The organism is Loktanella sp. IMCC34160, from assembly GCF_004145845.1.
Taxonomy (GTDB): Bacteria; Pseudomonadota; Alphaproteobacteria; order Rhodobacterales; family Rhodobacteraceae; genus SELP01.
Genome location: NZ_SELP01000001.1, coordinates 338933 through 395475 on the forward strand (window position 1 = coordinate 338933; position 56543 = coordinate 395475).

The window sequence follows — 56543 nt, forward strand, 5'->3', positions numbered from 1 at the left end:
CTCGACATCGCCGCCAAGCGTGGCCGTCTCTGGTCGCCGATTGCCTGAGGGAGGGACCGATGAACTCTGAAACACGCGGAAACCTGATTAAACAGGGCGCCATCTGGGCCTTTATCGTGGTGGAGCTGCTCTTCTTCTCCATCGCGGGGGAATATCTCTCGGTCTCGGACAAGGCGTTCATGGATTTCGATAACATGCTGCTGCTGCTCAAGCAGTCGGCCCCGATCGGGATCATCGCGCTTGGCATGACCATCATCATGATCAACGGCAATATCGACCTGAGCGTCGGGGCCACCTTCGCGCTGTCGGCCATCGTGCTGCTGGACAGCATGACATGGCCCTTCATGGCTGGGCTGGGCGACTGGGCGATCCCGTTGGCCTGGGGCCTTGCGCTTCTGACCGGGGTGGTGCTGGGGGCGATCAACGGATTGATCGTCTGGAAGACGGGCGTAGACGCCTTCATCGTGACGCTGGGATCGATGCTTGGCTATCGCGGTCTGGTCTTCATGTACAATGGCGAACAGCCGACCAGCCACCTGAACTGGACGCTGGTTGATTTCGCCGAGGCGCAGTTCCTTGGCCTGCATACCGCCACATGGTTCCTGCTGGTTGCGGCCCTGCTGCTGTGGCTCTTGATGACCAAGACGATCCATGGCCGCAATGCCTATGCCATTGGCAACAACCGCGAAGCGGCGGTGAATGCCGGGATCCGTGTGGGGCCGCACTTCTTGTGGAACTTCATGCTGATCGGCTTTCTCGCCTCGCTGTCCGCTGTCGTGTTCTATTCCGAAAGCGGCTCGGTGAACCCCAACGACGGGATGCTGTACGAGCTTTGGGCGATCACGGCCGTTGTTCTGGGCGGCACCAAGCTGACCGGCGGTTATGGTTCTATCGTCTCGACGCTGGGCGGGGTCATCGCGATCCAGCTTCTGCGCAAGGGGCTGGGCCATATCGGGGCAGACACGGAAACCGTTAACCTTGTCATCGGCCTGATCCTGATCGCGGTGCTGTTCCTTGATCGTCAGCTGAACCGCAAGGGCAAGGAGGAGTTGAAGATATGACCGACCAAACCCCCGCACTGCGGCTGGAAGGGATCGTCAAGACCTTCCCCGGTGTCCGCGCGCTCGACGGTGTGTCCTTCACCGTCATGCCCGGCGAGGTCCACGCCCTGATGGGCGAGAACGGCGCCGGCAAGTCCACCCTGATGAAGGTTCTGGGCGGAATCTATGACCCGGATGAAGGCCAGATCTTTATCGCCGAACAGCCCGCCGTCATGACCTCGCCGATCGAGGCCAAGGCCAAGGGCGTCGTCTTTATCCACCAGGAACTGAGCCTTGCCGACGAATTGAGCGTGGCCGAGAATATCTTTCTGGGCGAACTGCCCCGGAAAAGTCTTGGCCGGGTCGACTGGGGAAAGCTCTACGCCGATACCGACGCGATCCTGAAGACGCTGAACGTTGGCTTCAACGCCAAAACCCGTGTCGGGGACCTGTCCATCGCCAACCAGCAGATGGTCGAGATTGCCCGCGCTTTGACGGTCGATCCCCGCGCGGTGATCTTCGACGAACCGACCGCATCGCTGACCGACGCGGAAAAGGTGGTGCTGTTCGAGGTGATCTCCGACCTGCAATCGCGCGGTGTCGGGGTGATCTATATCTCGCACCGGATGGAAGAAATCTTCAAGATCACCGACCGGATCAGCGTTTTGCGCGATGGCCAGTATCGCGGCACGCTCAACACCGCCGAGACCAACGAAGAAGAAGTCACCCAGTTGATGATCGGCCGCAAGCTGGACCTGTCCCGCAACGAGGCCACGCACGAGATGGGCGAGGTCGCGCTGGAGGTGCGGAACCTCAGCTGTGGCGACCTGTTCCACGATGTCAGCTTTACAGTGCGGCGCGGCGAGGTTCTGGGGTTCTACGGGCTTGTCGGTGCGGGCCGGACCGAGATTGCCGAGACCCTTTTCGGCCTGCGCGATCCCTCGGCCGGACAAATCCTTCTGGATGGTGAGGAGGTCCGCATCACCTCGCCGCAGGACGCGATCCGGCGTGGCATTTCCCTCGTTCCCGAAGACCGCAAGGGGCAGGGGCTGATCCTTGGCATGAACTGCCGGGACAACATGACCCTGCCGCAGGTGGACGACATGACCGCCGGGCCTTTTGTCAGTGACGGGGCCGAGGTGGCGATCTTTGATCAATATCGGGACAAGCTGGACATTCGCACCCCGGGCTGGCGGCAATTGGTCGGCAACCTGTCGGGCGGCAACCAGCAGAAGATTGTCATCGGCAAATGGCTGTCGATGCACCCGGAAGTTCTGATCGTGGACGAACCGACGCGCGGCATCGACGTCGGGTCCAAATCCGAGATCCACAACCTGATCCGCGATCTGGCGTCGCAAGGCTACGCGGTCATCGTGATCAGTTCGGAAATGCCCGAGGTGCTGCATGTCTCTGACCGGATCGTCGCCATGTTCTCGGGTCGGGTGATGCGTGAATTCACCGCCGAGGAGGTGACCGAAGACAGTCTGATCCAGGCGATCTCTGGCCTGACGGGCAGCGGCGCACAGGTGGCCTGACATGCGCGTCGGGTTTGCCGGACTGGGCCGCATGGGGCGGCACATGGCGGCGAACCTTGCCCGGGCTGGGCACGAGGTGACCGTCTGGAACCGCTCTCCCGAGAAGGCGGAGGGTCTGGGTTGTGCCATCGCGCCCACGCCCCGGGCGCTGGCTGACGCGGCAGAGGTCGTTGTCACGATGTTGGCGGACGACGCGTCGTCCGAGGCCGTGCATTTCGGTCCCGAGGGGTTGTTTGCCGGGCAGCGTGCGAAGGTGTTCGTCGAAATGGGCACCATGTCGCCCGACCATATCGCGGCACTGGTCAAGGCCGTGCCGGACGGGGCATCGGTGATCGACGCGCCGGTCTCCGGTGCCACGCAGGCTGCCGCCGATGCGCAACTCCTCATCATAGCGGGCTGCACCGAGGCCGAGGCGGCACCGCTCGGGACGTTGTTCGATGCAATGGGGCGGGCGACCATTTGCCTTGGGTCCAGCGGGGCCGGGGCGGTCATGAAGCTGGCGGTGAATTCGCTGATCCATGGGCTGAACCAAACCCTGTCAGAGGCCCTGGTTCTGGCCGAGGCGGCGGGCATTGCCCCCGAGGCCGCCTTCGACGTGATCGAAAACAGTGCCGCCGCCGCGCCGATGCTGAAATACCGCCGCCCGCTTTACCTGAACGAGGCGGCCCATGACGTGACCTTTACAGTCGCGCTGGCCCGCAAGGACATGGAAATCACCGCAGCGCTTGCGGACCGGCTGGGTGCGTCCATGCGGCAGGGGCAGGTCACATTGGACAGGCTAATCGAGGCGGACACGCAGGGTTATGGCGCCCGCGACATGGCGTCGATCCTCGACTTCACGCGAAAGGACAAGACATGAAAGCCGCGCTTTTTGTCGGTGGCTGGGAAGGCCACACGCCGACGCATTTCGCAGATTGGTACAAAGACCTGCTGGAGGAAAACGGGTTTGAGGTTGATGTCTACGACACGCTTGAGCCGCTGGAACGGCCGGAAGATCTGGCCGATCTGGACCTGATCACGCCGATCTGGTCCTCGGCCCGGTCCGGTCATCAGGAAGAATTCGGCAACATGACCAAATCGCAAGAGGACGGCCTGTTGCAACTGATCGGGGACGGCTGTGGGCTGGCCGGTTGGCATGGGCATATGGGCGACGCATTCCGGGACCGGCCAACCTATCATTTCCTGATCGGCGGGCAGTTCGTGGCGCACCCGCCGGGATGGCCGGACAATCTGCAACCGGCCGAGGACTACATCGACTATGACGTGACCATCTGCCAGCCGGGCCATCCTCTTGTCGAAGGCATCCACAGCTTTCGCATCCGGTCCGAGCAATATTACATGCTGACTGATCCGTCGAATAACGTGCTGGCGACGACCACCTTTTCCGGTGACCATCTTTGGTGGATCGAAGGTACGGTGATCCCGGTCACCTGGACCCGGCGCTGGGACAAGGGGCGGGTGTTCTATTGCTCGATCGGGCACGAACTGGACGATCTGAAAGTGCCGCAAGTGACCGAGATGATCCGCCGTGGCGCGATCTGGGCGGCACAAGGCCGACAAGGGTGACTGCCCTGCGGGAAAGCACGTTCTTGAACGATCTGCCCTGATGATGCTCTTCTGATTGTTACGCTGCCGCATGAAACCCTGATGCACCTTCGGAACGGGTTGCCGAGCCGGGCGGAGTTGGGGATAAGGCGGCATGGCCAAACAGCTTGATTATCACACGATCCGAGAGATCTTTGCGCGCTTCCATGCCGCCGAACCCGAACCAAAGGGCGAGCTGGAGCATGTGAACGCCTATACGCTGGTAGTGGCCGTTGCCCTGTCGGCGCAGGCGACCGATGCCGGTGTGAACAAGGCGACCCGCGCCCTGTTCAAGATCGCCGATACCCCGCAGAAGATGCTGGACCTTGGGGAAGAAGGGCTGATCGAACACATCAAGACCATCGGCCTGTTCCGGCAGAAGGCGAAGAACGTCATCAAACTGAGCCGGATCCTGGTCGAGGACTATGGCGGCGAGGTGCCCAACAGCCGCGCCGCCTTGCAATCGCTGCCCGGTGTCGGACGCAAGACCGCGAATGTGGTCTTGAACATGTGGTGGCATCAGCCGACGCAGGCCGTGGATACGCATATCTTTCGGGTCGGCAACCGGACCGGCATTGCGCCGGGCAAAGATGTCGACGCCGTGGAACGCGCGATCGAGGACAACATCCCGGCGGACTACCAGCAGCACGCCCACCACTGGCTGATCCTGCACGGGCGCTATACCTGCGTCGCCCGGAAACCCAAATGCGCGGCCTGCCTGATCCGCGATCTCTGTAAATTCGAGGACAAGAATCTATGAGCTTTAACGTCATCGGGATCGGCAACGCGATTGTCGACGTGATCAGCCATGCCAATGACATGTTCCTTGACCAGATGGGGATCGAGAAGGGGATCATGCAGTTGGTGGACCGCGACCGGGCAGAACTGCTTTATGCCGCGATGCGCGACCGCGTGGAAACGCCGGGCGGGTCGGTCGGAAACACGATTGCCGGGATCGGTGCGCTTGGGCTGAAGACCGCCTTTATCGGTAAGGTGCGCAATGACGCGCTGGGGCGGTTCTACGCCGCCTCTCTGGAAGAGGCGGGAACCGCCTTCCCGAACCCGCCCAAGGATGTGCCGCTGCCGACCTCGCGGTCGATGATCTTTGTGTCGCCCGATGGGGAACGGTCGATGAATACCTACCTTGGGGCGGGGGCCGATATTTCCTCGGCCGATGTGCCGGATGTGTTTGACGGGGCGGATATCCTGTTCCTTGAGGGCTATCTGTTCGACAAGGACGAAGGCAAAACCGCCTTTGCAGAGGCCGCGGCGAAGATGAAGGCCGCAGGTGGCCGCGCCGCAATCACGATTTCCGATCCCTTCTGCGCCGAACGTCACCGCGACGATTTCCAGCGGTTGATCGCGGGCGACGTGGATATCGCCATCGGCAATGCGCTTGAATGGATGACGCTTTATCAAACCGACACGTTAGACGAGGCGCTGGCGCAGGCCTCGGCCGCCTGTGATATCGTTGCCTGCACCCGATCCGGCGAAAGTGTCTGGATCATGCAGGGCGGTCAGCGGTTCGAGGCCCCGGTGACCCCGGTGACCCCGGTTGATGCGACCGGTGCGGGGGACCAGTTCGCCGCCGGGTTCCTGTATGGCGTGGCAACCGGCCGCGATATGGAAACGGCGGCCCGGATGGGCGTGATCTGCGCGGCCGAGGTGATCGGACATATCGGCCCGCGTCCCAAGGCGAATATCAGGGCGATGTTTGCGGAACAGGGACTGCTTTGAGCCAAAGGGAGTCGATGTGGTCGATATGGGCGGTGTCAAACCGGTCCTGCTCTTCCCAATAACGACCCGAGGCAACGAAATATCCCAGACGTTCCTCTGCGCGGAGGGCTGCGTCCATGGCGGCCCCATTGATTTCAACAACGGGCAGCCGATGCAGCTCGGCAACCGTCGCGCGCGGAAACACCAGCCGGCTTTGGTCTGTGCTAAGGTTGACGAGCGCGCAGCCTTGGGCCGCGCCCAGTGCAAGAAGACGGGCCGATTTTGCCTCGAGGTTGCGAAGGGTGGGGTCGGGACGCAGCGGGTCGGCTGCCCCGGTTCCATAGAAATGCGTGGCGCCGGTCGTCGGATAGACCATGTCACAGCCCATCATGGCGATGACATCTGGCCGCAATGTCTGAAGCGCCCAATAGGCGGCGGTAAAGGCCATCGTGCCGCCAGCATAGACAAACCCACCCAAGGCGTTCTGTGCCGGAACATAGTCCCTGTAGGTTACCCTGCGCTGGTCCGGTCCGAAGCTGGTCGGGTGTCTGTCCTCGGGGAAATCCTCCGGATGGATCAGATCGTCCCAATCCGGCCGAACCTGCCATGCATTGTTGATCGCAACGATCCTGTCGAACGAGGTTTTTGGCCAATTCCGCGCCGCGACGACATTCGGCCCACTGCCAAGGATTAGCACGACTGCCATAGCGATTGCCCTCCGGATGCGATCAAAGGTTAGGTCGCTTTGGCCGAAGGTCCAGCCTTGGCCGGATCCGCCCCCTATCGGGACCGCAATTCTTTCCGGATAACCAGTTTCAGCCCGGACCAAGTGTCGTCGACCGCGCAGACCTTCACATCGACCAGCCCCAGCGGAAGCGCAATGTCGCGGATCACGTCTTCGGTGATGTCGGTTGGCACTTTGGACGCCTTCTTGGGCCAGCTGGCCCAGATCATCCCGTCGGGGTCCATCCGTGACAGTGCGGCTTTCACGCTGGTTTCAAGGCTTGCCATATCCCGCGCGAAGACGTGGATGAAGGCAACGCCCGGATCAAGCCCGACCCATTCGGCCGCCGGTGCGCCGTCCAACAGGGTTTCGTGATACCCGTCCGGCGCCCCGATCACGGTCGCCCGCATTCCGGCCTTCAGCCCCAGCTTTTTCCAAAGCGGGGTGCCGGAATAGCCCGCCATCAGTCGCCCAGCTTTGCGTGCACCTCGTCGAGGTCGATCTCGCCCACAGGCATCTTGTTCGACGGGTCATCGAAATCGTATTTGAAGAGCTGGAAGTCCTTCTTGTAGATTTCATAGACCAGATGCATCGACAGGTCGTCGAAGTAATCCTCGACCGGATGCGCCCGCTTGGGTCCATGGCCTTCGGATTCGTTGAAGCGCGGGATCTTTTTCAGATCCACCTTCTTGGGGGTCTTCGTCGCCTTCAGAACCTTGCCCATTCCATCGTTGAAATTCTCGGTCCAGAAAATCTGGTCGTAGCGCCCGCCATTGACGATGAAGGTCGAGATATGGCCGGACATGGCGGACCAATGGATATCCGGGTCCATCGGGCGGCGGAACTTGATGGTGTCGCGGGCGAACAGCAGGAAGCGCCGAAAGCTCTTGATCTGGTCGAATTCGAACCCGTCCTCGGGGCTGCCCACCTCGATCCCGTATTTCTGGATCAGGGTCGGCACAAGGTTCCCCCGATAGCGGCGGCCATTGCGCTGAATACCGCAGATCTTGTCGAAGAAGGACGACAGGATCCGGGTATAGGGGTTGCGGACGCAGGTGAAGGACATCGACTTGTGTTCCTTCACGTTGGATTCAATCAGCGGCTGGCTGTCGGCTTGGGACCATTTGTGCAGCCCTGCCGTGGAATCGTGGATGTCCCCGTCGAAGAACGTGCCGTGATCCGAGTAGAACATGATCTGGCCAATCGTCGAACAGGCGCATTTCGGCACCACGCGATAGACCATGCTTTCGCTTTCCGTCATCCAAGTGCCGGGGAAACCCATGCTGCCGAACCTCCGAAAACCCGTGTTATTCTTGAACTGGTGTTATGCCGAAAAAGAATTTCCATTCAAAGCCTGTTTATTCAGGCGTTGTTCAGGCTATCAAGTGGAAACTATGCGCCCGTGAGTAACTAAACTGTTTCGCCAATGGCAAAAATCGCCTTCATCCTGCTGTGCCACAAGGATCCTGATGCCATCGTGCAGCAGGCCCAACAGCTGACGGCGGTCGGGGACTACATCTCGATCCATTTCGATGCCCGCGCCCCGAAGGAGGCGTTCGAGAAGATCCAGAAGGGGCTTGCGGGCAACAGCCATGTCACCTTCGCCAAGAAACGGATCAAATGCGGCTGGGGCGAATGGAGCCTTGTTCAGGCGACGCTCTACGCGGTTGAGGCCGCGGTCGAGGCGTTTCCGCGGGCAACCCATTTCTACATGGTCTCGGGCGATTGCATGGCGATCAAGTCGTCGGTCTATGCCCATCGGTTCCTCGACCGGCACGATCTGGACTATATCGAAAGCTTCGATTTCTTCGAAAGCGACTGGATCAAGACCGGCATCAAGGAAGAGCGCCTGATCTACCGTCACTGGTTCAACGAACGCACGCAGAAGCGCCGGTTCTACTGGTCGTTCTGGGCGCAGCGGCGGCTGGGACTGAAACGGGACATTCCCCGCGATATTCAGGTCCAGATCGGCAGCCAGTGGTGGTGCCTGCGTCGGCGGACCGTGGAATGGATTCTGGATTTCACGCGTCAGCGGAAGGACGTGATGCGGTTCTTCCGGACCACCTGGATTCCGGATGAGACATTTTTCCAGACAATCGTGCGCCACCTCGTACCCGAGAAGGAAATCGTGACGAAGACGCTGACCTTCCTGATGTTCACCGACTACGGGATGCCGGTCACCTTCTACAACGATCACTACGACCTGCTGCTCAGTCAGGACGCGCTGTTCGCCCGCAAGATCAGCCCCGAGGCGAAGGAGTTGAAGAAGCGCCTTGGCCGCCTCTATGCCTCTGGTCGCGAAGATTTCAAGATATCGAACGAGGGCCGGGGGTTGTTCAAGTTCCTGACCGGGCGGGGCCGGATCGGCCGCCGCTTTGCCCCGCGGTTCTGGGAAACGGAATCGAGCCTTGGGCGTGAGCGGGAGTTGATGATTATCGCCTGCAAGAAATGGCATGTGGCCAAGCGGCTGCTGGGCGCGATCCGCCATCACACGAATATCCCGTCGATCGAATACCTGTTCAGCGAAGAGGACACGCCGCTTCCCGATCTGGGCGGTATCCAGCGGACATTGGAAAAGCGGACGCGCCACCGCCGCGCCCTGATGCGGATGCTGTTCGATTATTACGACACGGACCGGCTGATCATCTGCCTTGATCCGGGGAACCTTGATCTGTTGCAGGATTTCTTTTCGGATCGGTCGCAGACCCGACTGCTTGAGGTGGAGTGCGATTTCTCGGATGACTACCTGATCGGCCATGCCAAGCGCGTGGGGCTTGCAGGGGATGAAACCTCGCCCGAATCCCTCGCCCAGCTGTTGCCGACGATCCGCTATGACATCCTGTTCGAAAGCGACCGGATCAGGGATGCGGATTTTCCCGCGCATTCCATCATGCGGGAACACTCCAGTGTCTCCGAGAACGCGCAGGTGCTGGAACGGTTCCTCTCGGTCGGGCATGATACAGCCAAGACACTGGCGGAAACGCCCTACCTCTTTGTGGACTGAGGATGACAATGACCTTCGACTACGACGACCAGAACATTTTCGCCAAGATCCTGCGCGGCGAAATTCCGAACAGCACCGTGTTCGAAAACGATCATGCGCTGGCATTCAACGATATCGCGCCGCAGGCGCCGGTGCATGTGCTGGTGATCCCCAAAGGGCCCTATGTGTCGATGGACCATTTCGCCCGCGACGCCAGCGCCGAGGAACAGGCCGGGTTCTTTGCCGCCGTGGCCGAGGTCTGCCGGATCACCGGGGTCGACGCCGGGTTCCGCGCCATCGCCAACACCCGCACCCACGGGGTGCAGGATGTGCCGCATTTCCACCTGCACATCATCGGCGGCGCGCAGCTGGGCCGGATGCTGCCGCACTAGGGTTGTTCCCTATGAAACGAAGGCGCGAGGCGAGGTGGAGATTGTTTCGCTTTCGAAGATCGTGAAGAACTCCCTTTTGGCAAAGGTGGAACAATGAACTGGCTAATGGCAGCCGAAGTCTATGAGTCCTGATACACTTCAACTTGACGATGAAACGCAGCTATTCTGTGACTATGGCCGAGATGGCTGGAGTGACCTAATTGTCGCGCGAAAAGGGAAGTTTCTGGATTTCCGGGTTAGTGGTGTATTCACGAACTTTCCATCTGAAATCCTCGCAGTTTGCCGAGCTGCCATTGAAAATGCGCCTCTGCGCATCGCCTTGTGCGACGAGCCGGGAGGATCGGTACTTAAGCTGGAGCCAGATAGAACGCGACAACATACCATAATTTTTTCCATCTACGAAATTGCAGGGCCGCTGCTTTGTGCAGATGCGAGTAAAGAAGGGAATCTTGTGTTGTCCATTCGAGTACGACGGCAACGACTTGTTGCGATGTTGATGGCTGAACTGTGGAAAATGCATGTCTGCCTGAAGCAGCCATCCTATCAAAAGGGCCGCAGCGGCTTTCCACACAAAGACCTGACGAATCTTAACGAGGCTTGGGACAAGAGTGCACTCGGTCCTTCCTTCCTCAAATAGAAAACGGCAGCAAAGTCTGCATAGCCGAACTCCATTGATAGGCCGCGAAGCTGCGTTGACCGGTGATGGCAAACCTCTGGTAGAAGGCTCCAGCGACTTACATTGGCGGTGGGTTGAAACCCACCTTACGACGGCGGGACAGGGTGTAAGGTGGGTCTTGACCCACCAGACCTGCCGCCCCCTAGGCGGTTTCCCGTGACGAGGTCAGCGACAGGAACACGTCCTCCAGATGCGCCTCTTCCGTCTTTACATCACGGATCGAGATGCCCGCCGCGCGCACGGCGGCAAGGATCGCCTCGGCCGGGGTCACTTTTGTTGCGTAGCTGAACACCAACGCCCCGTCGTCCCGCCGCTCTCCAGTTACCCCATTGGGCAGGGGCGGCAGGGCGGCTGCGGTTTCGGGGTGGATCACCATGGTCTTGCGGTCCAGCCGCGCCAGCAGGTTCGCCGTCGTGTCGCGGGTGATGACCTGACCGTGGTTGATGATGGCGATCTCGTCGCACATCGCCTCGGCCTCTTCGAGGTAATGGGTCGTCAGGATGATCGTCATCCCCTCTTCGTTCAGCCGCCGGACGTTCTGCCACAGCATGTTGCGCAACTCGATATCGACCCCGGCGGTGGGTTCATCCAGCACAAGGATGCGCGGCGAATGGACCAGCGCCTTGCCCAGCAAGAGCCGCCGCCGCATCCCGCCCGACAGCGACCGGGCATAGGCATCTGCCTTGTCCGTCAGCCCGATCAGCTCAAGGATTTTATCGGTTCTGCGCTGCGATTTCGGCACCCCATACAGCCCCGCCTGCACCTCAAGGCTGCCGCGCGGGCTGAAGAACGGGTCAAGGTGCGGTTCCTGCGGCATGACGCCGATGGCGGCGCGGCTTTGGCGCGGGTTCACATCCTGATCGAAGCCCCAGATGGTCACCTGACCCGCGTCCTTGACCACCAGCCCGGCAAGGATGTTGATCAGCGTCGATTTCCCGGCGCCGTTCGGCCCCAGAAGGCCAAAGATGGACCCGCGCGGGATCGACAGGTCGATCCCTTTCAGCGCCTCTTTCGCCGGACTGCGGCCCGAGGCGCGATAGGTCTTCGTCAACCCGGTGATTTCGATCGCGTTCTCGGTCATTTCCGCCCCTTCACATCTTGCCCGTGCCGCCGCATTCAGTAGTATGCCCCCGATCTATTGCGGACCACCCTCCGCGGCAACCAGTGAGAGAGACCATGACCATTCCCGCCCCGGAAACCAAGATCGTGGATAGCTGGCGCGTTGCCTGTGACGGAGGCGAAGGGGCGCTGGGCCATCCCCGCGTCTGGCTGAGCATCCCGCCCGCGCAGGGCTGGGTCGAATGCCCCTACTGTGATTGCCGTTATGTGCACGGCGAACAGGCCGCGACGCAGGATTGATCCGGTCAATCCGGTTTTCCGGCCTTCTGCTGGCGTGCGTCGTTGCCGCTTATCTCTTTTCCGCAGTAATCGGCGCGCTCCTGTCCGGGGCCTTTGCCGCCGGGGATGATCCCGTTGACCGCGAAGTTCTTCTGGTCGCCGGGCCGATCCATTTCGATTTCCTCTTACCTCTTGATGATCCGCAGGTCGCGGCGTTTTCCTTTGCGGCCGAGGCGGGTGTGCCCATGGACGACCCCCGCGCCCGATGGCTGGTTGTTGGTTGGGGAAGTGCCGCGTTTTACACCACCGTCGGAAGCTATGCCGATGTTGCGCCCGTCGCGGTCTGGCGAGCAGTGACAGGCGATCAGGCCGTTATGCGGTTCGACGTTGCGGGCGAGGTGCCGGATGTTCCGGGTGTTCATCGCCTGTCCCTGTCCGAGGGTCAGTTCAGCGCGCTTATTCAGGCGATCCGCGCGGACCTTGGCGATGTGCCAGACCCGCTGCCCCTTGACGGGTTCAACGAAACCGACGCGTTTTTCGCGGCCCGGGGTCATTTCAGCATCTTTCGGACCTGCAACGTCTGGGTGGGTGAAAAGCTGCGGCAGGCGGGGGTGGCCTTCGGACGCTGGACGCCGACGCCCTATTCGGTTCGGCTGTCACTTTGGTGGCACAGGGGCTGAAAGGCGGGCCTGTCCCTTGCCGCGCAATCGTCCCTGTCCTAGGAAGGGTCAGGCGGCGAAAGGCGGGCAATGCGAATTCTTCTGACAAATGACGATGGGATCAATGCGCCCGGACTGGCGGTTCTGGAACAGATCGCCGCCGATCTTGCGGGGCCAGAGGGCGAGGTCTGGACCGTTGCCCCGGCCTTTGAACAATCGGGGGTCGGGCATTGTATCAGCTATACCCATCCCTTCATGGTGGCAAAACTGGGCGACCGCCGCTTTGCCGCCGAAGGGTCGCCCGCCGATTGCGTCTTGGCCGCCCTCTACGATGTCATGGAGGGGCAATGGCCTGATCTGGTCCTGTCAGGGGTGAACCGGGGCAACAACGCGGCCGAAAACGTGCTCTATTCCGGGACCATCGGCGCGGCGCTTGAGGCCGCCTTGCAAGGCATCCCGGCAATCGCCTTGTCGCAGTTTTTCGGGCCCCGCAACGCCCGGCTGGACGACCCGTTCGAAGCAGCGGCAGAGCATGGCGCCGGGGTGATCCGGAAACTTCTGGCCGGGCCACCGATGACCGAGGGTGACTACCGGCTGTTCTACAACGTCAATTTCCCGCCGGTCCCGGCGGCAGAGGTTCTGGGCACCCGCGCCACCGTGCAGGGCTATCGCCGCAACACATCCTTTTCGGCCGAGGCGCATAATTCACCCTCGGGTCGCAAGTTCCTGTGGATCAAGGGCGGGGAACAGCATGTGCCGACCCTGCCGGGGTCGGACGCGGCGGCCAACCTTGAGGGCTACGTGTCCGTCACGCCGATGCGGGCGGACCTGACCGCGCATGATCAGATAACCGCGTTGGAGGAAGCCCTTCGGTGACGTTCGACGCCCAACAGAAGATGCAGTTCCTCTATGCGCTGCGGTCCAAGGGGGTCACCGACCGCCGGGTGCTGACCGCGATGGAACGGATCGACCGGGCGCTCTTCGTCCGGGGCATCTTTGCCGACCGCGCCTATGAGGACATGCCCCTGCCCATCGGAGCGGGGCAGACGATCTCGCAGCCGTCTGTTGTTGGGTTGATGACGCAGGCCCTTCAGGTCGAAGACCGGCACAAGGTGCTGGAGGTCGGCACCGGCTCTGGCTATCAGGCCGCCATCCTGAGCCACCTTGCCCGCCGCGTCTATACGGTGGACCGTTACCGGCGGCTGGTGGCCGAGGCGAAGGCCATTTTTGAAAGCCTTGATCTGGGCAAGATCACGGCGATGGTGGCGGACGGCTGTTTTGGCCTGCCGGAGCAGGCGCCGTTCGATCGCATTCTCGTGACCGCCGCCGCCGAAGACCCGCCCGGCCCCCTATTGGCCCAGCTACGGGTTGGGGGTATCATGGTTCTGCCGGTAGGCCAGTCGGATACGGTGCAAAGCCTGATCCGGGTGACACGGACGGACGCGGGGTTCGACTACGAAGAACTGCGCCCGGTGCGATTTGTGCCCCTTGTCGAAGGACTTGGGGACTGACAGGCAATTTAGGGGCAGGGGGATGGCCATAAATTTCCCGCCCAGACTGACGAGGATCGAGTAGATGCGGACATTCCGGTTTCCCCTGAAGCCCCTGCTGTTGGCGGGGGTGGCGATGGGCACGCTGACGGCTTGTGAACAGCCATTCGACTGGGACCTGCGGGATCTGGGCGGAAACACGCTTGATACAAGCACGGCGGCCCGAAACCTGCCCGACCGCCCGCGCCCGGATGATCGTGGGGTGATTTCCTATCCCGGCTATCAGGTGGTTGCCGCCCGTCAGGGCGAAACTGTTCGCATGATCGCGACCCGCCTGAACCTCAGCGCTGAAGAGCTTGCCCGCTACAACGGGGTCGACGCGGATGTGGCCCTGCGCCGGGATGAAATCATCGCCCTGCCGACCCGCGTGACCGAACCGTCGCCGGCGACAGGGGCTGCGACGACCGGCCCGATCCAGCCCTCTTCGGTGGATGTGACGACGCTGGCGTCGAACGCCATCGACCGGGCCGGACCGCAGGCCACCGCGCCGTCAGCGTCCCAGCCTGTGTCCGAACAGGCCCCCGCGCCGCAGACCGGTGAACAGCCGATCCGGCATCAGGTCCGCCGGGGCGAAACCGTCTATTCCATCTCGCGCAGCTACGGCATCCCGGTGCGCAACATCGCCGAATGGAACGGGCTGGGCGCCGATCTGGCGATCCGCGAAGGACAGTTCCTGTTGATCCCGCAGGGTGGGGCCCCGGCACCCGCCGCGGCAACATCCGCCCCCGGCGCGGGCAGCGCCGCGCCCACGCCGCCCTCGGCGGCAACCGCGCTTCCACCGGTGAACGCGACCCCCGCCGCGCCGGTCACGGCCCCCGCGCCCGAGGCGCCCAACCTGTCCACAGGTTCGGCACAATCGGGCGATGGCGTGTTGATTTATCCGGTGCGCGGGTCGGTGATCCGCGAATATGCCCGTGGCCGGAACGAAGGGATCGACATCGGCGTTCCCGCCGGGACCGAGGTGAAGGCCGCGGCCGCTGGGACCGTCGCCGCCGTGACCCGCGACACCAATGGCGTCGCCATCGTGGTGATCCGCCACGCCAACAACCTGCTGACGGTTTACACGAACCTCGACAATCTGACGGTGGAAAAGGATGACCGGGTCAGCCAGGGTCAGACCATCGGTAAGGTGCGGGCCGGAAACCCGTCCTTCCTGCACTTCGAGGTGCGCGAAGGATTGGAAAGCGTGAACCCCGCCAACTACCTGAACTGATCCGCAACGGCGGCGGGGCCACTGGCCCCGTCAGCCCAACGTGACCCCCTGCCGCCCGGCAAGATCGGTGAAATACTGCCATGCGACGCGGCCAGACCGGCTGCCGCGCGTGGCCTGCCATTCGATCGCTTCGGCCCGCAGGGTATCGTCGTCGATCGTGACCCCATAGGCGTCGCAATAACCCCGGATCATCGACAGGTATTCGTCCTGGTCGCAGGGGTGGAAGCCCAGCCAAAGTCCGAACCGGTCGGACAGTGAGACCTTCTCTTCGACCGCCTCAGAGGGGTTGATCGCGCTGGAGCGTTCATTTTCGATCATGTCGCGGGGCATCAGGTGCCGTCGGTTCGACGTGGCATATAGGACCACGTTGTCTGGCCGTCCTTCGATGCCGCCGTCCAGAACTGCCTTGAGCGCCTTGTAATGCGTGTCGTCGTTTGAAAACGACAGGTCATCGCAAAACAGGATGAACCGTTCGTCGCGCCCGCGCAGCAGGTTCAGGCAGCGCCCGATGCTGGCAAGGTCCTCGCGCTGGATCTCGACGATCTTGAGGGTAGGATAGTCGGGGCACAGCGCCCCGTGGATCGCCTTGACCAGAGAGGATTTCCCCATGCCGCGCGCGCCCCAAAGAAGCGCGTTATTGGCGGGCAGGCCACGGGCGAACCGTTCGGTATTGGCCATCAGCGTATCGCGCGACCGGTTGATCCCGACCAGCAGCGCCACGTCGATCCGGTTGACGCGGGCGACGGGCTCAAGCCGGTCCGGGTCCGGGTGCCAGACAAAGGCGGTCGCGGCGCTGAAATCCGGCGCGGGCAAAGGCGCCGGGGCGATCCGCTCCAGCGCCTGCGCGATCCGTTTCAGGGGTTTTCCCTTGCTCACGCCTCGTCGTCCTCGTCGATGTCAAAGAGGCTTTCATCTTCGCCGATGATACCGTCGGCGCGGGCCTGTTCATCCTTCTTCCGCTCAACCGCCATCACAAGGAAGATCGACAGTTCATAAAGCGAATAGACGGCCGCAAACAGGATCACCTGGGTGACCACATCCGGCGGGGTGACCAGCGCGGCGACGGTCAGGATGCCGACAATCGCATATTTCCGGGTGGCCCGCAGGCCGCGCGAACTGGCCAGGCCCGCCTTGCCCATCAGGGTCAGAAGAACCGGAAGCTGGAAGCAAAGCCCAAAGGCCACGATCATCTTGAGCGTGATATCAAGGCTTTCATTGACCTTGCCGTTAAAGACGATCTCGATCCCCTCGCTTGCGGCCTCGTCCCCCAGCACCATGGCGGCGAAGTAGGACGGAAGGTCGGCAAACCCGAGGAAGAAATTCATCGCCAGCGGGATCACCACGAAATGGGCAAAGGATGCCCCCAGAAGGAACAGGACAGGCGAGGAGATGATGAAGGGCAGGAATGCGTTCTTTTCGCTTTTATACAGGCCCGGCGCCACGAACCGCCACATCTGATAGGCGATCACCGGGAAGGCCAGCGCCAGCCCACCCACCATGGAAATCCGCACTAGCGTGAAAAAGTATTCCTGCGGGGCCGTATACTGCATGACCGGGTTGGGGTTCCCCAGGTCGCGCATGGTCTTTTCAATCGGTGTCAGCAGGAAATCCAGCACGATCCCGCCGAAGGAAAAGCAGATCACCATGCAGACCACGAAGGCCAGAAGCGACCACATGATCCGGGTCCGCAGTTCAGCCAGATGTTCGATCAGCGGGGCAGAGCTGTCTTCAATCTCGTCGGTCGCGCTCATTTGCTGGCCTCGGTCTTGGGGGTGTCGGTTTCCGCCGGGGCCGGTTCCGGGGCGGACTCTGCTGCGGCAGCGGCCTCGGCCTCGCGGGCCTTGCGGTCGTTCGCCTTTTTCGCGGCGGCCTCCAGCATCCGGTCCTTGGCTTCCTGCCGTTCCTTGGACAGTTTTTCCGTCTCGCCGCCGGGCTTGACCGCCGGTTTGTCGGCCTTGTCCGGGTCGGGCGATTTCAGCCCGGCCTGTTCGCGGAACTTGTCATAGGCCAACGCATTGGGGTTCGCGGCGGCCTCGACCGTCTTCTTGATTTCCTTGACCCCGGCCTGATCGGCGGCGGCATCCATTGCCCGGCTGAATTCGCGGGCCATCGCCCGCGCCTTGCCGGTGAATTGCCCCATCTTGCGGAACAGCCCCGGCAATTCCTGCGGGCCGACGACGATCAACGCCACGACCCCGATAATCAGGAGCTCGCTCCACCCCATGCCAAACATGTCGGTTCCTTCGATCTAAGCCAGAGGGTCAGGACAGGACCGATCAGGCCTTGTCGTTCTCTTCTTCAGGGGTGACATCCTTGGCGGTTTCGGCGGCGGCATCTTCCAGCTCTTTCTTGCCTTCCTCGACGCCGCGCTTGAACGACGAGATGCCCTTGCCGACTTCGCCCATCAGCGACGACACCTTGCCGCGCCCGAACAGGACCAGCACCACGACGGCGATCAGAAGGAAGCCCCAGGGGCCGATGTTGTTGATGAATGCGGCATGTGCCATGACGATTGTCTCCAGTTTGGCGCGGACGAACCGCGAGTCTGTTGTGTCAGTTCGGCTGGCATCTAGGCAGGAACTGACAGGGACGAAAAGCCTAAAACGCAGAATCCGGTAGGTTGGAAGTAAGCATTGCTGACACGGTTTTGTCAGTTGCCTGGAAATCCATGGCCCTTGTTTTATTGATTGGGATTGGAGATATCCCGCGAAACTGACAGTTTTGTCCTCCGCCGTACCCTGTGCCGTTGACGGGTGCTCGCCCACCATGCCAACTGACAGATATGGCCCGCAACGACCGCCTTTTCGACCTGATCCAGATTCTGCGCGACGGACAATTGCACCGCGCGCAGGACCTTGGGGCGCGTCTGGGTGTCTCGACCCGGACGATCTGGCGCGACATGGCGACCCTGATCGACAGCGGCCTGCCGATCGAAGGGGAACGTGGCGTCGGCTATGTGATGAAATCCCCGGTCAGCCTGCCGCCATTGGCCCTGAACCGCGATGAATTCGAAGCGCTGCGGCTGGGGCTGGCCCTTGCATCCAGCCTGTCGGACCGGGACGCGGCGCGCGGGGCGGCCAGCCTGCGGGCCAAGATCAATGCGGTCAGCCCGGCAGGGCTGCAGGACCCCGGTGTCGAAAGCCTTGTCTTCGCTTCGCCCGAGGCAGAGCGCGCCGCGCGCCATCTGGCCCCGATCCGGCGGGCGCTGCGCGATCATCTGGTGATCGAGATCGACTATACCAGCATCTGGGGCGATCCGCGCAGCCATATCCTGCGCCCGCTGCACCTGTCCTATTGGGGGCGGGTCTGGACGCTGCTGGGCTGGTGCGAAAAGGACGGAAATTTCCGCCTGCTGCGGGTGGATCTGATCCGGTCGGCAGAAGTCACGCAGCGCGGGTTCCTGCCCGAGGCCGGTAAAACGGCCGAGGATTATCTGGCGCGGCTGGACGGACCCTAGGCCGCCGGAAAGACGAAACAGCGGTCGCGGCGGATCATCAGCCACATCGCCGTTCCGGGTTGCGGCAGGAAGACCGACGGCACCAGCGCATGCAGCAACGACCCGTCGAAATCCATGCGGAATTCTACAAGGCTTTCAGATCCCATAAAGCGGGACCGCTGCACGATCCCGCGCGCCGGCGTGCCTTCGGTCGCGGTGGGGTTGGGGCCGCGTCCGCCGCGATCAAAGTCGATCTTCAGGTGCTGCGGGCGGATGACGATATCCACCTCGGTCCCGTCCGGTACGCCGGGGGCGAGGAAATGACCAAAGGCGGTTTCGGTCAGGGCGCCGCGCACCTTGCCCCGGATCACGTTGATATCGCTGAAAAACGCGGCGGCGGCCCGATCTGCGGGGGCGTTGTAGATGTTGTAAGGCGCGCCGCGCTGCACGATCCGCCCGTCCCGCATCAGGGCGATCTCGTCGGCCATGCGCATGGCTTCGGCCGGTTCGTGGGTGACCAGCAGCACCGCCGCGCCTTCGGATTTCAGGACGTCCAGCGTTTCGTCGCGAATTTCGTCCCGCAGACGGTCATCAAGGCCAGAAAACGGTTCGTCCATGAGCATGATGCCGGGGCGGGGGGCCAGGGCGCGGGCAAGGGCCACACGCTGCTGTTCCCCACCCGAAAGCTGGTGCGGGTAATTGTCGATATGTCCCAGCATTCCGACCTTGCGCAGCAGTTCCTCGACCCGGGCGCGCACCTCTGGCCCGCGCCCCTTGAGGCCAAAGGCCACGTTGCCGGCGACGGTCAGATGCGGAAACAGCGCGAAATCCTGAAACATCAGCCCGATGCCCCGCCCCTCGGGGGGCACCCGGTAGATGGTATCGCAGATCAATTGCCCATCGACATGGATCGTGCCGCTGTCCTGCATGTCGACCCCGGCGATGATCCGCAGCGTCGTCGATTTGCCACAGCCGGACGGCCCCAGAAGGCAGGTGACCTGCCCCGGCATGATCGACAGCGACACGCCATCGACAACGCGGCGGCCCTCAAAGCTCCGTTCGATGTCGCGGATTTCTAGGCGTGGGGTGGGCTGCACGGGCTGTCCTAATTCCGACTAAAGCTATCGGGTATCGGGTCCATCTAGCAATTGCCCCGCCGCTCGGCAAGAGCAGGCGGGGCTGGGATGGTCCGGCGGCTACATTGTGGTGTTCACCGCGCCCCCGTCCAGCAGGATGTTCTGCCCGACGATGAACCCGGCGTGCTGGGAACAGAGAAAGGCGCACATGGCCCCGAATTCGGCCGCGGTGCCATAGCGCCGGGCGGGGATGGTCGCCTGCCGCTTGGCGCGGGCTTCGTCGATGCTGATCCCTTCGGCGTTGGACACGCCGGTATCAAGGCCGACGGCGCGGTCGGTCGCGTGGATGCCGGGCAGCATGTTGTTGATCGTCACGCCATGCGGGGCGACCTGCCGCGACGTGCCCGCGACATAGCCGGTCAGACCGGCGCGGGCCGAATTCGACAGTCCCAGGACCGGGATCGGGGATTTCACCGATTGCGAGGTGATGTTGACCACCCGGCCCCAGCCCTTGTCCATCATCCCCGGAAGAAGCGCCTTCATCAGGGCGATCGGGGCCAGCATATTGGCATCCAGTGCCTTGATGAAATCGTCGCGGTCCCAGTCGGTCCACATGCCCGGCGGCGGGCCTCCGGCGTTGGTCACGAGGATGTCGACGCCCTTGGCCGCGTCCAGAACAGCGGCCTGCCCCTCTGCGGTGCTCACATCGGCGGCGACCGTCACGACATTCACCCCGAACCTGTCGCGGATTTCCTGTGCGGCGGCTTCCAGCGCCTCGGACCCGCGCGCGTTCATGATCAGGTCGACGCCCGCCTCGGCCAGCGCCTCGGCGCAGCCGCGGCCCAGCCCTTTGGACGATGCGCAGACCAATGCGCGCTTTCCTGCGATACCCAGATCCATTCCCGGTCTCCCCATTTGTGGCAGTTCCCGCCAGAGGTAGCGCGACAGGGGGCCCTTAACAACGCACATCTGCTGTTCGCCCGTTGACCTGGTTTCGCGTGCTGCATAGGGTGGGTCGGTTCCAGATGCCTTCGTTCCAAGGTCTTTTTCGGTCATGTCTGATGACGTCTACAGCTCTGCCCAGACCCTGCCAGTCTACCGATCCGAAGATTTTCGGGTCGCCTCGGGCGTGGCGGAAGGCGACGGGCTGAGTTTCGCGGATGAATTGGTGATGGATGATATCTATCACCTGTCCGAAAACGCCGTCCGGATGCCCATGGTCGTCGATCAGGACGGAAGCGGCCGGACCTACCATATTCTGGACCGGTCCGAGGCGGGGAAACCCGGCAACCTTCTGGTTCTGGACAGCTGCCTGACCCTGATCGCCCCGGACAGCGCCACCTACGAGGCGCTGGTTCTGGTCGAGGTCGAGGACGGCATGGCGGTGGAGGTTTACCTCTTGCCGCTGGCCACGCTGGAGCCGCGCACGGATTACCAGCTTGTCGGTGTGGACCGGCACGCCGCGACCGCCCGCTTTGCCGAAGTGGCCTGCGTGTCGTTCACGCGCGGCACCCATATCACCATGGCGTCGGGCGAACAGCGGCGGGTCGAATTGCTGCAACCGGGCGACAAGGTGCTGACGCGGGATGACGGGCCGCAGGAAATCCGCTGGATCGGGCAGGCAACGCTGCGCGCGGTCGGGGCCTTTGCCCCGGTGGTGATCCGCAAGGGCGTGTTGCACAACGAAAACGATCTGCGGCTGTCGCCCGATCATCGTATCTTCGTCTACCAGCGGCAGGATCGGGTCGGCGCGGGCCGGGCCGAGGTTTTCGTCAAAGTGCGGCACCTGATCAATGGCGACACGGTGTTTCAGGAAGACGGCGGGTTCGTCGACTACTATCAACTGCTGTTCGACGACCACCAGATCATCTTTGCCGAAGGGATTGCCGCCGAAAGCCTGCTGGTCGATCCCCGGACCCGAGCGGCCATCCCGGACGAGGTGGGCCGGCAGGTGTCCGGCAACCGGCCCGGGCACAAACACCGCCCACATCAGGACTATGAAGTCGCCGAAAGCCTGATTTCGCGGCCGGATGCCGCCGCGCTTCTGCGGCGGGCCTCGTCATCGGGGGCGTTGGACTAGGCAAGGCTGCTGGCGCGAGCCCGATTGCCCTTTGATCCATGCCCGGATATAGCGCGCGCATGACAAATCGCCCCGCTCTCCCGCCCGAAATCGCCCGCCGCCGGACCTTTGCGATCATCTCGCACCCCGACGCCGGGAAAACGACCCTGACGGAAAAGTTCCTGCTGTTCGGCGGGGCCATTCAGATGGCTGGTCAGGTCCGGGCCAAGGGCGAGGCACGGCGCACGCGGTCGGACTTCATGAAGATGGAACAGGACCGGGGGATTTCCGTTTCGGCCTCGGCCATGTCTTTTGACTACAAGACCTTTCGGTTCAACCTTGTCGACACGCCCGGCCACTCGGACTTTTCCGAAGATACCTACCGGACGCTGACGGCGGTAGACGCGGCGGTGATGGTGATCGACGGGGCAAAGGGCGTCGAAAGCCAGACCCAGAAGCTGTTCGAGGTTTGCCGGCTGCGCGACCTGCCGATCCTGACCTTCTGTAACAAGATGGACCGCGAAAGCCGCGATACGTTCGAAATCATCGACGAGATTCAGGAGATGCTGGCCATCGACGTGACCCCGGCCAGCTGGCCCATTGGGGTCGGGCGCGATTTCCTGGGCTGCTACGACCTGTTGAACGACCGGCTGGAACTGATGGACCGGGCCGACCGAAACCGCGTTGCGGAATCGATCGAGATCAAGGGGCTGGACGATCCGCGCCTTGCCGAACACGTCCCGGCGGCCCTTCTGGAAAAGCTGGTGGAAGAGGTCGAAATGGCGCGGGAGTTGTTGCCCGCGCTGGACCGGCAGGCCGTGGCCGAGGGGACGATGACCCCGATCTGGTTCGGCTCGGCGATCAACTCTTTCGGGGTCAAGGAATTGATGGAAGGGATCGGCGCCTATGGCCCCGAACCGCAACCGCAGGCGGCCTCGCCCCGGCAAATCGCGCCGGAAGAACCCAAGGTCGTGGGCTTTGTGTTCAAGGTGCAGGCCAACATGGACCCCAAACACCGGGACCGCGTTGCCTTTGTCCGACTTGCGTCGGGGCATTTCACCCGGGGAATGAAGCTGCTTCACGTCCGGTCCAAAAAGCCGATGGCCGTCACCAACCCGGTGCTGTTTCTGGCCGCCGACCGGGAACTGGCGGAAGAGGCCTGGGCCGGGGATATCATCGGCATCCCGAACCACGGGCAATTGCGGATCGGGGATACGCTGACCGAAGGCGAAAACCTTCGAGCCACCGGTATCCCGTCCTTCGCGCCGGAACTGCTGCAAACCTGTCGGGCGGGCGACCCGATGAAGGCCAAGCACCTTGAAAAGGCGCTGATGCAATTCGCCGAGGAAGGCGCGGCCAAGGTCTTCAAACCCTCCATTGGGTCCGGGTTCATCGTGGGCGTCGTCGGCGCGCTTCAGTTCGAAGTGCTCGCCAGCCGGATCGAGATGGAATACGGCCTGCCGGTCCGGTTCGAGCCGTCCCAATTCACCTCGGCCCGCTGGGTGCTGGGCGACAAGCTGGCGGTGGAGAAATTCGCCGCCGCCAACAAGCAGCATATGGCCTCTGACAACGACGGCGACGTGGTCTTTCTGACCCGCCTGCAATGGGACATCGACCGGGTTGGCCGGGACTATCCCGATGTCACCCTTTCAGCCACCAAAGAGATGATGGTCTGACGCCCAACCCGCTTGACCGGGCCGACCTGTCTGCTACTGACTGCGGCAGGTCGGGCCTGTAGCTCAATTGGTTAGAGCAGGGCGCTCATAACGCCTTGGTTGGGGGTTCAAGTCCCTCCGGGCCTACCACACCCGGCCATGGCCCGCCGCACGGGCAGACACATTCAGACATCTTGGGAATTTGGTGGAGCCGATCGGGATCGAACCGACGACCTCGTCATTGCGAACGACGCGCTCTCCCAACTGAGCTACGGCCCCAACGCGCGCTATTTGACCCGCGCGGCGCGCGGTGTCAAGCGGGGGCAGGGGGCTTTCGCGCTTCGGGCAGTGGGTTCTGATGTGGATCAAGGTCACGAACCGCCAGACGGTGCAGGATGTGACATCAGCCAATGGAAAGGAACATCGGATGTATAACCATATTCTCGTTCCCGTCGCGTTTGACGAAGGCCATTCCGCGGAACCAGCCCTTGCCGTCGCCAAGGCGCTGGCCGAGGGCGGATCGAAGGTGACGCTGTTGCATGTGGTCGAGGAGATCCCGACCTATGCGATCAACTATATGCCCGACGATTATCGCGCCGGGCTGCTAGAGGCGATTCAGGCGGATCTGGACAAGATGGCCGGGGGGATCGCGGGGGCAAAAGGCGCGGTGGTGAGCGGCCATTCCGGGCGCACCATCCTCGACTGGGCCGAAGAAAACGGGGTCGACCTGATCGTCATGGCCTCGCACAAGCCGGGCCTTGCGGATTACTTCCTAGGGTCCACCGCATCGCGGGTTGTGCGGCATGCAAACTGTTCGGTGCATGTCATCCGCTAGGGATGTGTTAGGCTGGGGTCACCAGCCAAAGGAGGAGACCCATGCCGACCATCAGCAAGGACGCCGGGTGCCAGACCGTTCTGACCACCTTTGAAACCACGCCGGGCACCTGCGAGGACCTGCTTGAGGCGTTGCAGGATGCCTATGCGGCCTTCATCAGCAAGCAGCCGGGGTTCATCGGCGCGGGCCTGCATGTGAACGACGCGCAGACCCGGATCGCCAATTATTCGCAGTGGGAAACCCGCGACGATTTCAAGGCGATGCTGCGCAGCACGGAGATGCGCGAACGCAACCGCCACATCAACGACCTGTGCAAAAGTTTCGAACCCGTCATGTATGAAGTCGCCGGAGTATACCCATGAAGAAAATCCTTCTGTCCCTGTTGATCGCGGGCGCAGGCCCTGTGCTGGCCGAGCCGGTGGGGATCACGCCGGATGTCATGTCGGTCACGATCGAAACCCCATCCGGCCCGGTCGAGATCGGGCGGGTGCAGGACAACACCAATGCGCTGGAGGGGGACTGGGCGCTGACCTCGCGCCCCTGTCCGAATTTCTGCATCCAGCCGATGACGCCCGCCGAAGGGGTCACGACCATTGGCGAGCTTGAGTTGATCGGCTTCCTGCAAGACCCGGACGCCGTGGTGATGGATGGGCGCATCCGCCCAGAGTTTGAGGCCGGAACCATCCCCGGCGCGATTTCCGTGCCCTATACCGAGGCCGCCGACCGGCTGGGCGAATTGGGCTGCATCGTCGATTTCGAAGGCTTCGAATGCCCCGAGGACGTGCCGCAGGTGGCCCTGTTCTGCAATGGCCCATGGTGCGGCCAGTCGCCCACCGCCGCGCGGCGGATGATCGAGGCAGGCTACCCGGCGGAGAAGCTGTTCTACTACCGGGGCGGCATGCAGGTCTGGCGGATGCTAGGGCTGACCGTGGTGCCGGGGGTGTAATTCCGCTTGAGGTTGTGTGGGCTTGCCCCTAGCAAGCCTGCATGACCGATCCCATTCTGCTTGCGGCCCTGGCCGCGCTGGGCCTGCTTGGGCTGCTCTTCCTACGTCGGCGCCTGCGCCGCCGCTGGATCGTCGTGGACGGGTCCAATGTCATGTATTGGGATCAGGACGTGGCCGACATCCGGACCGTGCGCCGCGTGGTGGCGCAGTTGCGACAGGCCGGGTTTCATCCGCTGATCTGGTTCGATGCCAATGCCGGCTACAAGCTGGCGGACCGATACATGGGGCCAAACCCGCTGGCCCGGCAGTTGGGCATCCGGGCTACGCAGGTCAGGGTTGCCCAGAAGGGCACTCCGGCCGACCCGTTCGTCCTGTCCGATGCGCGGCGGCTGAAGGCTCCGGTGGTCAGCAATGACAGGTTTCGCGACTGGTGGGATGACTTCCCTGAGGCCGAACGAGGCAGGCAAATGATCCGGGGCCGGGTGGTCGGGAAACATCTGAAGTTGGATATTTCCTAGGCGAGATTTTCCACTATGGCAAAGAGCGTCCGCCCGGGTGGGCGCGGAACGCGCCCGCCGTGGGGCGGGCGGACGCGTGCCCGACGCGGACGCGCCGGGCGGTCATGAGACATACTTTTTGGGGAATTGAATTAATGTTAGGCTAATAATATTGAATCACCTCAAGAGGTCTTGAGTTTGTCTGTTTCGGTATTCATTGATGAAAGTGGTGAAGCTGGAATTTCCAAAGTACGTACCGACATTTCTCCCGGTGCGTCACCGTACTTCGTGCTGGCCGCTGCGGTCATGCCAAATGCGGTGACGATAAATGCCAAATCTGTACTAGCTGAAGTTGAGGCGAAAATTGGAAAACACTCGGACCACGCAACAGATTTGGGGCACTCCCAAACGGTGTATTGGTCGCGAAAAGCGGCAGGAATTAACCTACGGTTCTTCGCCGTAGTCTCAAATAAGAGCACACTCGGAGAATATTCTGAGCGTATTAGGAACGATCCTGACAAATTTTACAATAAATGCGCAGTATACCTTCTGGAGCGTGTTGGAAAGTATCTCCTTTCAAAGGATTTGGGGAGCACAGAGCCACGTGTGGTCTTCGAAAGCCGCAACCATGACTACGATGCTATGCGCCGTTACATCGGCAAGATAAAAGACAATCCAATGCACTCGGACGCGAGATACCTGCGAGTCTTTAACCCGTTTGCCATAACCGCGCTCGCCAAGCCTCAAGAACCACTATTGAAGTTCGCTGATTTGGCCGCACACGCCGTCTATCAATGCTCCAACAAAACTCGTTCAAATTTTTTCATACCAGAGCCAAGGTATTTGGAGGAACTTTCGAAACGATTTGGGGCGGATGAAAGGGGCAGGATCATTGGAAACGGCCTTAAATGCATTCACAGCCTAGAGCAGCTAGATCTTGACAAGGACGTAGAGGAAAGAATTCGTAGAATGAGAGCATTTCCAATGAGAAAATCTGCCTAACGTCCCCGCCGCTTCACTCCGCCCCTCTGCCCCGGCCTTCCCGCCGTTGACCGTCCGGCGGCCTTCTTCCCGTCTTCCACGGCCTTTTCCACCGCGTATTGCCGCGCCAGCGGATCGTCGGACACCACGAGGTCCACGGTTTCCAGCCGTTTGATCTCGTCGCGCAGCCGGGCGGCCTCTTCGAACTCCAGGTTCTCGGCGGCCTTGCGCATGTCGGTCCGCAGCCCGTCCAGAACTGCCTCCAGGTTGGCGCCGTGCAGGGGTTTGTCGACCTTGGCCGTGACCCGGTTCATGTCCACGTCGCCCTTGTAAAGGCCCGCCAGAACGTCCTCGACGTTCTTCTTGACGGTGGCGGGGGTGATCCCGTGTTCTTCGTTATAGGCCATCTGCTTGGCGCGGCGCCGGTCGGTTTCGCGCATCGCCCGTTCCATGCTTCCGGTGATCCGGTCGGCATACATGATGACGCGCCCTTCGGCGTTTCGCGCGGCCCGGCCAATGGTTTGCACCAGCGATGTTTCGGACCGCAGGAACCCCTCCTTGTCTGCGTCCAGAATGGCCACCAGCCCGCATTCGGGGATATCCAGACCCTCGCGCAGCAGGTTGATCCCGATCAGCACGTCGAAGGCGCCCAGCCGCAGGTCGCGCAGAATCTCGATCCGTTCGATGGTGTCGATGTCCGAATGCATGTAGCGGACCCTGATCCCCTGTTCGTGCATGTATTCGGTCAGGTCCTCGGCCATGCGTTTGGTCAGGGTGGTGACAAGGGTACGGAAGCCCGCGGCGCTGACCTTGCGCACCTCGTCCAAGAGATCGTCCACCTGCATTTCCACGGGGCGGATTTCGACCATCGGGTCCAGAAGACCGGTGGGCCGGATCACCTGTTCGGTGAAGACGCCGCCGGTCTGTTCCAGCTCCCACGCCGCCGGGGTCGCGGAAACGAAGACGGATTGCGGCCGCATGGCGTCCCATTCCTCGAACTTCAGGGGTCGGTTGTCCATGCAGGACGGCAGGCGGAACCCGTGTTCGGCCAGCGTCATCTTGCGCCTGAAGTCGCCCTTGTACATGCCGCCGATCTGCGGGACCGAGACATGGCTTTCATCGGCAAAGACAATGGCGGTGTCGGGGATGAATTCGAACAGGGTGGGGGGCGGTTCGCCCGGCGCGCGACCCGTCAGGTAGCGGGAATAGTTTTCGATCCCATTGCAGACACCGGTTGCCTCCAGCATCTCGAGGTCGAAATTGGTGCGCTGTTCCAGGCGCTGCGCTTCCAGCAGCTTGCCCTCGTCCTGCAACTGCTTCAGCCGGACGGCGAGTTCCTCTTTGATCCCCTTGATCGCCTGCTGCATGGTCGGGCGCGGGGTGACATAGTGGGAATTGGCGTAGATACGTATTTTCTCGAACGTATCCGTGCGCTGCCCGGTCAGCGGGTCGAATTCGGTAATGGTTTCAAGTTCTTCCCCGAAGAATGACAGTTTCCAGGCCCGGTCCTCAAGGTGGGCTGGCCAGACCTCGAGGCTGTCGCCGCGCACCCGGAAACTGCCCCGCTGAAAGGCCGCGTCGTTGCGCCGGTACTGCTGGGCCACAAGGTCGGCCATGACCTGCCGCTGGTCATACAGCTTGCCGATATGCAGGTCCTGGGTCATCGCCGAATAGGTTTCGACCGACCCGATGCCGTAGATGCAGGACACCGAAGCCACGATGATCACGTCATCCCGTTCCAGAAGCGCCCGCGTGGCCGAGTGGCGCATCCGGTCGATCTGTTCGTTGATCTGGGATTCCTTCTCGATATAGGTGTCGGACCGGGGCACATAGGCCTCTGGCTGGTAGTAGTCGTAGTAGCTGACGAAATACTCGACCGCGTTGTCCGGGAAGAACCCCTTGAATTCCCCGTAAAGCTGGGCGGCGAGTGTCTTGTTCGGGGCAAGGATGATGGCCGGGCGCTGGGTCTCTTCGATCACCTTGGCCATGGTATAGGTCTTGCCGGTGCCCGTGGCCCCAAGCAGAACCTGATCGCGTTCGCCTTCCATGACCCCGTCGGCAAGTTCGGCGATGGCCTTGGGCTGGTCCCCCGCGGGCTGGAATTCGGTCTGCATGACGAACCGCTTGCCGCCTTCCAGCTTCTCGCGCTGTTTGGGAGCGCGGTGCATCATCGGCATCTGATCGGGGCGGTTGTTGTGCATGAACGACTCTCCGGGGCTGAGCCGCTACAATTGTGCCTATTTTGTTCCGGTTCAAGGGGGGCTGCTGACAGCCTGCTGTCAGTATGTCGGGCCGGTCCTGATTGACCGGCCCGAAACCAACTGCGCGTTAGTTCGAAAGCTGACGGATGAGGCGCTGGCCGGGCAGGTCGCCGCCAAGCACCTGTTCGCGGGTGTCCTGGGCAAAGGCGTCCAGCAGGTCGCGGTAATATCCGTCGCCGGACTGGATCGCGGCATCAATGACGGCCCCCGCGGTGGTTTCGGCGGCGTCGCCGGCCACGACGTTGATCGCATAGGTGCCAAGAACGCGGCCATCATTCGTGATGATCTGCACCTGCCCCTGCAACAGGGACCGGTCACGCCCGAAAGCGGTGGTCGTCGCCCCGGCCACATTCAGCCGGGCGATATCAACGACCATGCGGACACCGCCCGTCGACATGCGGTCGGCGAATTCCCGTTCGATCATGCCCCGCAGATCGGGCGCAAGGCGGCTGGAATAGTCGCTGGCGCGGACGCTTTCAAAGGCGGTGCCATCGGTGCTGACGCTCACCTCTGAAAAGGTCAGGCTTGCCCGGACCTCGCGGCTGATCGGGTTGGTGTTGGGCAGGGGCGCGCAGGCGGCAATGGCAAGCCCGCCCATCGCGGCCAATATGAAACGACGATTCATGTCCGTTTCCTTTCACTCGAAAACGCGGACCGAGAAATGGTCCGCAATCGGCAAGGAGGACATTTTGGCGACGCCCGCAATCCGTGCGCCCGTCACACAAGGTTTCAGTCTGTGACAGCCACGGCTGGCCTATTTGTAGACCTGGTCCTTGCCGGGGAAGCTGCGGTCGCGGACCTCTTCGGCGTAGGTCTTCACCGCCTCTTCGATCATCGGGCCAAGCTGGCCATAGACCTTGACGAATTTCGGGGTCCAGGGGTTCAGGCCCAGCATGTCTTCCAGCACGAGGATCTGGCCGTCGCAATTGGCCGATGCGCCGATACCGATGGTCGGGATATCGACCGCCTCGGTGATCCGGTCGGCAAGTTCTTCGACGACGCCCTCGACGACGACGGCAAAGGCGCCCGCATCGGCCACGGCCTTGGCATCGTTGATGTGCACCTGCCACGCGGCTTCGTCCCGGCCCTGCACCTTGAACCCGCCCATTGTGTTCACGGATTGCGGCGTCAGGCCGATATGGGCCATCACCGGAATCCCGCGTTCGACCAAAAAGCGGATCGTTTCGGCCATACGCGCCCCGCCTTCCAGCTTGACCGCCTGACACTGGGTTTCCTTCATGATCTTGGCGGCATTGCGGAAGGCCATGTTGGGGCTTTCCTCGTAGGTACCAAAGGGCATGTCGACGACGATCAGCGCCTTTTTCGTGCCGCGCACCACCGCCTTGCCGTGCATGATCATCAGGTCAAGCGGCACGCCGACGGTGCTTTCCATCCCATGCATGACCATGCCCAGACTGTCGCCGACAAGGATGAAATCCGCATATTTGTCGACCAGCGCCGCCGTATGGGCGTGATAGGAGGTGAGCGAAACGATCGGCTCGCCCCCCTTGCGGCTGCGGATTTGCGGCACGGTCGTGCGGCGGACCTGTTCGTTCTGGGCGCTCATGGGGCGATCTCCCTTTGGTCTATCAGTAGGACGGCGTTGTCCTCGGGGCCGAATTCGGCGGAAATCATGATGCCGACCGGGCCGGTCAACGGGCCGGTGGCGGGGTCAAGGGTCAGGGCCTTTGCGATGTCCACCGCCTTCAGTCGCGCGCGTGGCTCGGCGTTGATCCGGGCGCGGATCGCCTCGGCCATATCCTCGACGGTGCCGCCACCCGCGGCGACCGCTTCGGCGTCGGACAGCGACTGGTTCAGGCAGACGGCCGCCGCGCGATCCTCGGGCGTCAGGCGGACATTGCGGGACGACATGGCAAGCCCGTCCGCCTCGCGCACGGTGGCGACCCCGACAATGTGGATCGGCAGATGCAGGTCGCGCACCATCCGGCGGATCACCTGCAATTGCTGATAATCCTTTTCCCCGAAATAGGCGGCATCGGCCTGCACGATGTTGAACAGTTTGGTCACGACCGTCGCGACCCCCCGGAAATGGCCGGGGCGCACCAGCCCGTGCAGCATATTGGCCAGCCGGGTGGTTTCAACGATGGTCTCGTCGCCGTCTGGATACATTTCCCCGACCGTTGGAATGAACACCGCATCAACCCCTGCGGCCTCCAGCTTGGCCAGATCGTCCGCCTCGGTCCTTGGGTAGGCTTCCAGATCTTTCGGGTTTCCGAACTGGGTCGGGTTCACAAAGATCGTGGCGACAACCCGGTCATGAACGCCCGCCGCCTCGGCCACCAACGACATATGGCCCGCATGAAGCGCGCCCATCGTGGTCACAAGGCCAACGGTTTCACCCGCGTCCCGGAACGCCCGGACGGTCTGGCGTATGTCGTTGATGGTGCGGCAGATGTACATGATCCGTCCCTCGTTTGCCCTTTTGATACGGTGCCGCGCGGGGCTTCACAACAGGCGCTGTCGCATTCAGTCTTCCATATGTCGGCTGGTTCCCACGCAACGGAATGGTTTCCGACAAATTGCCCGCAATTCTGCCCAATGGAGTCGGCCAATGAAAACTCAAGTCAAAGCTCTTGTCGTCGGCGGCGGTGCCGTTGGCACCTCGATCGCCTACCATCTGGCCAAGGCCGGCTGGGACGATGTCATGCTGATCGAACGGGACGAGCTGACCTCTGGCTCCACCTGGCACGCGGCTGGCCTGCTGCCGCTGTTCAACATGTCCTACGCGACCACCCACATCCACAAATACTCAGTCGATTTCTACAAGACGCTTGAGGAAGAGACCGGCCTGAACGCCGGTTTCGCCGTGGTTGGCAACCTGCGCATGGCCCAGACGCAAGACCGGATGGACGAATACATGCTTTATGCGTCCACCGCCGAAACCTGCGACGTGAAATACGAATGGCTAACCCCGGACCAGATCAAGGAACGCTGGCCGCTGATCAAGACCGACGATCTGAAGGGCGCGATCTATCACACCGAGGACGGTTATATTAACCCCGCCGACGTGACGCAGGCGATGGCCAAGGGCGCCCGCCAGCGCGGGGTCGAGATTGTCCGCAAGATGCAGGCCGATGCCTTCCACTGGAACGGCACCCATTGGGAAGTCACCTGCACCGTCATGGCGGAAAAGGGCGGCAACCTGGTCGAGACGGACGAAAAGGTCGTCATCACCGCCGAGCATGTCGTCACCGCGTCGGGCAACCACGCGCAGCGCACCGCCAAGCTTCTAGGCATCAAGATGCCCGCTATCCCGGTGGAACACACTTTCATCGTCATGGACAAGGACCCCGAACTGGTCAAATGGCGCGAAGCGGGCAACCCCGAACACCCGGTCGTGCGTGACGCCGACAATGAATCCTACGCTCGCGAGGAACGCGGCGGCTGGATCCTTGGCATCTACGAACATGGTGCCCCGGCCCGGTTCGAACATGGCGTGCCGGACAGCTTCCGCGCCGACCTGTTCCCGCTGGATCTGGACCGGATCGCGGATCAATACATGGCGATGGCCGAACGCGTGCCGTCCTGTGCCGATAGCGGTCTGAAGGACGACTTCAACGGCCCGATCTGCTACACCCCCGATGGCAACCCGCTGGTCGGCCCGGCGCCGGGCCTGCGCAACATGTGGCTGGCCGAAGGCTTCTCCTTCGGGATCACCGCCGCAGGCGGCACCGGCTACTACCTTGCCCAGATGATGGTCGACGGCGAGGCCGAGATCGACATGGCGAGCCTCGACCCGAAGCGGTATTCGTCCAACTGGATGACCACCGAATTCGCGGCCCGCAAGAACGAAGAATGCTATAGCCACGTCTACATCCTGCACCACCCGGATGAAGAGCGCGAGGCTTGCCGCCCGCTGCGGACCGCCCCGGCCTATGACCGGCAGAAGGCCCGCGGCGCCCAGTTTGGTTTCGTCAACGGCTGGGAACGTCCGAACTACTATGGCCCGCTGGACGCACCCGAAACCTTCGACCACGACAGCCGGTCCTTCCGTCGCGGCGGTTGGTGGCAATATGCCGTGGAAGAAGCCAAGGCGATCCGCAACGGTGTTGGCCTGATCGACGCCACCGCGTTTTCCAAGCATGTCGTCAAAGGCCCCGGCGCGACCCAGTTCCTTGACTGGTTCACCTGCAACAAGCTGCCCAAAGTCGGCCGGATCAACCTGACCTATGCGCTGACCTCGAACGGCACCACCCGGACCGAATACACCATCGTCCGCAACGGCGAGAACAACTACTACCTCGTTTCGGCGGGCGCCTGGACGGAGTACGACGCCGACTTCCTGCGCAAGGCCGCCGAAGACAAGATGGACGAATTCGGCTACATCGAAATTCAGGACGTGACGACCCAGTGGGGCGTCTTCGCCATCGCCGGGCCGAAATCCCGCGATGTCCTGAAAGAGGTCATCAACGATGCAGATCCGGAAACCGCCTTGTCGAACAAGCGGTTCCCGTGGCTCTCGGCCCGCAAGATCGAACTGGGCATGTGCCCGGTCAACGCGATCCGCGTGGCCTATACCGGCGAATTGGGCTGGGAACTTCACCACCCGATCGAGATGCAGAACTACCTGTTCGACCTCTTGGAAAAGGCCGGCGAAAAGCACGGGATGAAGCTGGTCGGCGCCCGCGCCCAGAACTGGCTGCGTCAGGAGAAATCCTACCGCGCCTTCGGCAATGAACTGGGCCGCGACGCGACCCCGCTTGAGGCCGATCTGCCGCGCTTTGTCGATCTCGAGAAGGAGTTCCATGGCAAGGACAAACTGGTGGAAACCGGTGTCCGGTCCAAGTGCTGCACCCTGCTGATCGACGGTCCGGCCGATGCTGATCCGTGGGGCCGCGAGGCACTCTATGCCGAGGATGGCACCCGCGTCGGTCGTCTGACCTCGGGCGGCTATTCGGTGGCCTTCGAGAAATCCATCGGCATGGGCTATGTCAAACCCGAGATGGCCGTGGAAGGCACCAAGCTGAAGGTCAAGATCCTGGACCAGCTGTGGGATGCCGTCGTGACCTGCGACAGCCCCTACGACCCGAAGAACGAAGTCATCCGCAAGGACGGCTGAGAAACGGTAAGGGCGGCCAATCGGCCGCCCTACCTTTTTTTCGGTGGTGCGGGCGGACTGGATCCCGACCCTAACGCAGCCTGTCGGGCAATAGGGCCGCGGCCACGTCTGCGCCGATTTCGGGTGACGTTCCGGCGACAAGGTCGGCCACGAACTGACTGTAGCCCGGAGCAGACTGAAACCCGTATCCTCCCTGCGCCGCACACCAGATAAAAGACCGGTCTACCGGGTCGGGACCAAGAACCATGTTCCTGTCGGCGACGAAACTGCGCAGGCCCGCCCAGTTTGACAGCATCCGGGTGACCGGGGCGGTGACGTGGTCCTCGTATCGGGCCAGCCCTTCGGCAAGGGTCATGTCATCGGCCCAGGCGTCATGCGGTTTGGTCGGGTCTTCCTCGGCCGGAGAGACAATCAGCGCCCCGGCGTCGGGCTTGGCATACCAGGTTTCACCGACGCCAAAGAGAATGGGCCAGCGGGACACGTCCTGCCCTTCTGGCGCGGGGATACGGGCCATGGACCGGCGGTAGGGGGTCAGGCCGATGGGCGGGACTTGGGCAAGGGTGGCAACCTGATCGGCCCATGCCCCGGCGGCATTCACAAGGGTCCGTCCTTCAACGGTGTGGGCGCCTGTGGATACGGCCCAGCCTGTCGCGGTCTTGCTAATGGCGCTAACCCGGAACGCCTGCCGGACCTCGCCAGACTGACGGATGATCCGGGCGAAATCCTGCACGACCTTGTCCGTATCAATATCCCATGCGCCAGGATTATGCGCCGCAAGCGCCACCCGTTCGGGGTCGAGAATTGGAACCATCGCAAGCGCCTCTGCCATCGTGACAGGGGTCAGGCACATGCTGGCAACGTCGGCGTCAAAGGCGGCGCGCTCCTCGGGTCCGGCAACCAGCAACAACCCGCGGGGCGACAGGTATCCCGCATCCGGCGCGGTATAGAAATCCCGGCTTGCGGCGGTCAGGGCGCGGATCGCCGGGCTGCCGTAGTTCGGCTCGTACAGCGCGGCCGACCGACCCGACGTGTGGTAGGCCAGCGCGTCTTCCGCCTCGAGCAGGATGACAGATCCCAGCGCGGACAGACGGGCGCCGACCGAGGCCCCGGCGATTCCCCCGCCGATCACGATGAAGTCGAACATGGCACACCTCCAGCCCCGGATTCGGGGGCGACCATCGCATTCGGGTCATATCGACGAAAGAAGAAAACCAAGAATTACGTTGAAATTTCATACTGTTAATGTGGATATGTAAAAAATACTTTACACGTTGTATCGTCAGGCATACATCAGGTAAAAGATTTTTTACACCATGATGCCGAGAGAGCCTGCTATGACACACACAGAACGCAACACCCTGATCGCGATCCTGATCAACCTTGGGATCATCTTCGTCTTTGGGTCCCGACTTTGGGCCCTGCATGAAACCGGCGCCTTTGATGCAGCCGATGGTCTGACCGTCTGGGCGAAGACCGTGCTTTGGATGATCCCGGTTTCGATCGGTGCAACCATCGTCGGAACCATCCTGTTCGAAATCCTCTATTCGATCGCCACCAACAACCCAAAGCCCGAGCTGATCAGCGACGAGAGGGATCACCAGATCAGCATCTACGGGATGCGGGTCACGATGGTCGTGGCAAGTGCCGGTTTCATCGCCGCGCTTGTCGGGTTGGCCTTTGGATGGACGGCCGTCGCCGCGCTCAGCCTGATCCTTGCGGGGTTCGCGCTGGGTGATCTGACCGGAAACCTTGCACGCATGGCCCGCTATCGGGCATGGCTTTGATATGGCGAAACTTCGTATCAGCAATTCCATTCGCAAGCTTCGGTTCGAAGCAGACGAGATGACGCAAAAGGCACTCGCCGAACGCGTCGGCGTCACCCGACAGACGATCATCGCCATCGAAAACGCCAAGTATTCCCCGACGCTTGAGCTGGCGTTCCAGATCGCCGCTGTCTTCGACAAACCGCTGGAAGAGGTCTTCAGCTACCTCCCCGACTAAGGGCCAACTGGCCAATCCGACTGACCAACACGGAAAGGAGATTTCCCGTGACCCGTACCCTTTTGCCTACCCGCCTCACCTCGCCCTGGGCCATTTCCATCTGGCTTTGGCTTCTGGGCAGCCTGCCGATTTTCCTGATGGGGATCTTTTCGCTGGCTTCCGCGCTGGGCTGGATCGAGCCGATCCCCGACAGCGAAACCTATGTGGCCAATCCCGTGCCGATCTCGCTGCACATCATTGGCGGATCGCTGATGCTGCTGCTCGGACCGCTGCAGGTCAACCCGCGCGTGCGACTGCGGCGGCGCTGGCTGCACAAGCTGGCCGGGCGGATGTTTGTCCTTGGCGGGGTGGCCGCCGGGGCAAGCGCGATCTGGATGGCGCTGACCTTTCCCCTGATCAGCGGGATGACCACGCTTCTGTCGAACCTGTTTTTCGGGGGCGCGATGCTGACTACACTGACGCTGGGGCTGCGATCCATCCTGAAAGGCAATGTCGCCGCGCATCGGGCCTGGATCTTGCGAAGCTATGCGCTGGCGCTTGGCCCCGCGACCCAAAGGCTACTGTTCATGCCCTACTTCCTTGCCTTCGGGCTGATTGACGACCCCATCCTTGGGCTGATCCTGATCGTCGGTTGGGCGATCAACCTTGCGGTCGTGGAATTGTGGGTCTTGCGTCGATCACGCCGCGCCCCGCGCGTTGCGCCTGCCGAATAGAAAAAGGCCCGCCGTTTGGCGGGCCTTTCCCTGTCATATGAACCGGATCAGGACGGGATGTCGCCTTCGATCCCTTCAACGTAGAAGCTCAGACCGGCAAGGGTGCCGTCATCGGCCACGTCGCCTTCGGCCAGCCACGGGCTGCCGTCCTGCTTGTTGATCGGGCCGGTGAACGGGTGATAGTCGCCCGCCGCGATTGCGTCGCGCATCGCTTCTGCTTCGGCCTTGTATTCCTCCGGCACAGCCGAGGAGATTTCGCCGATGCCGACCATGCCAGCGCCGATGCCGTCCCAGGTATTGACGCTGGTCCAGGTGCCATCCAGCACAGCCTGCGTGCGTTCGATGTAGTAGGGCGCCCAGTTGTCGATGATCGACGAGATGCGCGGCATCGGGCCAAACTCGGCCATGTCGGCGGCCTGACCGAAGGTGTAGACGTTCCCGGCCTCTTTCGCGGCGGCATGCGGCGCGGTGGAGTCGGTGTGCTGCAGGATCACGTCGCAGCCCTGTTCGATCAGGACCTTGGCGGCGTCCGCTTCCTTGGCCGGGTTCAGCCATTCGAAGATCCAGACGATCTTGAACTCCACATCCGGGTTCACCTTGCGGGCGTGGATGAAGGCCGAGTTGATGCCGCGCACGACTTCCGGGATCGGAACCGACCCGATGTAGCCGATCTTGTTCGACTTGGTCATGCGACCGGCAAGGGTGCCCTGAATGGCGCGGCCTTCGTAGAAGCGGGCGGAATAGGCCGACACGTTTTCGGCGGTCTTGTAGCCGGTCGCGTGTTCAAACTTCACATCGGGGAAACGGGCGGCGACGTTGATCGTCGGGTCCATGTAGCCGAAGGAGGTGGTGAAGATCAGTTTGCAGCCCTGACGGACCATCTGGGTCATCACGCGTTCGGCGTCCGGGCCTTCCGGTACGGATTCCTGATAGAGCAGTTCAACGGCACCGCCGAAGTGTTCTTCCATTTCCTTGGCCGAATGGTGGTGGTGCTGGGTCCAGCCGCCGTCGTTGATCGGGCCCACGTAGACGAAGCCGACCTTCAGCGGTTCCTGCGCGCGCAGGGGCGCGCCCAGAACGGCGGCCATGGCGGCGGTGGTGCCGGTTGCAAGCAGTGTTCTTCTTTTCACTTTTCAGTCTCCCAGTTGGTGGGGCGTTTGCCGCCCCGTCATTGTTGCCCCGTCCCGGCAGATCCGGGCGCGGGACGGGTCGATGCCTCAGCGAGAGGCGTGGAATGTCTTGCCAAGCGAACCGGGCGCGCGGCCGGCGGAAAGGATGACAAGCACAAGGATCGTCGCGATGTAGGGCGACATTGAGAGGTATTCGACGGGAATCGCAAGCCCTGCCGCCTGAAGGTTCAACTGCAGAACTGTGACGCCGCCGAAAAGATAGGCACCCAGCAGCAGCCGGACCGGTTTCCAGCCCGCAAAGACAACAATGGCCAGCGCGATCCAGCCTGCACCGGCGGTCATCCCTTCGGTCCACTGCGGCACCCGGACAAGGCTGATATAGGCCCCGCCCAACCCGGCGCAGGCCCCGCCGAACAGGATGGCAAGGATACGGATGCGGATCACGTGATAGCCCAGCGCATGGGCCGCTTCGTGGTTTTCCCCCACCGCCCGCAGGACCAACCCGGCGCGGCTGAATTTCAGGAAGGCCCAGACACCGGCCACAAGGATCAGCCCGACATAGACCATCGGGTCATGGTTGAAGGCGATCGGGCCGAGAACCGGGATATCGGACAGGATCGGGATATCCATCTTGGGGAAAGCCGGGGGCCGCGCCTCGGCATAGTTTTGGCCCAAAAGGGCGGACAGGCCCAGCCCGAACAGGGTCAGGGCAAGCCCGGTCGCCACCTGATTGGACAGGAAATACTGGGTCAGGATCGCAAAGAGGAACGACAGGGCCATCCCGCCCGCCGCCGCGCCCGCGAAGCCGAGCCAGGCGTTGCCGGTGTTATAGGCGAAGATCATGCCGCAGGCCGCGCCGGTGATCATCATCCCTTCGACCCCAAGGTTCAGAACCCCGGCCCGTTCGACGACAAGTTCCCCGATCGCCGCCAGCATGATCGGCGTCGCCGCCACCATGAGAGAGGCCAGAAGAAGGATTGGGTTGATTGCAGAAAGGTCCATTACGCGGCCTCCTTCGCGGTCAGGCGGATGCGGAAGTTGGTGAACAGGTCAACCGCCAGCAGGAAGAACAGAAGCATCCCCTGGAACAATTGCACCGCCGACCGGGGCAGGCCCAGCGTCAGCTGCGCGGTTTCCCCGCCGATATAGGTCAGCGCCATCAGGCAGCCCGCCAGCAGGATGCCGATCGGATGCAACCGGCCAAGGAAGGCGACGATGATCGCGGTGAACCCGTAGCCCACGTTGAAACTCGACAGGATCTGACCAGAGGGGCCGGCCACCTCGAACATGCCGGCGGCCCCGGCGAGAGCGCCCGAGATCCCCATGCAGACCAGAACCAGCCGGTTGGCATTGACCCCGGAAAAGGCCGCCGCTCGGGGGCTCTGCCCGGCAAGCCGGACGTTGAAGCCGAAGATATGCCGCGACAGGGCGATGTAGGACACGACCACCGCGAACAGCGCCGCTATGACACCCCAATGCAGACCGGTCCCGGCGATCAGGTCGCCGTTATAGGCCGATGCATATTGTTGCAGGTTCCGGCTGCCCGGGAACCCGTGACCTTCGGGGTTGCGCAGCAGTCCAAGCGACATGGAGTCGAGCATGAAATCCGCGACATAGACAAGCATGAGCGAGACGAGGATTTCGTTGGTCTTGAACTTGACCTTCAACAGCCCCGGGATCATTGCCCAGAGCATGCCGCCGACCATGCCCGCGATGATCATCAGCGGGAAGATCAGCCAGCGGGCCTCCATCGGGTAGAAGGCAAGGGCGATCCCGGCGCCGAAGATGGCGCCCATGATGTATTGTCCTTCGGCCCCGATATTCCAGATGCCCGCGCGAAACCCGAAGGACAGGCCCAGCGCGATCAGGACCAGCGGCCCCGCCTTCTTGACCAGTTCGGGCCGGTCGAAGGCCGCGAATTCGCCGAACAGCGGGTCCCAGAAAATGGTGCGGATCGATTCCAGCGGCGGTTTGCCCAGCATGGCAAAGACCGCGCCGCCGACGATCATGGTCACGACCACGGCCACGAGGGGCGCAAGGTAGGTCCATGCCTGCGACGGCTGCGGGCGTTTCTCAAGCGTCAACATGGGCCACCTCCATATCGTGTGCGCCACCAAGCATCAGACCGATTTCCTTGATGGTCAGGCCCTTGGCCGGGCGCGGGGCCGACAGGCGGCCTTCGTTCAGGGCCGCGAAGCGGTCCGAGATTTCCATAAGCTCGTCCAGATCCTGGCTGATCACGATTACCGCCGCACCTTCGGCGGCCTCGTCAAGGATCGCCTGCCGGATAGAGGCGGCTGCGGCCGCGTCCACGCCCCATGTCGGCTGATTGATGATCAGAACCTCGGGGCGTTGCATAATCTCCCGGCCGATGACGAATTTTTGCAGGTTCCCGCCCGACAGTGCGCGGGCGGCAACATGGCTGCCCGGGGTGCGCACGTCGAAGGTTTCGATCACCTGCTCGGCAAAGTCCTTGGCCTTGGCCCAACGGACAAAGCCCCGGTCGTCTGTCAGTTCCATCCGCACCGCGCCAGTCAGCACGGCGTTTTCGACAAGCGACATATCGGGGGCGGCGGCATGGCCGTTGCGTTCTTCCGGCGCGGCGGCAATCCCGGCCTTGCGGCGGGCATTGGGGGGCAGATGCCCCACCGAATTGCCCTTGAAGCTGATCATGCCGGGTTTGGTCTTCATCTCGCCCGACAGGGCGGCGACCAATTCGTCCTGACCGTTGCCAGCCACGCCGCCGATGCCCAGAACCTCGCCCGCGCGGACCTCGACGCTGATGTCCTTCAGCGCGGTGCCGAACTGGTGTGGGGCAGGGGCGGACAGGCCGCTGATCGCCAGAACCACATCGCCTTCCTGTGCCTTGTCGGCCTTTTCGGGGACATGCAGCGTGGCGCCGACCATCATTTCGGCCATGTCGCGGGCCGATGTTTCGCGCGGGTCGCAGGTGCCCACGACCTTGCCCAACCGCAGGATAGTGGCGTGTTCACACAGCGCCCGGATCTCTTCAAGCTTGTGCGAGATATAGAGGATCGACGTGCCTTCTGCCCGCAGCTTGCGCAGGGTTTCGAACAGGATTTCAACCTCTTGCGGGGTCAGAACGCTGGTCGGCTCATCCATGATCAGAAGTTTCGGATCTTGCAGCAGGCAGCGGATGATTTCGACCCGCTGACGTTCCCCAGCCGACAGGTCGCCGACGACCCGGTCAGGGTCCAGCGGCAGGCCATAGGTTTCCGACACTTCGCGGATGCGGCGGGCCAGGTCGCCCATCTTCGGCGGATTTTCCATGCCAAGGGCGATGTTTTCGGCCACGTTCAGCGCGTCGAACAGCGAAAAATGCTGAAACACCATGGCAATACCGGATGCCCGCGCGGCGCGTGGTTCGCTGGGCTGGAACGAAGCCCCTTCCAGCGTCATGGTCCCCGTGTCCGGTTTGACCAATCCGTAGATCGTCTTCACCAGTGTTGATTTCCCGGCCCCGTTTTCCCCCAGTAGGGCGTGCACTTCGCCCTTCTTGATGGAAAAACTGACATCGCTGTTGGCGACGACGCCGGGGTAGGCCTTGGTCAGGCCCGATAGTTCAAGCAGTGTGTCTGTCACGACCTGCGGTCCCCCTGTTGTTGTGGGTGTCGGCCTGTTTCATCAGGCTCGTTGCGACCCCCAGCGCGATGGCGCGGGGGTGCTTTCCTAGTGCCGGGTCGCCGATTGGGCAAGCGATCCGGGAAATTCGTTCAGCGGTATGGCCCAAGGCCCCAAGACGGCTGCGAAAGCGCGCCCATTTGGTGGCAGAGCCGATGACCCCGCAACTGCCGAACCCGCGCCGCAGCAGGGCGTCGCAGAGTTTCAGGTCAAGGTCGTGGCTGTAGGTCAGGATAATGTGCTGCGCGTCCTGCGGCGCATGGGCCGCCAACAGGACAGGATCGGCGGCGGGCAGGGCGGTGACGCCCGCAGGAACATCGGCCGGGAACCGGTCATGCCCGGTGTCGACCCAGGTGATCGCATAGCCCGGCATCGGGGCCAGAATATCGACGATCTCGCGCCCGACGTGGCCCGCCCCCCAGATCCAGAGCTTTTCCGGCAGGGCCTCGGCCACCTCGATCAGCCAGCCGTCCTGAACGACGGGTTGGGCGCCGGGGCGCAGATTGGCCACCTTTCGCGCGACCGATGCGGGGACTGGACCGGACGAGCCGGGCAGCGGCCGCGCGAAAGGCAGGGAGGAAGGTAGGTTGGTCTGGTCGAACCGTTCCCAGACCAATGTGACGGACCCGCCGCAGCATTGGCCCAGCGACGGGCCAAGCGGCAGGGTCCGCTGTCGGATGGGTTGCTTGGCGGAAAGCAGGGCGCGGGCGTCTTGGGTCGCCCGATATTCCAGCTCTCCGCCGCCGATGGTGCCGTTTTGGCCATGCGCCCAGACCAGCATGGAGGTGCCCGCGCCGCGCGGAGCGGACCCGGCATCGGCGGTGACCAATACCCGGACGACGCTGCCGTGTTCGGCAACCGCCTCCCGCAGTATGGTCAGATCAAGGCTCATCCCCGCGCCCTCTTGACCGCTTGCAGGACACGTTCGGCGGTCGCCGGGGCGTCCAGCATCGGATAATTCGGGCCACAGGCCGCCGCCGCATCCGACAGCGCAAAGAAGGCCGACATGCCGAGGTTGAAGGGCGGTTCACCCACGGCCTTGGACCGGTAGATCGTCGCCTCGGGGTTTTCGCCGTCCCAAAGCTCGACGTTGAACACCTCGGGCCGGTCCGAACAGGCCGGGATCTTGTAGGTCGACGGCGCGTGGGTGCGCAGCCGCCCCTTGTCGTCCCAGACCAGTTCCTCGGTCGTGAGCCAGCCCGCACCCTGCACGAAGGCCCCCTCGACCTGACCCTTGTCCAGCGCCGGGTTCAGGGACCGGCCGACATCGTGGATGATGTCCGTCCGCAGGATGCGGTTTTCTCCGGTCAGCGTATCGATCACCACTTCGGTCAGCGCCGCGCCATGCGAGAAATAGAAGAACGGGCGGCCCTGGCCCTTGGCCCGGTCCCAGGACAGATCGGGCGTCTTGTAGAACCCTGTGGCCGAGAGGCTGACCCGGTTCTGATAACAGGTGGCGGCGGCCTGTTCGAAGGTCATTTCGTTGTCGCCGACCCGCACCTTGCCGTCTTCGAAACGGACCCGTTCGACCGGGCATTGATGCAATTCGGCAAGGCAGTTCGCCATCCGGTCGCGGATCGTGTCACAGGCGGCCTTGGCGGCCATCCCGTTCAGGTCCGACCCGCTGGAGGCCGCCGTGGCCGAGGTGTTGGGCACCTTGCCGGTATCGGTCGCGGTGATCTTGACCAGCGACACATCCACGCCAAACCGGCTGGCCGCGACCTGGGCCACCTTCTGGAACAGCCCCTGTCCCATTTCGGTGCCGCCGTGGTTCAGGTGGATCGACCCGTCCTGATAGACATGCACCAGCGCCCCGGCCTGATTGAGGTGGGTGAGAGTAAAGCTGATCCCGAATTTCACTGGGCTAAAGCCAATCCCGCGCTTCAGGATCGGGTTCTTGGCGTTCCAGTCAGCAATCGCCGCCTTGCGGTCGGCATAATTCGCGTCCGCCAGCAGTTTTTCGGTCATTTCATCAAGGATGAAATCCCGCACCTCCATCCCATAGGGCGTGGTGTTGCCGCTAACCTTGCCCGCGCGGACCGGCCCCATATTGTGGTAATAATTCACTTGCCGGACCGCGATGGGATCAAGGCCAAGGGTATGGGCGATATGGTCCATCACCCGTTCGATGCCGAAAATCCCCTGCGGTCCGCCGAACCCGCGATAGGCCGTGGCCGATTGGGTATTGGTCCGCAACCGGTGCGATGTGATCCGCGCGTGGTCCAGCAGATAGGCGTTGTCGGCATGCAGCATCGCCCGATCGGCGACCGGGATGGTCAGGTCCAATGCCCAGCCGCCACGGGTGTATTGCTGAAAATCAATCCCCTTGATCCGGCCCGTGTCGTCAAAGCCAACGTCATAGTCGATCCGGAAATCATGCCGTTTGCCGGTGATCGTCATGTCGTCGTCGCGGTCATAGCGCATCTTGACCGGGCGGCCGGTTTTCACCGCAATCACGGCGCAGGCACAGGCCAGCGCGTTGCCCTGGCTTTCCTTGCCACCAAAGCCGCCGCCCATGCGCCGGGCCTCGACCCGGACGGCGTTCATTGGCACGCCCAGCGCCTCGGCCACCTTGTGCTGAATCTCGGTCGGGTGCTGGGTCGAGGAATAGACAACCACATCGCCGCCCTCCTGCGGTGCGACCATGGAGGCGTGGCTTTCCAGATAGAAATGCTCCTGCCCGCCCATTTCCAGCCGTCCTCGCAGACGGTGCGGGGCGGCGGCCAGCGCCGCATCGGTGTCGCCTTTTTGCCAGACGCGCGGGCCGTCGTCGAAATACTGACCTGCCGCGACCGCCTGATCCACGGTCAGGATCGGCGCCTCTTCGGCATAGGTGATCCGCGCCTTGGCTGCCGCGCGGCGGGCCGCATGGTGGCTGGTCGCCGCGACCACAAAAATCGGCTGGCCGACATAGTGAACCGTGCCGACCGACAACAGCGGTTCGTCATGGATCGACGGGCTGACGTCATTGGCGAAAGGCAGGTCGTCGGCGGTCAGAACCGCGACAACACCGGGGGCCGTGCGAACCGGGTCAAGGTCCATCGCGGTGACGGTGCCGCGCGCAATGGACGAGGTGCCGAACGCCAGATGCAGGCAGTTCGCAGGGGTCGGGATGTCATCCACATAGCGGGCCTGACCGGTGACGTGCAGCGGACCGCTGTCGTGGGGAAGGGGTTTCGTCACGCTCATGCCCGCACCTCCAGCACATTGGTTGCTTGCCCGTTCAACTCGGCAAAGTAGCGGCAGAGCAGGTTCTGCGCGGCTTCCAGCCGGTAATCGGCCGAGGCGCGCATGTCCGTGAGAGGTGTGAAATCCGCTGCAAAGGCGGGCAGGGTGGCGTCAATCGTCGCCTCCGACCAATCCTTTCCGATCAGCGCGTCTTCCACGGCCTTCGCCCGCTTTGGAATGCCCGCCATCCCGCCAAATGCGATCCGGGCGTCTGTCACTTTTCCATCCGCGACGGTCACATTGAAGGCCCCAAGGACCGCGGAAATGTCCTGATCGAACCTTTTGGAAATCTTGTAGACCCTCAGGGCAGGCGCGGATTTCGGGAAGCTGACCGCCTCGACGAATTCGCCGGGCGCGCGGTCCTGCTTGCCATAGTCGATAAAGAAATCTTCCAGCTGGATATCGCGGCGGGTGCTGCCCTTGCGCAAGTGCAAGGTGGCGCCAAGGGCGATCAGCACCGGCGGGTTGTCCCCGATCGGCGACCCGTTGGCAATGTTGCCGCCAAGGGTGGCCGCATTGCGCACCTGTTCCGAGGCATAGCGGCGGATCATGCCGGCATAGGAGGGGTGATAGACCTGCATGGTTTCATACATGTCGGTCATTGTCACACCCGCGCCGGCGCGGATCACGTCACCAGACAGATCAAACCCCTTCAGGTCCGCACAGCGGTTCAGAAACGCCACCTTGGGCAGGTCGCGCATCTGTTTGGTAACCCAGAGGCCCACATCCGTCGCCCCGCCGATCAGCGTGGCATCTGGGTTGTCGGCGTACCAGGCCGCAAGTTCGTCAACACTTTCCGGGGCAATGGACAGCGGCGCGACGTCCAGTTCCGCCGCGTCATCGTCCAGCCACTCCGGCGCATCTTCCGCCTCGGCCGCTTCGGCCGCGCGGATGATCGGCGCATAGCCGGTGCAGCGGCACAGGTTGCCCGCCAGAACCACGTCGTGATCCGTGCGGCCCTGCATATGGCCCGCGACCATCGAAGAGATGAACCCCGGCGTGCAGAAGCCGCATTGCGACCCGTGCAGGTCGACCATGGCCTGTTGAACCGGGTGGAGGGTGCCATCAGGCCCCGCCATGCCTTCGACGGTGCGAACTGCCTTGCCGTGCAACTGGGGCAGGAACAGGATGCAGGCGTTCAGGGCGCGCACGCCCTTTTCGTCGGTGACGACAACGCTGCACGCGCCGCAATCGCCTTCGTTGCACCCTTCTTTGGTTCCTGTGAGTCCCTGATCTTCCCGCAACCAGTCAAGCAAGGTTCGGGTTGGATCGGCTGCCACCCGCACGGTCTCTCCGTTCAGAAGAAACGTGATCTCGGTCATGCCTAATTCTCGGCCGCCTTCTGTTTTGCGTGGACCTTTCCGGGCCTCTTTCGCTCGGCGCTGACCCGATGCGGCGTAAAATCAGCGCTCCCTGTTGGTGGATCAAACAAAGCCTTGTTTCCGGATTCGGGCAAGGGTGGTGAGGCGCGGTGTCGCAGAAAGACCTTTTGGAAATTTTTGACAATCTCGCGAATTGTCAAAAATATTCTTCAGTTCTGACCTGGTGGGGGCGGATGCGCAACTGTCCCCTTCCACCGGCAGGGGCGCTGGGCTAGCTTGCCGCCATGTCTGCCAACCCAAAGTTCATCCACCTGCGCGTTCACACGGAATATTCGCTTCTTGAAGGGGCGGTTCCGGTCAAGAAACTTGCCGCGATGGCGGCCAAGGCGAACATGCCTGCCGTGGCGGTTACAGATACCAATAACATGTTCTGTGCGCTGGAATTTTCGGAATATGCCAGCGGCGCCGGGGTGCAGCCGATCATCGGCTGTCAAGTCGATCTGGAGTATGTGACGCCAGAGCCGGGCAAGCGTCCCGACGCCCCCGCACCGCTGGTCCTTCTGGCCCAGTCCGAGGCGGGCTATGAACATCTGATGAAGCTGAATTCCTGCCTTTACCTGCGCACGGATGGGCAGCTTCCCCATGTCACCATGGACGATCTTGCCGCCAACGCGGGTGACGTGATCTGTCTGACCGGCGGGCCGGACGGACCGGTTGGGCGGTTGCTGCGGGCCGGGCAGCACGCCAAGGCGGAAACGCTGATGGCCCGGTTGAAGGATATTTTCGGCGACAGGCTTTATGTCGAATTGCAGCGCCACCCGACCGACGGCGGCCTGCCCGAGACCGAGCGGCTGACCGAGCAGGGCCATGTCGAAATGGCCTATGCGATGGACCTGCCGCTGGTCGCCACCAACGATGTCTACTTTCCGGCCAGCGACATCTACGAGGCGCATGATGCGCTGATCTGCATCGCCGAGGGCGCCTATGTGGACCAGCAGGAACCGCGCCGCAGGCTGACCCCGCAGCACTATTTCAAATCGCCCGAGGAAATGGCGACCCTGTTTGCCGACCTGCCCGAGGCGTTGGAAAACACGGTCGAGATTGCGCGCCGCTGCGCCTTCAAAGCCTATAAACGCGCGCCGATCCTGCCGAAGTTCGCGGATGACGAGGTGCAGGAACTGCGTCGTCAGGCGGAACAGGGGCTGAAGGACCGTCTTGCCGTCATCCCCCATGCCGCGTCGGTGTCCGATTATGAAGCGCGGCTGGAGTTCGAACTGGGCATCATCGAGGGCATGGGCTTTCCCGGCTACTTCCTGATCGTTGCCGACTTCATCAAATGGGCCAAGGACCACGATATTCCGGTCGGGCCGGGCCGGGGGTCTGGTGCGGGCAGCCTTGTGGCCTATGCGCTGACCATCACCGACCTTGATCCGCTGCGTTACAGCCTGCTGTTCGAACGGTTCCTGAACCCCGAACGCGTGTCGATGCCCGACTTCGACATCGACTTTTGCATGGATCGCCGCGAAGAGGTGATCCGCTACGTTCAGGAAAAATACGGGCGCGACAAGGTGGCCCAGATCATCACCTTCGGCGCGCTTCTGTCCAAGGCGGCGGTCCGCGACGTGGGCCGGGTGCTGCAAATGCCCTATGGGCAGGTCGATAAACTGTCCAAGATGATCCCGGTGGAGGGGGTCAAACCCGTCAGCATCGAAAAGGCGCTGGCGGACGAACCGCGCCTGCGCGAGGCGGCCAATTCCGAAGAGGTCGTGAACCGGCTTCTGACCTACGGGCAGAAGATCGAAGGGTTGCTCAGGAACGCCTCGACCCACGCCGCCGGGGTGGTGATCGGGGACCGTCCGCTGGACCAGCTTGTGCCGCTGTATCGCGACCCGCGGTCCGACATGCCGGCGACCCAGTTCAACATGAAATGGGTGGAACAGGCCGGTCTGGTCAAGTTCGACTTTCTGGGCCTCAAGACCCTGACCGTGGTGCAGAACGCCATCGACCTGATCCACAAATCCGGTCGGCAATTGCACGAGGCCGCGGACGGCAGCCAGATTTATCAGCCCGCTGAAGGGGCCGAGAACCAGATCAACGCGATCCCGTTGGACGACGAAAAGACCTATGATCTTTACGCCCGCGCCAAGACGGTGGCGGTGTTCCAGGTGGAAAGTTCGGGCATGATGGATGCGCTCAAGCGCATGAAACCCACCTGTATCGAAGACATCGTGGCGCTTGTGGCGCTGTATCGTCCCGGCCCGATGGAGAACATTCCCACCTATTGCGAGGTGAAGAACGGCCAGCGCGAGTTGGAATCGGTCCATCCGCTGATCGACCATATCCTTGAAGAAACCCAAGGCATCATCGTCTATCAGGAACAGGTGATGCAGATCGCGCAGGTCATGGCGGGGTATAGCCTTGGCGGCGCCGACCTGCTGCGTCGCGCCATGGGGAAAAAGATCAAAGAGGCGATGGACGCCGAACGCCCCAAGTTCGAATCCGGGGCCGCCGCGAATGGCGTGGACAAGAAGAAGGCGAGCGAGGTTTTCGACCTTCTGGAGAAATTCGCCAACTACGGGTTCAACAAATCCCACGCCGCCGCCTATGCGGTTGTCAGCTACCAGACGGCTTGGCTGAAGGCGAACCACCCGGTGGAGTTCATGGCGGGCGTCATGAACTGCGATATTCACCTGACTGACAAGCTGGCCGTCTATTTCCAGGAGGTGAAGAAGGGCCTTGGGATCGACTATATCCCGCCCTGCGTGAACCGCTCGCTGGCGACCTTCGACGTGAAGGACGGCAAACTGGTCTATGCCTTGGGGGCGCTCAAGAACGTCGGCGCCGATGCGATGGGCCTGATCGTCGAGGGGCGGGGCGACAAACCCTTTGCCACGCTTTTTGACCTTGCCCGCCGGGTCGACCTGAAACGGGTTGGCAAGCGGCCAATGGAAATGCTGGCCCGCGCCGGGGGCTTTGATCAGCTTGATCCCAACCGCAGGCGTGTTTTTGAAAGTCTGGATGCGCTGGTCGCCTATTCGGCTGCGGTCCACGATCAGAAGAATTCAAATCAGGTGTCCCTGTTCGGCGAGGCTGGGGATGACCTGCCCGAACCGCGTCTGTCGGGCTGCGCCGATTGGTTGCCCGCCGAACGGCTTGCCGAAGAATTCAAGGCGGTGGGGTTCTACCTGTCGGGCCACCCGCTGGACGATTACCTTGCCCCGCTGAAGCGCAAGGGCGTCCTGACGCTGGACGAGGTGACGGCCAAGGCCGAACGCGGGGCCTGCATCGTCAAGATGGCCGGAACTGTTGCCGGGCGGCAGGAGCGGAAATCGGCGCGCGGCAACCGCTTTGCCTTCGTCCAGATGTCGGACCCGACGGGCAGTTTCGAAGTGACCCTGTTTTCCGACACGCTGGAGGCCTGCCGCGATTTCCTTGAGACCGGGTCGCAGGTGGTCATTCAGGCTGAGGCGACGATGGAATCGGATCAGTTGAAGCTGCTGGGCCGGAGCGCATCGCCGATTGACGTGGCGGTGGCCGATGCCGGGGCGACGGGGCTGAAAATCTACCTCGAAGAAGCGCAGGCCGTGCCGGTGGTGCAATCGGTGCTGGATCGAGCGTTGACCGACGGGGTGCGTGGCGGCAAGGGGCCGATCTATTTCTGCCTGATGGACCCCAGCCTGCCGGGAGAGGTGGAGCTGGACCTTGGCCAATCCTACCCGGTGACGCCGCAGATCAAGGGCGCGCTGCGCAGCCTTGAGGGCGTTCTGGAGGTCGAGGAAATCTAGGGCTGCGTTGTGCGCGGGAACAAGGCCGCAGGCCGCCCGCGCATCGCCTGCCCGTCCCGGCGGGCTGGCGATTGGCAACCAACGCTCTGCCCTGGTCAGGTCACGCGAAAATTGAACGATAAACCGCCCCGCTTGGGCGTTGCAGCGCCACCCCACGGGCAGGCAATGCGCCGACGACCGCCCCGCCTACCAATGCGGCGGGCGTTGATCGGCCAGTGGCACAGAGCCGCCTGCGTCAAGTTCCCGCTCTGCCTCGCGTTCCATCAGCACGTGCAGCCGCCGCTTGAGGATGTCGATTTCCTTTTCCTGCCGCGCGACCACGTCAGACAGGTCGTCGACGGTGCGCAGCAGGTGCGCGATATCTTCTTCGATGCGGGTTGTGTCGGTCATGGCGCTTTTTATCACGGCCCGCGCCGGGGTGCGAGAGGGGAAGCGCCGCAGCCGTTGCCCTTTGACCCAAGCCGCGATAAACGCGGCCCCGAACGATACCGCCCGAGGACACCATGGCCAAGGTCAAGAAAACCCCGCGCCCCAAGGCGGAAACGCCCAAGGGCTTCCGAGACTATTTCGGTGCCGAAGTCACCGAGCGCAGCGAGATGCTGCAAAAGATCGCCGGGGTCTATCATCGCTATGGGTTCGAGGCGCTGGAAAGCAGTGCTGTCGAGACGGTCGAGGCGCTGGGCAAGTTCCTGCCCGACGTGGATCGCCCGAACGAGGGCGTGTTCGCGTGGCAAGAGGACGCCGAGGGTGACAAACCCGGCGATTGGCTGGCGCTGCGCTATGACCTGACCGCGCCTTTGGCCCGGGTCTATGCCCAGCACCGCAACGACCTGCCGACCCCCTACCGCCGCTTCGCGATGGGTCCGGTCTGGCGCAATGAAAAGCCCGGCCCAGGCCGGTTCCGCCAGTTCTATCAATGCGATGCCGATACGGTCGGGTCCGGGTCGGTCGCGGCGGATGCCGAGATTTGCGCGATGCTGTCCGACACGCTGGAAGAGGTCGGCATCCCGCGTGGCGACTACGTGGTGCGGGTGAACAACCGGAAGGTCTTGAACGGGGTGCTGGAGGCGATGGGCCTTGGCGACGATCAGGACCGCAAGGATGCCGTCCTGCGCACCATCGACAAGTTCGACAAGGTCGGCGAGGAAGGCGTGCGCCAGCTTCTGGGCAAGGGGCGGTTGGATGCCTCGGGCGCCTATATCGACGGGGTGGGGCTGTCGGAAGAACAGGCCGCGCCGGTCGTGGCCTTCCTGACGTCGAAAGGCGCGGACAATGCCGAAACGCTGGCCAACCTGTCGGACGCCGTCGGTGCCTCCGAGGTTGGGGCGCAAGGCGTTGCCGAACTGCGCGAAATCGCGGACCTTCTGGCTGCCGGTGGCTATGGCCCCGACCGCATCGTCATCGACCCTTCCGTCGTCCGTGGCCTAGGCTATTACACCGGCCCGGTGTTCGAGGCGGAGCTGACCTTTGAAATCCTCGATGAAAAGGGCCGCCCGCGCCAATTCGGCTCGGTCGCCGGGGGCGGGCGTTATGACGATCTGGTCAAGCGCTTCACCGGTCAGGAAGTGCCCGCAACGGGCGTCTCCATCGGGGTGGACCGCTTGCTGGCCGCGCTGCGGGCCAAGGGGCGCATGGGCAGCACGGCGCAGGGGCCGGTCGTTGTGACCGTCATGGACCGTGACCGCATGGCCGATTATCAGGCCATGGTGGCGGAACTGCGGGGTGCCGGCATCCGGGCCGAGGTCTACCTTGGCAACCCGAAGAACTTTGGCAACCAGTTGAAATACGCGGACAAGCGGAACTCCCCCATCGCCGTGATCGAAGGCGGGGCGGAAAAAGACGCGGGCGTGGTGCAGATCAAGGACCTGATCCTTGGGGCCGAGATCGCCAAGAACGCGACGCTGGAAGAATGGAAGGACCGGCCCAGCCAATACGAGGTCCCGCGCGCCGATCTTGTCGCCAAGGTCCGCGAGATTCTGGAAAGCCAGGGCCAGTGACCGCCGCCGCATCCGCCCGTGCCGAGGCCGCGCGCCTGTCGGACCTGTTCCGCGCTGCCGGGGGGCTGCCGGTCGAGGCTGACATCCTGCAACCGGCAGAAACCCTTCTGGACCTCTATGGCGAGGATATCCGCGCCCGCGCCTATGTGACCGCCGACCCGCTGCGCGGTGAAATGATGCTGCGCCCGGATTTCACCGTGCCCGTTGTGCAGATGCATATGGAAAGCCGCGCCGAACCCGCCCGCTATACCTATGCGGGCGAGGTGTTCCGGCGGCAGGAAGAGGACACTGGCCGGGCCAGCGAATACCTTCAGGTCGGATACGAGGTCTTCGATGGCAAGGCCCCGGCAGAGGCTGACGCAGAGGTCTTCGCGCTGGTGGCGCAGGCGCTGGACGGGCTGCCTGTGCGCGCCTCGACCGGCGATATCGGTGTGCTGATGGCCGCGGTCTCGGGGCTGAAGACGTCAGAGGCCCGCAAGGCCGCGCTGATGCGGCATATCTGGCGGCCGCGCCGGTTCCGCGCCCTCCTGGACCGCTTTGGCGGCAAGACGCCGGTGCCGGCCAGCCGCATCGCCCTTCTGGCCGAACCCGACCCCCGCGCCAAGGCAGGCCCGGACATGGGGCTGCGCGGCTGGGACGAGGTGTCGGCCCGGATCGACGCACTGCGCGAGGACGCCGCCCTGCCGCCGATTTCGGCCGAGGAAATCGCGCTTCTGGATGCGATCCTGACCCTGCGCGAAACCTGCCCGAACGTCCTGTCGAACCTGCGCGACATCGCCGTGGACCTGCCAGCGATCAGTGCCGCTGTCACGCGACTGGACGCACGGATCACCGCGCTGTCGAACCGGGGCGTCGACGTAGAGGCGCTTGAGTTCGAAGGGAATTACGGCCGCACGTCGATGGAGTATTACGACGGGTTCGTCTTCGGGTTCTATGCCGCTGGACGCCCCGATCTGCCGCCCGTGGCCACCGGCGGGCGCTATGACGCGCTGACGCGGGTGCTGGGGCAGGGCCGGGCCATTCCCGCCGTCGGCGCGGTGATCCGCCCGGAATTGGTGGTGGATCTGCGGGGGGCGGGCCAATGACCGTGAAACTGGGTGTGCCGTCCAAGGGGCGGCTGATGGAAAAGACCTTTGACTGGTTCGGCGCGCGTGGCGTCAAGCTGGTCAAAACCGGGTCCGACCGGGAATATTCGGCCGCGGTCGAAGGGATCGACGGGCTGGAACTGGTGCTGCTCAGCGCGGGCGAGATTCCCCGCGAATTGGCGGCGGGCCGTATCCATCTGGGCGTGACCGGGTCCGATCTTGTCCGGGAAAAGCTGGCCGGCTGGGAGAGCCGCGTGCGGGAATTGCAGCCGATGGGCTTCGGCGGGGCGGATCTGATTATCGCCGTGCCGCAGGCCTGGGTCGATGTGGACACGCTCGACGATCTGGACGCGGCGGCGGCGCAGTTCCGGCGCAACCACGGATTCCGCCTGCGGATCGCCACGAAATACCACCGGCTGACCCGCGATTTCCTGCGTGACAACGGGGTGGCCGACTATCGTCTGGTCGATAGCCAGGGCGCGACCGAAGGCACCGTCAAGAACGAAACCGCCGAGGCGATTGCCGACATCACTTCGACCGGGGAGACCCTGCGGGCCAACGGGCTGAAGATCCTGTCGGACGGGTTGATCCATTCGTCGCAGGCGACCCTATTCAAAAGCCGCAGCGCTGATTGGGGACCGGAAAACCGGGCCACCCTTGACCGGCTGGAGTTCATCCTTGGGCTATAGCACCCCGATCTCGGCCAATTGGGCAGAAAGGTCTGCGGGCAGGGCATCGTCATCGGCGCGGGCCGTGCCAAGGTCGATCGGGGCGTCCTCGGGTTTCAAGTAACGCCAGCCCTGGAACGGGCGCTTTTGCGTGGGCGCGGTCCGGATCAACTCGGGGTCGAGCACGATGGCGCATCGGCGGATGCCGTCACTGCCCTCGACCTCGTCCAGTCGCAGGATGCGTTGGCGGCACAGAATCTGTCCCTTGATCACCCAATAGATCGACCCGCCGTTCAGCACCTCCGCCTCGCGCTTGGGCCACATCCGGGTGACGTGGCGGGGCAACCCGTCGGCGGTCTGGGCCTGCCGCATGGTCTGCCATTGGGCCAGATTGGCGACATCTTCGGTGCCGACCGATAGCTTGACGAGATGGACGGTGTTCTTCACGTGTTCCCCCTAGATGTGGTAGGGTAAGCCCCTGCCAACGATTCTGCCAGTGCCCGGGTATTTAGTGCCGCTGGGCGCTAGTCAAATCGGGGGACCCGCCCTATTGTGTGCCCTCTCACTGCGACTTCTGCCAAAGGATGCCCCCTGCCGATGACCCGTTTTGCTGCCCCCATCGCCGAACAGATCTGGGACATGAAATACCGCTTCAAGCAGGCGGACGGGACGCCGATTGACGCCACTGTCGAAGACAGCTGGCGCCGGATCGCGCGGGCGCTGGCAGCGGTCGAAAGGAACCCAAGTGACTGGGAAGACAGGTTTTATGCCGCGCTGGAGGATTTCAAATACCTGCCCGCCGGCCGGATCACGGCAGGCGCCGGAACCGCGCGACAGGTGACCCTGTTCAACTGCTTTGTCATGGGGACCATCCCCGACAGCATGGGCGGTATTTTCGACATGCTGAAAGAAGCCGCGCTGACCATGCAGCAGGGCGGCGGGATCGGCTATGATTTCTCGACCATCCGACCCAAGGGCGCGGCGGTGCACGGGGTGGCAGCGGATGCCTCTGGCCCCTTGTCGTTCATGGATGTCTGGGATGCCATGTGCCGCACGATCATGTCCGCCGGGTCGCGCCGGGGCGCGATGATGGCGACCATGCGTTGTGACCATCCGGATATCGAGGATTTCATCACCGCGAAATCCGACCCGGCCCGGCTGCGCATGTTCAACATGTCCGTGCTGGTGACCGATGCCTTCATGGAAGCGGTCAAGGCGGATGGCAGCTGGGAGCTGAAATTCGGCGATCGCGTCTACAAGACGGTCGAGGCCCGCGATCTGTGGGACCGGATCATGCGGTCGACCTATGACTATGCCGAACCGGGCGTGATCTTCATCGACCGGATCAACCAGATGAACAACCTTGCCTATTGCGAGGATATCGCGGCGACGAACCCATGTGGGGAACAGCCGCTGCCGCCCTATGGCGCCTGTCTGCTGGGGTCGATCAACCTTGCCCGGCTGGTCCACAGCCCGTTCGAAGACGCCGCCCATGTCTGCCTGACCGAGCTGAAAGAGCTGGTCGCGACCGCCGTGCGGATGATGGATAACGTGGTGGATGCGTCGCGCTTTCCGCTGGAGGCGCAGGCGCAAGAGGCGCAGGCCAAACGCCGGATCGGTCTGGGGGTCACCGGCCTTGCCGATGCGTTGTTGATGTGTGGTCTGCGCTACGGGTCCGAGGAGGCTGCGGCCAAGACTGAGGAATGGATGAAGGCCATCGCGCGCGCCTCCTATCTGGCCAGCGTCGATCTTGCGAAAGAGAAGGGCGCCTTCCCCATGTTCGATAAGGACAAGTATCTGGCCTCTGGTTCGCTGCGCGAGATGGATGAAGATGTGAAAACGGCAATTGCCGAACATGGCATCCGCAACGCGCTTCTGACCTCGATCGCACCGACCGGGACGATTTCGCTTTATGCTGGGAACGTCAGCTCGGGGATCGAGCCGGTCTTCGCCTATGCCTACACCCGCAAGGTTCTGCAAAAGGACGGATCACGGACCGAGGAAGAGGTCGTGGACTACGCCGTGCAGATGTGGCGCGACAAGTTCGGCGATGCGCCGCTGCCCGACTATTTCGTGAACGCCCAGACGCTGGCCCCGCTGGACCATGTGCGGATGCAGGCGGCGGCCCAGAAATGGATCGACAGCAGCATTTCCAAGACGATCAACTGCCCTGTGGACATCAGTTTCGAGGCGTTCAAAGACGTCTATATGGAAGCGTTCGAGACCGGCTGCAAAGGCTGCACCACCTATCGCCCCAACGATGTGACCGGATCGGTCCTGAGTGTCTCTGAAGAGAAAGCCCCAGCAGACAGCCCGGCAGCCGTCGATGGGGGCGAAGTCGTCTATCTGTCCGAACCGCTGGACCGCCCGGCGGAACTGGAAGGCGCGACCTACAAGGTCAAATGGCCCGACAGCGAGCACGCGATCTATATCACCATCAATGATCTGGTCGTCGGCGGGCATCGCCGCCCGTTCGAGATTTTCATCAACTCCAAGAACATGGAGCATTTCGCATGGACCGTGGCACTGACCCGGATGATTTCGGCGGTGTTCCGGCGCGGCGGCGACGTGTCCTTTGTCGTGGAAGAGCTGAAGGCGGTCTTTGACCCGCGCGGCGGCGCCTGGATGAAAGGGAAATATGTCCCGTCGATTCTTGCCGCCATCGGGGGGGTGATTGAAAAGCACATGATCTCGACCGGGTTCCTTGCGGGCGAAGGCTTGGGGTTGAAGGCCGAC

The 56543-nt window shown here is 62.8% G+C and carries 56 protein-coding genes and 2 tRNA genes (2 of these 58 running past the window's edge); 33 read left to right on the forward strand and 25 right to left on the reverse strand.

Annotation, left to right across the window (positions count from 1 at the left end):
• The 7 genes from EU803_RS01655 to EU803_RS01685 form a co-directional block, all read left to right on the forward strand.
• Positions 1–48, forward strand: the 3' end of a protein-coding gene (locus EU803_RS01655) for an ABC transporter permease (protein ID WP_129679113.1). It extends 927 nt beyond the left edge of the window; 48 of the gene's 975 nt are visible here — the last part of the coding sequence; its start codon lies off the left edge, out of view; it ends in the stop codon at positions 46–48.
• Between the two features lie 11 nt (positions 49–59).
• A complete protein-coding gene (locus EU803_RS01660; RefSeq protein WP_129679114.1) occupies positions 60–1061 on the forward strand; it encodes an ABC transporter permease in 1002 nt (333 codons plus the stop codon).
• Complete coding sequence (locus EU803_RS01665) at positions 1058–2575, forward strand: sugar ABC transporter ATP-binding protein (protein ID WP_129679115.1); 1518 nt, start codon at positions 1058–1060, stop codon at positions 2573–2575. Before EU803_RS01660 ends, EU803_RS01665 begins: the two co-directional genes overlap by 4 nt.
• A 1-nt stretch (position 2576) precedes the next feature.
• The gene (locus EU803_RS01670; RefSeq protein ID WP_129679116.1) at positions 2577–3434 is read left to right on the forward strand and encodes an NAD(P)-dependent oxidoreductase; all 858 of its coding nucleotides are present in this window, start codon (positions 2577–2579) and stop codon (positions 3432–3434) included.
• Entirely contained in the window at positions 3431–4141 is a 711-nt protein-coding gene (locus EU803_RS01675) for a ThuA domain-containing protein (RefSeq protein ID WP_129679117.1), read from the forward strand. The genes EU803_RS01670 and EU803_RS01675 overlap by 4 nt, the downstream gene beginning before the upstream one ends.
• A gap of 133 nt (positions 4142–4274) precedes the next feature.
• Positions 4275–4919 carry an endonuclease III gene (gene nth, locus EU803_RS01680; protein WP_129679118.1) on the forward strand — a complete coding sequence of 215 codons (645 nt, stop codon included), beginning with the start codon at positions 4275–4277 and terminating at the stop codon, positions 4917–4919.
• Positions 4916–5896 carry an adenosine kinase gene (locus EU803_RS01685; RefSeq protein WP_129679119.1) on the forward strand — a complete coding sequence of 327 codons (981 nt, stop codon included), beginning with the start codon at positions 4916–4918 and terminating at the stop codon, positions 5894–5896. Before nth ends, EU803_RS01685 begins: the two co-directional genes overlap by 4 nt.
• On the opposite strand, the gene EU803_RS01690 is transcribed toward EU803_RS01685, so the two are convergent.
• From EU803_RS01690 to EU803_RS01700, 3 genes are all read right to left on the reverse strand, one after another.
• Positions 5862–6581 carry a hypothetical protein gene (locus tag EU803_RS01690; protein WP_129679120.1) on the reverse strand — a complete coding sequence of 240 codons (720 nt, stop codon included), beginning with the start codon at positions 6579–6581 and terminating at the stop codon, positions 5862–5864. The two genes, EU803_RS01685 and EU803_RS01690, sit on opposite strands and share 35 nt — an antisense overlap.
• 74 nt (positions 6582–6655) lie before the next feature.
• On the reverse strand, positions 6656–7063 hold the full coding sequence (locus EU803_RS01695; RefSeq protein WP_129679121.1) for a DUF3052 family protein: 408 nt from the start codon (positions 7061–7063) through the stop codon (positions 6656–6658).
• Positions 7063–7881 carry a sulfotransferase family protein gene (locus EU803_RS01700; protein ID WP_129679122.1) on the reverse strand — a complete coding sequence of 273 codons (819 nt, stop codon included), beginning with the start codon at positions 7879–7881 and terminating at the stop codon, positions 7063–7065. Before EU803_RS01700 ends, EU803_RS01695 begins: the two co-directional genes overlap by 1 nt.
• Before the next feature lie 144 nt (positions 7882–8025).
• Here EU803_RS01700 and EU803_RS01705 point away from each other — a divergent pair, with 144 nt between their 5' ends.
• The 3 genes from EU803_RS01705 to EU803_RS01715 all read left to right on the forward strand — a co-directional run bounded on the left by EU803_RS01705 (position 8026) and on the right by EU803_RS01715 (position 10611).
• Positions 8026–9603, forward strand: a complete 1578-nt coding sequence (locus tag EU803_RS01705) for a DUF5928 domain-containing protein (protein ID WP_129679123.1) — start codon at positions 8026–8028, stop codon at positions 9601–9603.
• An 8-nt stretch (positions 9604–9611) separates the two neighbouring features.
• Complete coding sequence (locus EU803_RS01710) at positions 9612–9974, forward strand: HIT domain-containing protein (protein WP_129680131.1); 363 nt, start codon at positions 9612–9614, stop codon at positions 9972–9974.
• Positions 9975–10095: 121 nt separating this feature from the next.
• Positions 10096–10611, forward strand: a complete 516-nt coding sequence (locus tag EU803_RS01715) for a hypothetical protein (RefSeq protein WP_129679124.1) — start codon at positions 10096–10098, stop codon at positions 10609–10611.
• A 181-nt stretch (positions 10612–10792) separates the two neighbouring features.
• Here EU803_RS01715 and EU803_RS01720 read toward each other — a convergent pair whose 3' ends face one another.
• Positions 10793–11731 carry an ABC transporter ATP-binding protein gene (locus EU803_RS01720; RefSeq protein WP_129679125.1) on the reverse strand — a complete coding sequence of 313 codons (939 nt, stop codon included), beginning with the start codon at positions 11729–11731 and terminating at the stop codon, positions 10793–10795.
• A 95-nt stretch (positions 11732–11826) separates the two neighbouring features.
• Here EU803_RS01720 and EU803_RS01725 point away from each other — a divergent pair, with 95 nt between their 5' ends.
• From EU803_RS01725 to EU803_RS01745, 5 genes are all read left to right on the forward strand, one after another.
• Positions 11827–12009 carry a zinc-finger domain-containing protein gene (locus EU803_RS01725; protein ID WP_129679127.1) on the forward strand — a complete coding sequence of 61 codons (183 nt, stop codon included), beginning with the start codon at positions 11827–11829 and terminating at the stop codon, positions 12007–12009.
• A complete protein-coding gene (locus EU803_RS01730) occupies positions 12006–12668 on the forward strand; it encodes a TIGR02117 family protein (protein WP_165352748.1) in 663 nt (220 codons plus the stop codon). The genes EU803_RS01725 and EU803_RS01730 overlap by 4 nt, the downstream gene beginning before the upstream one ends.
• Before the next feature lie 69 nt (positions 12669–12737).
• Positions 12738–13523 carry a 5'/3'-nucleotidase SurE gene (gene surE / locus EU803_RS01735; RefSeq protein WP_129679131.1) on the forward strand — a complete coding sequence of 262 codons (786 nt, stop codon included), beginning with the start codon at positions 12738–12740 and terminating at the stop codon, positions 13521–13523.
• On the forward strand, positions 13520–14158 hold the full coding sequence (locus EU803_RS01740) for a protein-L-isoaspartate(D-aspartate) O-methyltransferase (RefSeq protein WP_207209149.1): 639 nt from the start codon (positions 13520–13522) through the stop codon (positions 14156–14158). The genes surE and EU803_RS01740 overlap by 4 nt, the downstream gene beginning before the upstream one ends.
• A gap of 64 nt (positions 14159–14222) precedes the next feature.
• Positions 14223–15410 carry a M23 family metallopeptidase gene (locus EU803_RS01745; RefSeq protein ID WP_129679133.1) on the forward strand — a complete coding sequence of 396 codons (1188 nt, stop codon included), beginning with the start codon at positions 14223–14225 and terminating at the stop codon, positions 15408–15410.
• 30 nt (positions 15411–15440) lie between these two features.
• Here EU803_RS01745 and EU803_RS01750 read toward each other — a convergent pair whose 3' ends face one another.
• From EU803_RS01750 to EU803_RS01765, 4 genes are read right to left on the reverse strand one after another with little or no spacing between them, the layout of a single operon-like run.
• On the reverse strand, positions 15441–16286 hold the full coding sequence (locus EU803_RS01750; RefSeq protein ID WP_165352749.1) for an ATP-binding protein: 846 nt from the start codon (positions 16284–16286) through the stop codon (positions 15441–15443).
• A complete protein-coding gene (tatC, locus tag EU803_RS01755; RefSeq protein ID WP_129679135.1) occupies positions 16283–17161 on the reverse strand; it encodes a twin-arginine translocase subunit TatC in 879 nt (292 codons plus the stop codon). Before tatC ends, EU803_RS01750 begins: the two co-directional genes overlap by 4 nt.
• Entirely contained in the window at positions 17158–17643 is a 486-nt protein-coding gene (tatB, locus tag EU803_RS01760) for a Sec-independent protein translocase protein TatB (RefSeq protein WP_129679137.1), read from the reverse strand. Before tatB ends, tatC begins: the two co-directional genes overlap by 4 nt.
• Before the next feature lie 43 nt (positions 17644–17686).
• Positions 17687–17917 (reverse strand): twin-arginine translocase TatA/TatE family subunit, encoded by a 231-nt coding sequence (locus tag EU803_RS01765; protein WP_129679139.1) that lies wholly within the window; start codon positions 17915–17917, stop codon positions 17687–17689.
• A 275-nt stretch (positions 17918–18192) separates the two neighbouring features.
• Between EU803_RS01765 and EU803_RS01770 the strand changes: the two genes are divergently transcribed.
• A complete protein-coding gene (locus tag EU803_RS01770) occupies positions 18193–18867 on the forward strand; it encodes a YafY family protein (protein WP_129679141.1) in 675 nt (224 codons plus the stop codon).
• Here EU803_RS01770 and EU803_RS01775 read toward each other — a convergent pair.
• On the reverse strand, positions 18864–19943 hold the full coding sequence (locus EU803_RS01775; protein ID WP_129679143.1) for an ABC transporter ATP-binding protein: 1080 nt from the start codon (positions 19941–19943) through the stop codon (positions 18864–18866). The two genes, EU803_RS01770 and EU803_RS01775, sit on opposite strands and share 4 nt — an antisense overlap.
• A gap of 99 nt (positions 19944–20042) precedes the next feature.
• Positions 20043–20822 carry an SDR family oxidoreductase gene (locus tag EU803_RS01780; protein WP_129679145.1) on the reverse strand — a complete coding sequence of 260 codons (780 nt, stop codon included), beginning with the start codon at positions 20820–20822 and terminating at the stop codon, positions 20043–20045.
• A gap of 154 nt (positions 20823–20976) precedes the next feature.
• Here EU803_RS01780 and EU803_RS01785 point away from each other — a divergent pair, with 154 nt between their 5' ends.
• From EU803_RS01785 to EU803_RS01795, 3 genes are all read left to right on the forward strand, one after another.
• A complete protein-coding gene (locus EU803_RS01785) occupies positions 20977–22002 on the forward strand; it encodes a Hint domain-containing protein (RefSeq protein ID WP_129679147.1) in 1026 nt (341 codons plus the stop codon).
• Between the two features lie 59 nt (positions 22003–22061).
• Positions 22062–23657: a peptide chain release factor 3 gene (locus tag EU803_RS01790; RefSeq protein WP_129679149.1), complete on the forward strand. Its 1596-nt coding sequence runs from the start codon at positions 22062–22064 to the stop codon at positions 23655–23657.
• Positions 23658–23709: 52 nt separating this feature from the next.
• Positions 23710–23786, forward strand: a tRNA-Ile gene (locus EU803_RS01795).
• 53 nt (positions 23787–23839) lie between these two features.
• On the opposite strand, the gene EU803_RS01800 is transcribed toward EU803_RS01795, so the two are convergent.
• Positions 23840–23915, reverse strand: a tRNA-Ala gene (locus tag EU803_RS01800).
• Between the two features lie 148 nt (positions 23916–24063).
• Between EU803_RS01800 and EU803_RS01805 the strand changes: the two genes are divergently transcribed.
• From EU803_RS01805 to EU803_RS01825, 5 genes are all read left to right on the forward strand, one after another.
• On the forward strand, positions 24064–24471 hold the full coding sequence (locus tag EU803_RS01805; protein ID WP_129679151.1) for a universal stress protein: 408 nt from the start codon (positions 24064–24066) through the stop codon (positions 24469–24471).
• Between the two features lie 41 nt (positions 24472–24512).
• Positions 24513–24833, forward strand: coding sequence for an antibiotic biosynthesis monooxygenase family protein (locus EU803_RS01810; protein WP_129679153.1), 321 nt, complete (start codon positions 24513–24515; stop codon positions 24831–24833).
• Complete coding sequence (locus EU803_RS01815) at positions 24830–25417, forward strand: rhodanese-like domain-containing protein (RefSeq protein WP_129679155.1); 588 nt, start codon at positions 24830–24832, stop codon at positions 25415–25417. Before EU803_RS01810 ends, EU803_RS01815 begins: the two co-directional genes overlap by 4 nt.
• Positions 25418–25458: 41 nt before the next feature.
• Entirely contained in the window at positions 25459–25935 is a 477-nt protein-coding gene (locus EU803_RS01820) for a hypothetical protein (protein WP_129679157.1), read from the forward strand.
• Between the two features lie 177 nt (positions 25936–26112).
• Positions 26113–26916, forward strand: a complete 804-nt coding sequence (locus EU803_RS01825) for a DUF3800 domain-containing protein (protein WP_165352750.1) — start codon at positions 26113–26115, stop codon at positions 26914–26916.
• On the opposite strand, the gene uvrB is transcribed toward EU803_RS01825, so the two are convergent.
• The 4 genes from uvrB to panC all read right to left on the reverse strand — a co-directional run bounded on the left by uvrB (position 26913) and on the right by panC (position 31577).
• Positions 26913–29096 carry an excinuclease ABC subunit UvrB gene (gene uvrB, locus EU803_RS01830; protein ID WP_129679161.1) on the reverse strand — a complete coding sequence of 728 codons (2184 nt, stop codon included), beginning with the start codon at positions 29094–29096 and terminating at the stop codon, positions 26913–26915. The genes EU803_RS01825 and uvrB overlap by 4 nt on opposite strands.
• 127 nt (positions 29097–29223) lie before the next feature.
• Entirely contained in the window at positions 29224–29781 is a 558-nt protein-coding gene (locus EU803_RS01835; RefSeq protein WP_129679163.1) for a hypothetical protein, read from the reverse strand.
• 129 nt (positions 29782–29910) lie between these two features.
• Positions 29911–30723 (reverse strand): 3-methyl-2-oxobutanoate hydroxymethyltransferase, encoded by an 813-nt coding sequence (gene panB, locus EU803_RS01840; protein ID WP_129679165.1) that lies wholly within the window; start codon positions 30721–30723, stop codon positions 29911–29913.
• Positions 30720–31577: a pantoate--beta-alanine ligase gene (gene panC / locus EU803_RS01845; protein ID WP_129679167.1), complete on the reverse strand. Its 858-nt coding sequence runs from the start codon at positions 31575–31577 to the stop codon at positions 30720–30722. The genes panB and panC overlap by 4 nt, the downstream gene beginning before the upstream one ends.
• A gap of 151 nt (positions 31578–31728) precedes the next feature.
• Between panC and EU803_RS01850 the strand changes: the two genes are divergently transcribed.
• On the forward strand, positions 31729–34236 hold the full coding sequence (locus EU803_RS01850; protein ID WP_129679169.1) for an FAD-dependent oxidoreductase: 2508 nt from the start codon (positions 31729–31731) through the stop codon (positions 34234–34236).
• Between the two features lie 70 nt (positions 34237–34306).
• Here the strand turns inward: EU803_RS01850 and EU803_RS01855 are convergent, their stop codons facing one another.
• Entirely contained in the window at positions 34307–35380 is a 1074-nt protein-coding gene (locus tag EU803_RS01855) for an FAD-dependent oxidoreductase (RefSeq protein WP_129679171.1), read from the reverse strand.
• Between the two features lie 190 nt (positions 35381–35570).
• On the opposite strand from EU803_RS01855, the gene EU803_RS01860 reads away from it, so the two are divergent.
• The 3 genes from EU803_RS01860 to EU803_RS01870 are packed head-to-tail and all read left to right on the forward strand — an operon-like array spanning position 35571 to position 36950.
• Positions 35571–36020, forward strand: a complete 450-nt coding sequence (locus EU803_RS01860) for a hypothetical protein (protein ID WP_129679173.1) — start codon at positions 35571–35573, stop codon at positions 36018–36020.
• A 58-nt stretch (positions 36021–36078) separates the two neighbouring features.
• Entirely contained in the window at positions 36079–36237 is a 159-nt protein-coding gene (locus EU803_RS01865; protein ID WP_242494272.1) for a helix-turn-helix transcriptional regulator, read from the forward strand.
• Positions 36238–36284: 47 nt separating this feature from the next.
• On the forward strand, positions 36285–36950 hold the full coding sequence (locus EU803_RS01870) for a DUF2306 domain-containing protein (protein ID WP_129679177.1): 666 nt from the start codon (positions 36285–36287) through the stop codon (positions 36948–36950).
• A 47-nt stretch (positions 36951–36997) separates the two neighbouring features.
• Here the strand turns inward: EU803_RS01870 and EU803_RS01875 are convergent, their stop codons facing one another.
• The 7 genes from EU803_RS01875 to xdhA all read right to left on the reverse strand — a co-directional run bounded on the left by EU803_RS01875 (position 36998) and on the right by xdhA (position 46272).
• Positions 36998–38080 (reverse strand): BMP family ABC transporter substrate-binding protein, encoded by a 1083-nt coding sequence (locus EU803_RS01875; RefSeq protein ID WP_165352751.1) that lies wholly within the window; start codon positions 38078–38080, stop codon positions 36998–37000.
• 87 nt (positions 38081–38167) lie between these two features.
• Positions 38168–39082, reverse strand: a complete 915-nt coding sequence (locus tag EU803_RS01880; RefSeq protein ID WP_129679179.1) for an ABC transporter permease — start codon at positions 39080–39082, stop codon at positions 38168–38170.
• Entirely contained in the window at positions 39082–40167 is a 1086-nt protein-coding gene (locus EU803_RS01885) for an ABC transporter permease (protein ID WP_129679181.1), read from the reverse strand. The genes EU803_RS01880 and EU803_RS01885 overlap by 1 nt, the downstream gene beginning before the upstream one ends.
• Positions 40154–41683: an ABC transporter ATP-binding protein gene (locus EU803_RS01890; RefSeq protein ID WP_129679183.1), complete on the reverse strand. Its 1530-nt coding sequence runs from the start codon at positions 41681–41683 to the stop codon at positions 40154–40156. Before EU803_RS01890 ends, EU803_RS01885 begins: the two co-directional genes overlap by 14 nt.
• Positions 41664–42614 (reverse strand): xanthine dehydrogenase accessory protein XdhC, encoded by a 951-nt coding sequence (gene xdhC, locus EU803_RS01895; RefSeq protein WP_129679185.1) that lies wholly within the window; start codon positions 42612–42614, stop codon positions 41664–41666. The genes EU803_RS01890 and xdhC overlap by 20 nt, the downstream gene beginning before the upstream one ends.
• Positions 42611–44911 carry a xanthine dehydrogenase molybdopterin binding subunit gene (xdhB, locus tag EU803_RS01900; protein WP_129679187.1) on the reverse strand — a complete coding sequence of 767 codons (2301 nt, stop codon included), beginning with the start codon at positions 44909–44911 and terminating at the stop codon, positions 42611–42613. The genes xdhC and xdhB overlap by 4 nt, the downstream gene beginning before the upstream one ends.
• A complete protein-coding gene (gene xdhA, locus EU803_RS01905; RefSeq protein WP_129679189.1) occupies positions 44908–46272 on the reverse strand; it encodes a xanthine dehydrogenase small subunit in 1365 nt (454 codons plus the stop codon). Before xdhA ends, xdhB begins: the two co-directional genes overlap by 4 nt.
• A 284-nt stretch (positions 46273–46556) precedes the next feature.
• Here xdhA and dnaE point away from each other — a divergent pair, with 284 nt between their 5' ends.
• On the forward strand, positions 46557–50057 hold the full coding sequence (dnaE, locus tag EU803_RS01910) for a DNA polymerase III subunit alpha (protein WP_129679192.1): 3501 nt from the start codon (positions 46557–46559) through the stop codon (positions 50055–50057).
• 186 nt (positions 50058–50243) lie between these two features.
• Here dnaE and EU803_RS01915 read toward each other — a convergent pair whose 3' ends face one another.
• Complete coding sequence (locus EU803_RS01915; protein ID WP_129679194.1) at positions 50244–50447, reverse strand: SlyX family protein; 204 nt, start codon at positions 50445–50447, stop codon at positions 50244–50246.
• Positions 50448–50560: 113 nt separating this feature from the next.
• Here EU803_RS01915 and hisS point away from each other — a divergent pair, with 113 nt between their 5' ends.
• Genes hisS through hisG form a run of 3 tightly spaced genes read left to right on the forward strand, consistent with a single transcriptional unit; the run spans position 50561 to position 53828 of the window.
• Positions 50561–52054 (forward strand): histidine--tRNA ligase, encoded by a 1494-nt coding sequence (gene hisS, locus EU803_RS01920; protein WP_129679196.1) that lies wholly within the window; start codon positions 50561–50563, stop codon positions 52052–52054.
• Positions 52051–53139 carry an ATP phosphoribosyltransferase regulatory subunit gene (locus EU803_RS01925; RefSeq protein ID WP_242494254.1) on the forward strand — a complete coding sequence of 363 codons (1089 nt, stop codon included), beginning with the start codon at positions 52051–52053 and terminating at the stop codon, positions 53137–53139. Before hisS ends, EU803_RS01925 begins: the two co-directional genes overlap by 4 nt.
• Positions 53136–53828, forward strand: coding sequence for an ATP phosphoribosyltransferase (gene hisG, locus EU803_RS01930; protein ID WP_129679209.1), 693 nt, complete (start codon positions 53136–53138; stop codon positions 53826–53828). Before EU803_RS01925 ends, hisG begins: the two co-directional genes overlap by 4 nt.
• Here hisG and EU803_RS01935 read toward each other — a convergent pair.
• The gene (locus tag EU803_RS01935) at positions 53823–54254 is read right to left on the reverse strand and encodes a DUF1489 domain-containing protein (RefSeq protein WP_129679211.1); all 432 of its coding nucleotides are present in this window, start codon (positions 54252–54254) and stop codon (positions 53823–53825) included. The two genes, hisG and EU803_RS01935, sit on opposite strands and share 6 nt — an antisense overlap.
• 150 nt (positions 54255–54404) lie before the next feature.
• On the opposite strand from EU803_RS01935, the gene EU803_RS01940 reads away from it, so the two are divergent.
• Positions 54405–56543: the 5' portion of an adenosylcobalamin-dependent ribonucleoside-diphosphate reductase gene (locus EU803_RS01940; RefSeq protein WP_129679213.1), read on the forward strand. Its footprint extends 132 nt past the window's final position; the window shows 2139 of its 2271 coding nt (coding positions 1–2139); the start codon lies at positions 54405–54407; its stop codon lies off the right edge, out of view.

Coding starts and splice junctions, on each gene's coding strand:
- EU803_RS01885 (WP_129679181.1), bottom strand. CDS start 40,167: ATGTTGACGCTTGAGAAACGCCCGCAGCCGTCGCAGGCATGGACCTAC.
- EU803_RS01700 (WP_129679122.1), bottom strand. CDS start 7,881: ATGGGTTTCCCCGGCACTTGGATGACGGAAAGCGAAAGCATGGTCTAT.
- EU803_RS01770 (WP_129679141.1), top strand. CDS start 18,193: ATGGCCCGCAACGACCGCCTTTTCGACCTGATCCAGATTCTGCGCGAC.
- surE (WP_129679131.1), top strand. CDS start 12,738: ATGCGAATTCTTCTGACAAATGACGATGGGATCAATGCGCCCGGACTG.
- dnaE (WP_129679192.1), top strand. CDS start 46,557: ATGTCTGCCAACCCAAAGTTCATCCACCTGCGCGTTCACACGGAATAT.
- EU803_RS01805 (WP_129679151.1), top strand. CDS start 24,064: ATGTATAACCATATTCTCGTTCCCGTCGCGTTTGACGAAGGCCATTCC.
- EU803_RS01705 (WP_129679123.1), top strand. CDS start 8,026: ATGGCAAAAATCGCCTTCATCCTGCTGTGCCACAAGGATCCTGATGCC.
- EU803_RS01665 (WP_129679115.1), top strand. CDS start 1,058: ATGACCGACCAAACCCCCGCACTGCGGCTGGAAGGGATCGTCAAGACC.
- xdhA (WP_129679189.1), bottom strand. CDS start 46,272: ATGACCGAGATCACGTTTCTTCTGAACGGAGAGACCGTGCGGGTGGCA.
- EU803_RS01915 (WP_129679194.1), bottom strand. CDS start 50,447: ATGACCGACACAACCCGCATCGAAGAAGATATCGCGCACCTGCTGCGC.
- hisS (WP_129679196.1), top strand. CDS start 50,561: ATGGCCAAGGTCAAGAAAACCCCGCGCCCCAAGGCGGAAACGCCCAAG.
- EU803_RS01835 (WP_129679163.1), bottom strand. CDS start 29,781: ATGAATCGTCGTTTCATATTGGCCGCGATGGGCGGGCTTGCCATTGCC.
- nth (WP_129679118.1), top strand. CDS start 4,275: ATGGCCAAACAGCTTGATTATCACACGATCCGAGAGATCTTTGCGCGC.
- EU803_RS01695 (WP_129679121.1), bottom strand. CDS start 7,063: ATGGCGGGCTATTCCGGCACCCCGCTTTGGAAAAAGCTGGGGCTGAAG.
- EU803_RS01715 (WP_129679124.1), top strand. CDS start 10,096: ATGAGTCCTGATACACTTCAACTTGACGATGAAACGCAGCTATTCTGT.
- panC (WP_129679167.1), bottom strand. CDS start 31,577: ATGTACATCTGCCGCACCATCAACGACATACGCCAGACCGTCCGGGCG.
- EU803_RS01785 (WP_129679147.1), top strand. CDS start 20,977: ATGTCTGATGACGTCTACAGCTCTGCCCAGACCCTGCCAGTCTACCGA.
- panB (WP_129679165.1), bottom strand. CDS start 30,723: ATGAGCGCCCAGAACGAACAGGTCCGCCGCACGACCGTGCCGCAAATC.
- tatC (WP_129679135.1), bottom strand. CDS start 17,161: ATGAGCGCGACCGACGAGATTGAAGACAGCTCTGCCCCGCTGATCGAA.
- EU803_RS01690 (WP_129679120.1), bottom strand. CDS start 6,581: ATGGCAGTCGTGCTAATCCTTGGCAGTGGGCCGAATGTCGTCGCGGCG.
- xdhB (WP_129679187.1), bottom strand. CDS start 44,911: ATGAGCGTGACGAAACCCCTTCCCCACGACAGCGGTCCGCTGCACGTC.
- EU803_RS01710 (WP_129680131.1), top strand. CDS start 9,612: ATGACCTTCGACTACGACGACCAGAACATTTTCGCCAAGATCCTGCGC.
- EU803_RS01765 (WP_129679139.1), bottom strand. CDS start 17,917: ATGGCACATGCCGCATTCATCAACAACATCGGCCCCTGGGGCTTCCTT.
- EU803_RS01880 (WP_129679179.1), bottom strand. CDS start 39,082: ATGGACCTTTCTGCAATCAACCCAATCCTTCTTCTGGCCTCTCTCATG.
- EU803_RS01725 (WP_129679127.1), top strand. CDS start 11,827: ATGACCATTCCCGCCCCGGAAACCAAGATCGTGGATAGCTGGCGCGTT.
- hisG (WP_129679209.1), top strand. CDS start 53,136: ATGACCGTGAAACTGGGTGTGCCGTCCAAGGGGCGGCTGATGGAAAAG.
- tatB (WP_129679137.1), bottom strand. CDS start 17,643: ATGTTTGGCATGGGGTGGAGCGAGCTCCTGATTATCGGGGTCGTGGCG.
- EU803_RS01670 (WP_129679116.1), top strand. CDS start 2,577: ATGCGCGTCGGGTTTGCCGGACTGGGCCGCATGGGGCGGCACATGGCG.
- EU803_RS01855 (WP_129679171.1), bottom strand. CDS start 35,380: ATGTTCGACTTCATCGTGATCGGCGGGGGAATCGCCGGGGCCTCGGTC.
- EU803_RS01660 (WP_129679114.1), top strand. CDS start 60: ATGAACTCTGAAACACGCGGAAACCTGATTAAACAGGGCGCCATCTGG.
- EU803_RS01675 (WP_129679117.1), top strand. CDS start 3,431: ATGAAAGCCGCGCTTTTTGTCGGTGGCTGGGAAGGCCACACGCCGACG.
- EU803_RS01865 (WP_242494272.1), top strand. CDS start 36,079: ATGACGCAAAAGGCACTCGCCGAACGCGTCGGCGTCACCCGACAGACG.
- xdhC (WP_129679185.1), bottom strand. CDS start 42,614: ATGAGCCTTGATCTGACCATACTGCGGGAGGCGGTTGCCGAACACGGC.
- EU803_RS01790 (WP_129679149.1), top strand. CDS start 22,062: ATGACAAATCGCCCCGCTCTCCCGCCCGAAATCGCCCGCCGCCGGACC.
- EU803_RS01815 (WP_129679155.1), top strand. CDS start 24,830: ATGAAGAAAATCCTTCTGTCCCTGTTGATCGCGGGCGCAGGCCCTGTG.
- uvrB (WP_129679161.1), bottom strand. CDS start 29,096: ATGCACAACAACCGCCCCGATCAGATGCCGATGATGCACCGCGCTCCC.
- EU803_RS01745 (WP_129679133.1), top strand. CDS start 14,223: ATGCGGACATTCCGGTTTCCCCTGAAGCCCCTGCTGTTGGCGGGGGTG.
- EU803_RS01860 (WP_129679173.1), top strand. CDS start 35,571: ATGACACACACAGAACGCAACACCCTGATCGCGATCCTGATCAACCTT.
- EU803_RS01720 (WP_129679125.1), bottom strand. CDS start 11,731: ATGACCGAGAACGCGATCGAAATCACCGGGTTGACGAAGACCTATCGC.
- EU803_RS01820 (WP_129679157.1), top strand. CDS start 25,459: ATGACCGATCCCATTCTGCTTGCGGCCCTGGCCGCGCTGGGCCTGCTT.
- EU803_RS01685 (WP_129679119.1), top strand. CDS start 4,916: ATGAGCTTTAACGTCATCGGGATCGGCAACGCGATTGTCGACGTGATC.
- EU803_RS01780 (WP_129679145.1), bottom strand. CDS start 20,822: ATGGATCTGGGTATCGCAGGAAAGCGCGCATTGGTCTGCGCATCGTCC.
- EU803_RS01850 (WP_129679169.1), top strand. CDS start 31,729: ATGAAAACTCAAGTCAAAGCTCTTGTCGTCGGCGGCGGTGCCGTTGGC.
- EU803_RS01810 (WP_129679153.1), top strand. CDS start 24,513: ATGCCGACCATCAGCAAGGACGCCGGGTGCCAGACCGTTCTGACCACC.